Here is a 56,071-nt window from a genome sequence, read left to right as displayed (position 1 = left end):
CCCTGCTATTTCTTCGATGTGCGGCCGCTGGACTGGCCCGAGGCGCGCTATCACACCATTTCCGACGACACCCCGCTTTGCGAGGGCGTCACGCTGCTGCCCACCCCCGGCCACACGCCAGGGCACCTCTCGGCCCATCTGGCGCTGCCCGACGGCCGGCAGGTGATCCTTGCCGCCGACGCCATCAACCGCATCTCGGAACCGGACGAAGGCTTTGCAGATGCCAAGGATCCCGTCCGCGCGATGCAAAGCTTTCATCGGCTGGAGGCACTGGCCCGCGCCACCGGGGCCGAGATCATCTACGGCCACGAGCCGAGCCAATGGGCCGGCCTGCCCAAAGCGCCGCGGCCCTACTGATGGACCGCAAGGCGCTTCTTCTGTTGTTCGGCGCGACGCTGGCCTGGTCCACCTCGGGTCTGTTCGCCCGGGCGATCCCGCTCGACACCCCCACCGTCATCCTCTGGCGCGGGCTGTTTGGCGCAGCGGGGCTGCTGGTGACACTTCTCCTGATGAAGGGCCGGGACGGGCTGGGCGACTTTGCCCGCCTTGGCCGGGCGGGCTGGTTCTATGCGCTTTGCTCCGGTCTCGGGATGCTGCTGTTCGTCGGTTCGCTCAAGGCCACCACCATTGCCCATGTCGCGATCATCTACGCCACCGTCCCCTTTGCCGCAGCCGCCCTTGGCTGGCTGGTGCTGCACGAGCGCCCAAGCCGGGTGGCGATGGCGGCCTCGGCGCTGGCGCTGGCAGGTTCGGCGGTGATGGTGGGCATCGGCGGCGACGGGCGGCTGATCGGCGATCTGATGGCGCTTGGCATGGCCGCCGCCATGGCCACGATCATCGTCATCGCCCGCGCCCGCCCCGAAATGCCGGCGCTTGCCGCCGGGATCGTTTCGGCCGTCTGGGCGCCGCTGGCCTGCCTGCCCTTTGCCTCGCTGGCCGGCGTCACCCCCGGAAATGTCGCCCTGATGGCAGGTTTCGGACTGGCGAACTCCACCCTCGGCTTTGCGCTGTTCATCTACGGCTCGCGCCGGGCCGCCCCGGTGGTGACGGGGCTGATGGGCGCGCTGGAGACGCCCCTGACGCCGCTCTGGGTCTGGCTGGTCTATGCCGAAACCCCCTCGGCGGCCACGCTGGCGGGCGGAGCGCTGGTCATGGCCGCCGTCGGCTGGTTCATCCTGACCGAAAGCAGGACGCCGCAGCCCTGACTGCCTGTTGCTGCAACGCAGCAATTCGTCGCCGGCATTCCTCGCCCCCGTGACAAACCGCGCCCCCGCCCCTATAAGCCCCGCGAAACCGCCATCCCTGAGGTATTGCCATGACCACGCTCGTTTTCGGCCACAAATCCCCCGACACCGATTCCACCGGCTCGCCCATCGCCTGGGCCTGGTATCTGTCCGAGGTGAAGAACACCCCCGCCAAGGCCGTGCTGTTGGGCGAGCCGAACACCGAAGCCGCCTTCATGCTGAAGCACTGGGGTCTGGAAAAGCCCGCGATCATTGCGGACGTGACCGCCGACGACAAGGTTGTCATCGTCGACACCAACAACCCCGCCGAACTGCCGCCCTCGATCAACGAGGCCAAGCTTCAGGCCATCATCGACCACCACATGCTGGTCGGCGGCATCAAGACCAAGACCCCGATCGACATCACCATCCGCCCGCTCGCCTGCACCGCCACCATCATGCACGACCTGATGGGCGCCGACGTGGCCAAGGCGCCGAAGGCGATCAAGGGCGCGATGCTGACCTGCATCCTGTCGGACACGCTGGAGTTCCGCTCGCCCACCACGACTCCGCATGACCGCGCCGTGGCCGAAAAACTGGCCGCCGATCTGGGCGTGAACATCCCGGAATTCGCCGCCGCCATGTTCGCCGCCAAGTCGGACGTGTCGTCCTTCTCGGATGCGGAACTGCTGCGCATGGACAGCAAGGAATACAGCGTCGCCGGCAAGGAACTGCGCGTCTCGGTGCTGGAAACCACCGCGCCGAAGGTGGTGCTGGACCGCAAGGCCAGCCTGATGGCCTCGATGGTCGATGTGGCGAAAGAGGACGGCGCCGATCAGGTGCTGTTGTTCGTCGTCGACATCCTGAAGGAAGAAGCCACCCTTCTGGTGCCGAACGATCTGGTCAAGCAGATGGCCGAAGCCTCGTTCGGGGCCAAGGTTTCGGGGGATACCGTCGTGCTGCCGGGCATCATGAGCCGCAAGAAGCAGATCATCCCGGCGCTGAAGCTGTAATCACGGCTGGCGGAAAGACTGCCGAAGGCCGGGCTCCTGCCCGGCCTTCTTCATTGCGGCTGAACGGTCCGATAGCCCGCGTCGATCAGGCGGGCCATGCCGCCCTCGACCGAGATGATGCGGTTCGGGATCATCGTCTGCAGCGCCTCGGCCGCAGCGGCGGACCGCCGGCCCGAGCGGCACACAAGGATCAGGTCGCGCCCATCGGCCAGATCTGGCCCGACCGCCGCGATGAACCCCTGCGCGCCCTCAAAGGTGACGAGCCTTGCCCCGGCGATCACCCCGGTCTCGGCCCATTCTTCGGGCGTGCGGATGTCGACGATCAGCCCGCCGCCCGCCTGCATCTCGGCCACCGACAGGGGCTGGGCCTCATAGGCACCGGCCTGCGCTGTGGCGGCAAGCGGCAGCAGGGCAAGGCTGGAGATCAGGAAACGACGGGTCAGCATGCGGCACCTCATTCATATTCCATAAATGATATCTGACACCGAGGCCCGCCGCAACGCGCCATTTGCAGCGGCCCGCCAGCCATGCCAAAAGCGGCGAAACACCGGAGGCCCCATGACCCAGCTCATCTCCTCGCTTGCCGAGATTGCCGACCGCTATGACGCGCTGTTCTGCGACCTCTGGGGCTGCCTGCACAATGGCAAGACCCCCTTCCCCGAGGCTGTTTCCGCCCTGAAGGGTTTTCGCGCCGGCGGCAGCATGGTGGCCCTGGTGACCAATGCCCCACGCCCGAACGCCACCGTGATCGCCCAGCTTGACCGCATGGGCGTGCCACGCGACGCCTGGGATCTGGTAGTGTCGTCAGGCGATGCGGCGCAATCGGCAATGCTTGAAGGCGCGGTGGGGCGCCGGGTGTTCCACATCGGCGCGGCGAAGGACGAGGACTTCTTCACCGTCCTGCCGCCCGGCACGGTGGCGCCCGAACGGGTGACAATGCAGGAGGCCGAGGGCATCGTCTGCACCGGGCTGGTCGATGACCTGACCGAGACGCCCGACGACTATCGCGCGCAGTTGCTTTTGGGCAAGACCCGCGGTCTGCCGTTACTTTGCGCCAACCCCGACATCATCGTCGATCTGGGCGACAAGCGGCTTTACTGCGCCGGCGCGCTGGCGCAGGCCTATGAGACGATGGGCGGCACGGCGCTGTATTTCGGCAAGCCGCATCCGCCGATCTATGACCTCGCCCGCCGCCAGCTTGGCCTTGAATACCCGCGCATCCTCTGCGTCGGCGATGGCATCGCCACCGACATTCAAGGCGGCATGGCCGAGGGGCTGGACACGCTGTTCATCACCGGGGGCATTGCGGCGGCGGCCTTCGGGCCGGATGCCGCGCGGCCCGACAAGGCCTTGCTGGAGGCATGGATCGCCGGGCAGCAGATCTATCCGACCTGGGCGATGCCGCATCTGGGCTGAAATCCGCATTGTAACAAAATTGCGCCTTTCGTCGCATTTCAGCACGAATGCTTCGCGTCTATATTGTTCTGCGTTGCAGCATCGGCTATGCTGCAACACATCATGAACGGGAATCACCCCATGCTGGACAATATGCCCCGCGGCACGATCTGCATCGAAGATCTTGAAATCGGCATGACGCGCAATCTGCGCAAGGTCGTGACCGATCGCGACATCGAGCTGTTTGCCGAAGTGTCGACCGACCGCAACCCGGTGCATCTGGATGACGCCTATGCCCAGGACACCATCTTTCAGGGCCGCATCGCCCACGGCATGCTGACCGCGGGGCTGATTTCGGCGGTGATCGGCGAGCAGCTTCCGGGCCATGGCACGGTCTATCTCGGCCAGTCACTGAAATTCATGGCCCCCGTCCGCCCCGGCGATATGGTCGAAGCCGTGGTCAAAGTGACCGCGATTGACCATTCCCGCCGCCGCGTGACCCTTGAAACCCATTGCGCAGTGGGCAATACGGTTGTTCTGAAGGGCGAGGCGCTGGTTCTGGCGCCCAGCCGCAAGTTCGACTGACGGGGCGGCCCGTCGCACCAGTCAAGGCGCACGGGGCAAGATGCAGATCATCAAGACTTGGGCTGACATTCCGGCGAGCGCGCGCGGCGCTTCGGTCGCCATGGGCAATTTCGACGGCGTGCATCTGGGCCATCAGGCGGTGATTGACCTGGCGCGCGGCACCGCGCCCCTTGGCGTCGTCACCTTCGAACCCCACCCGCGCGAGTTCTTCTCGCCCTCGGCGCCGCCCTTCCGGCTGATGAACGCCGAGGCGCGGGCCAATCGGCTGGCCAAGCTTGGCGTGCAGTCGCTGTTTGAATTGCCCTTCGATCAGGCGATGGCCAACCTCGACCCCGAAGCCTTTGCCCGCGACGTGCTGGCCGGCGGGCTTGGTGTCTCGCATGTCGTCGTCGGCGCCGATTTCTGCTTTGGCGCCGGCCGCAAGGGCAAGGCCGCCGACCTGCAAGCCATGGGGCGCGCGTTCGGCTTTGCCGTCACCATCTCGGATCTGGTCCAGCACGGCAGCCGGGAAATCTCGTCAACCGCGATCCGGCAGGCACTGGCCGTCGGCACCCCGCGCGAGGCCGCCGCCATGCTCGGCCACTGGCACCGCATTGATGGCGAGGTGATCCACGGCGAAAAGCGTGGCCGCGAGCTGAATTTCCCCACCGCGAACATGAGCGTTCAGGGCCTGCACCTGCCGCGTTTCGGCGTCTATGCCGTCAAGGTCGACGTGCTGACCGGCCCGCAGGCGGGCAGCTATCTCGGGGCCTCCTCGCTCGGGGTCCGGCCGCATTTCGGCGGCGCGATCCCCAACCTTGAAACCTTCCTTTTCGATTTCAAGGGCGATCTCTACGGCCATCACCTTTCGGTGGCGCTGGTCGAATACCTGCGCCCCGAAATGAAGTTCGACGGGCTGCAAGGCCTGATCGACCAGATCGCCGCCGACTGCGCCCGGGCGCGGGACATCCTTTCTGCCGTCTGATGGCGGAATTCATACGAATTCCGGCTGCGATTTCCGGCCGGAAATCGCCCTTTCCTTTTCGCCCGCCAAAGGCCAGTCTGCCGCCATGACCGATCTCCGCCCCCGCTTCTGGGAAACCGTCCCGCTCTCCAAGATGACCGCCCCCGAATGGGAGGCGCTGTGCGACGGCTGCGGCAAGTGCTGCCTGAACAAGATCGAATACGAAGACACCGGCGAGGTGGAATATACCCGCGTCGCCTGTCGGCTGCTCGACAACGAAACCTGCCGGTGCAGCGATTATCCCAACCGCTTCTCCCATGTGCCGGAATGCATCCGGCTGAACCCCAAGACCCTGAAGCGCATCAGCTATTGGCTGCCAGCCTCCTGCGCCTACAAACTGTTGCAGCAGGGCCAGGCGCTGCCAGACTGGCACCCGCTGGTGACGGGCGATCCCGACAGCACCCACAAGGCGGGCCAGTCGATGCGCGGCCGCACAGTGTCCGAGGCGATCGTGCCCGAGGATGACTGGGACGATTACGTCTTTCACGAAGACCTTTGAAGGGGATCTTTGCCGATGTGGTTCACCTCCGACAACGCGAGCGGGGCCGCCCCCGAAATCATGGCCGCCCTGACCCGCGCCAATGAGGGCAACGCCCGCAGCTACGGCGCCGAGGCGCAGATGGACCAGGTACGAGATCTTGTGCGCCGGATTTTCGAAGCACCAGAGGCGGCGGTCCATCTTGTCACGACCGGAACGGCGGCCAATGCGCTGTCGCTATCCCTGCTGACTCCGCCCTGGGGCGCGGTCTACTGCCACAGCCACGCCCATATCGCCGAGGACGAATGCGGCGCGCCGGAATTCTACAGCGGCGGCGCCAAGCTGGTGCCGGTCGGCGGGGCTCATGGCCGGATGGCGGCGGAGGGGCTGGAAGCGGCGATCCTGCGCGCCAAGGGCGCGGGCGTGCATGGCGTGCAGCCCGGCGCGGTGTCGATCACCAATGTGACCGAAGCAGGCACGGTGCATTCGGCCTCCGAAATCGCCGCGCTGGCCGGGGTCGCCCGCGCCCATGGCGTGCCGGTGCAGCTGGACGGCGCGCGGTTTGCCAATGCGCTGGTCGCCACCGGCGCGACGGCGGCTGAAATGACCTGGCGGGCCGGGGTGGACGTGGTGTCGTTCGGCGGCACCAAGAACGGCTGTCTCGGGGTCGAGGCAGTGGTGATCTTTGACCCGGCCAAGGCCTGGGAGTTCGAGTTGCGGCGCAAGCGTGCCGGCCATCTGATGTCGAAACACCGCTACCTCTCGGCGCAGATGGCGGCCTATCTGCAAGAGGGCCTCTGGCTGCGTCTGGCTGGTCATGCCAATGCCATGGCCGCCCGACTGGCGCGGGGGCTGGCGGAGATGCCGGAGGTGGACCTGCTGCATCCGGTCGAGGCCAATATGCTCTTTCCCGAATGGCCCGAAGGCCGGCACGCCAGCCTTGAGGCGGCGGGCGCCAGCTATTATCCCATGCCCTCCCCGATGGGGCGCGAGCGGGCGCGGCTGGTGACAAGCTGGTCGACGACCGAGGCAGAGGTGGACCAGTTCCTCGCGGCGCTGCGCGGCTGACTGCCCGACGTCTGTCGCCGAAGTCTTGCGGGGGCGCTCAGCTCGCAGCCAGATGCGCCGTGACCAGCGCCCCGAGCTGCACCGGATGGCTGATCGGCAGCATGTGGCCCGCCTCGGGCACGGTCATGCAATGGGCATGCGGCAGGCGCCGCGCCAGCGCCCGGTTCACCGCCGCGACGATGGGTGGCGACAGGTTGCCTTCGACCAAAAGCACCGGCACCCGGATTGCCTCCAGCCGGCCCGGTGCCAGCAACCCCGGCCCGTCCTCCAGCACCATGGGCCAAGGCGCGGGGATCAGATGGATGCGTGCCGCCAGATAGGTTTGCATCCGGTCCGGCAGGCTGTCGAACGGCGTTCCATCGCTCCAGATCGCGTGGAACTGCCGCGCCGCCTCGACGCGCCTTCCACTGGCCACCAGGGCGCCAAAGGCGCGGTGATCGGCGACGAAGGCCGGCCATTCCGGATCGTTGGCCACCTTGGCGGCGGCAAAGAACACCGGCTCGACCAGCACCAGCGACCGCACCAGATCGGGCCGCGTCGCCGCGATGCGCAGGGCCACCGTGCCGCCGAAGGAATGGCCGAAAAGGTCGATCGGCTGGCCCTGCGACAGGGTTTCCGCCAGCGCGATGGCCTCCGCGGTCGCGGCCAGATGGTAGTCTTCGACCCCATCCCAATCGCGCGCCTTGCCATGGCCGATGAAATCCAGCGCCGTCAGCGTCACCCCATGCAGCGCGGCAGCAAGGCCGGACCACGCCCCGGCATGGGCAAGGCTGCAATGCAGCGCCAGCACGGGTCGGGCGCCGCCACGGTCCCAGTGGCGGTTCGGAGGCAGGGGGCCGGTCATTCAGAGCTTTCCGGCCAGATGCAGATCAAGATCGTCCAGCCGGTCCTGGCCCCAGAACTTCCGGTCGCCCACGACGAAGAACGGCACGCCAAAGACGCCGCGCGACACCGCCTCTTCCAGATTGGCCGCATAGGTCTCGGCCGCCATCAGCATGCCGCGGTCGGCGACATTGGCGTCAAAGCCATGCGCCACCAGAAGCGGGCGCAGCGTCTCGTCATCGGAAATGTCGCGACCCTCGGCCCACATCGCGCGACCGATCGCGGCGACAAGGCCAGGCAGATCGCCGCCGCCCGCCGCCTGCGCCGCAATCACGGCATAGGCAGCGGGGGCAGGATTGACCGCGCCGAACAGTGGCGGATCGTCGAACTTCAGCCCCAGCTTGCGGGCCTGCCGGGCGCGGTCCTGCGCGGCATAGTCATTGCGCGAGGGGTGACGTTCCGCCCGCACCTTGCCGCCCGTGCGCGGGAAAAGCTGCACGACGTCGAGCGGTTTGTAAACCAGCGTCGCGCCATGGCGGGCGGCGATTTCAGCCGGACGGGTGCCCGCGAGGTAGACATAGGGCGATTGCACCGCAAGATAGTAGTCAATCTGCGCCATTTGCGCTTTCCCTTTCGCCCCTGAACTTTCCCAAAGCCTAGCCGGGTGATAAGCGGTGTCAACGTCCCGAATCCCCCATCCGAAGGTGCCCCCCATGCCGCCGATCAACGAACCGAAGCTCATCTCGGGCAACGCCAACCTGTCCTTGGCCAAGGGCATCGCGCGGCGGATGTCGATGCACCGCGGGATGAGCGTCAATCTGGTGGATGCGCGGGTTGAACGGTTCAACGATGGCGAAGTGTTCGTCGAAGTGTTCGAGAACGTCCGCGGCGAGGACATGTATATCATCCAGCCGACCTCGCGGCCGGCCAATGACAACCTGATGGAACTCTTGATCATGTGCGATGCGCTGCGCCGGTCGTCGGCCGATCGCATCACCGCCGTGATCCCCTATTTCGGCTATGCCCGGCAGGACCGCCGCGCCAAGGCCCGCACGCCGATTTCGGCCAAGCTGGTGGCAAACCTTCTGACCGAGGCCGGGGTGGACCGGGTGCTGACGCTTGATCTGCACGCCGCCCAGATTCAGGGTTTCTTCGATATTCCGGTGGACAACCTCTACGCCTCGCCGGTCTTTGCGCTGGACATCGAGCATCACTTCAAGGGCCAGATGCAGGACCTGATGGTGGTCTCGCCCGACGTCGGCGGCGTGGCCCGCGCGCGGGAACTGGCCAAGCGGATCAACGCGCCCCTGGCCATCGTCGACAAGCGCCGCGAGAAGGCGGGCGAAGTCGCCGGCATGACGGTGATCGGCGACGTGAGCGGCAAGAAATGCATCATCGTCGATGACATCTGCGACACCGCCGGCACGCTCTGCAAGGCTGCCGAGGTTCTTCTGGAGAACGGCGCGACCGAGGTGCATTCCTATATCACCCATGGCGTCCTTTCCGGCCCGGCAGTGGAGCGGGTGACGAACTCGGTGATGAAATCGCTGGTCATCACCGACAGCATCGAACCGACCGACGCAGTCAAGGCCTGCCCCAACATCCGCATCGTGCCAACCGCACCGATGTTCGGCCAGGCGATCTTGAACATCTGGGGCGGCATGTCGGTGTCGTCGCTGTTCGAGACCGATACCCTGGTGCCGATCTATGAAGGGTTCTACCCGCGGGGGTGAGGCTGTGGTGGGTGACCCCGCGCCGGGGGCGCGGAACCACCCACCCTACCTGCCGCCTGCGGTTTGTCCGTAGGGTGGGTGGTTCGCTACCTGCCGCCTTCGGTTTTCCGTAGGGTGGGTGGTTCGCGCGCTTTGCCCTGTTGCAAAGCGCGGGGTTCACCCACCGCGACAGTCACGCCACATCCCAGTCATCCTCGCCCCGCACGCCGCCAATCGCCATCCAGTCGGCGCGGATGCGGGCGACGCGGGTGTCGGACCAGGTGCGGAACACCAGATGAAAGCCCTTGGCGGTGATCTTTTCCGCCGTCAGGTCGGCGCGGGCGTTGTGGGCGTGGTCGGTGTCCCACATCGAGATCGACACCATCACCGAGGGCGGGGCGCTGAAGTGTTCCTTGAAGGAAATCACATGACGGCTTTCGCGGTCGCCCTGCCCGGTCCACATCACCCCGCCATCGGCGTAATCGGAAAACAGCACGCGGCTGCCCTGTTCGATGCCGATGGAACCCGCGGAGAGGCGCTTCATGGAAAATCCTGTGCTCAACGCCAGACAATAGACAACCCAAACGGGAATGGGTCAACATAGGAAAAGGCCCCGGAAATCCGGGGCCTTTCCAGGTCTGTCAGGCAGATCAGCCGTGGACGGCGGCGCGCAGCGCCACCAGATCGGCCATCGCCTTGTCGGCGGCGTCCTTGTCCGAGGCCACCGCGGTCGCCTCGGAGGCATCGGCGATCAGCTGGTCCATCAGCGCAGGCGTCATCTCGTCCAGCGGAACGGCGCGTTCGGCCAGAACCGACACGCCGGTCGCCGAAATCTCGGCAAAGCCCCCGGTCACGACATAGGACCTGGTGCCCTCGGCCGAGACCGATTTCAGGATGCCGGGGCGCAGCGTGGTGATGGTGGGGGCATGCCCCTCCATCGCCGTCATGTCGCCATCGGCCCCGGGGATCTGCACCTCGGTCGCCTGAACGGAAGCAAGCTTCCGCTCGGGCGAGACGAGGTCGAATTGCAGGGTGGCTGCCATGATGCCCCCTTACGCCGCTGCCGCAGCGAGCTTCTGGGCCTTGGCGATCACTTCGTCGATGCCGCCGACCATGTAGAAGGCCGCTTCCGGCAGGTGGTCGTATTCGCCAGCCACAACCGCCTTGAACGAGGCAATGGTGACATCCAGCGGAACCTGCACGCCGTCCGACCCGGTGAAGACCTTGGCCACGTCGAAGGGCTGGCTGAGGAAGCGCTGGATTTTCCGGGCGCGGGCCACAGTCAGTTTGTCTTCTTCGCTCAGTTCGTCCATCCCGAGGATGGCGATGATGTCCTGCAGCGACTTGTAGCGCTGCAGCACGCCCTGCACCGAACGGGCAACGTCATAGTGGTCCTGACCGATAACCGCCGGGTCCAGAAGACGCGAGGTCGAGTCGAGCGGGTCCACAGCCGGGTAGATGCCGAGTTCCGAGATGGCGCGCGACAGAACGGTGGTGGCGTCAAGGTGGGCGAACGAGGTGGCCGGCGCGGGGTCGGTCAGGTCGTCGGCCGGAACGTAGATCGCCTGAACCGAGGTGATCGAGCCCGCTTTGGTCGAGGTGATGCGTTCCTGCAGCGCGCCCATGTCGGTCGCCAGCGTCGGCTGGTAGCCCACGGCCGACGGGATACGGCCCAGAAGCGCCGACACTTCGGAACCCGCCTGGGTGAAGCGGAAGATGTTGTCGACGAAGAACAGAACGTCGGTGCCGGACTGGTCGCGGAACTGTTCGGCCAAGGTCAGGCCGGTCAGTGCCACACGCGCACGGGCGCCCGGCGGTTCGTTCATCTGGCCGTAGACAAGGGCCACTTTCGAGGCGGTCAGGTCATCAATCTTGATAACGCCGGATTCGATCATCTCGTGGTAAAGGTCGTTGCCTTCACGGGTCCGTTCACCAACGCCTGCGAACACCGAGTAACCCGAGTGCACCTTGGCGATGTTGTTGATGAGTTCCATGATGAGAACGGTCTTGCCCACGCCGGCGCCGCCGAACAGGCCGATCTTGCCGCCCTTGGCGTAAGGCGCCAGAAGGTCGATCACCTTGATGCCGGTCACGAGGACCTGCGACTCAGTGGCCTGTTCCGAGAAGGACGGAGCGGGCTGGTGGATGGCGCGGGTTTCCTTGGCTTCAACCGGGCCCTTTTCGTCCACCGGCTCGCCGATGACGTTCAGGATGCGGCCGAGGGTCGCGTCGCCCACCGGAACCGAGATCGGCGCGCCGGTGTCGGTGACGCCCGCGCCGCGCACGAGACCTTCGGTCGCGTCCATGGCGATGGTGCGGACGGTGTTCTCGCCCAGGTGCTGGGCCACTTCGAGGACCAGCTTCTTGCCGTTGTTTTCGGTGTTCAGCGCGTTCAGAATCGCGGGAAGCGCGCCTTCGAACTGCACGTCGACCACGGCGCCGATGACCTGGGTCACGCGGCCAGCCGTGGCAGCTGCTTTCGGTGCTTTTGCCATAGTGTTTCTCCGGTTCGTCAGAGCGCTTCAGCGCCCGAAATGATTTCGATAAGCTCTTTGGTGATCGCAGCCTGACGCGAGCGGTTGTAGATCGTCGTGTACTTGGTGATCATCTCGCCTGCGTTGCGGGTGGCGTTGTCCATGGCGGACATGCGCGCGCCCTGCTCGGAGGCACCGTTTTCCAGAAGAGCCGTGAAGACCTGCGTGGCCACGCCCCGCGGCAGAAGGTCGGCCAGAATGGCCTCTTCGCTGGGTTCATAGTCATACTGGGCCGAAGCGCCCGCTTCTTCGAACACCGCAGGAATGACCTGCTGTGCGGTCGGGATCTGGCTGATCACCGACTGGAAGCGGTTGAAGAACAGCGTCACCACGTCACATTCGCCAGCTTCAAAGCGGGCGAGGATGTCGCGGGCGATCGACTGGGCATTGCCATAGCCGATCCGCTTGACTTCGCTCAGGTCGACATGGCCGACGAAATGCGCGCCAAGGTCGCGGCGCAGCTGCTCGCGGCCTTTCTTGCCGACCGTCAGGATCTTGACGGTCTTGCCGGCGGCCATGAGCTCGCTTGCCTTGGCCCGGGCCAGCCGCACGATGGTCGAGTTGAAACCACCGCAAAGGCCACGCTCGGCGGTCATGACCACCAGAAGATGCACCTGATCCTTGCCGTTGCCGACGAGGAGTTTCGGGGCGCTGGCAGACTGGCCAACCCCCGAGGCAAGGCTGCCCATGACGGCGGCCATGCGTTCGGCATAGGGGCGGGCAGCCTCGGCGGCATCCTGCGCCCGGCGCAGTTTTGCCGCAGAAACCATCTGCATCGCTTTGGTGATCTTGCGAGTGTTCTTCACACTCGCGATCTTGTTTTTAAGGTCCTTAAGGCTGGGCATGTGCCTTCTCCTTCAGGGCCGGTTACGCGAAGTCTTTGGCGAAGGCAGCGATCTCGGCTTTGATGGCTTTCTCCAGATCGCCCGCAACCTTGCGGTCGTTCTTGGTGATGTCTTCCAGAAGTGCCTTGCCGGTGGTGCGCAGGTGCTTCAGAAGGCCAGCCTCGAAGCGGCCGATGTCCTTGACCGCGACCTTGTCCAGCGCTCCGCTCGTGCCGGCGTAGATCACGCAGACGATTTCGGCGTTGGTCATCGGCGAGTACTGGTTCTGCTTCATCAGCTCGGTCAGACGCGCGCCGCGGTTCAGCAAAGCCTGGGTCGAAGCGTCAAGGTCGGAACCGAACTGCGCAAAGGCCGCCATTTCGCGGTACTGGGCGAGTTCCAGCTTCACCTTGCCAGCCACCGACTTCATGGCGTTGGTCTGAGCGGACGAACCCACGCGGGACACCGACAGACCGGTGTTCACAGCCGGGCGGATGCCTTGGTAGAACAGTTCGGTTTCCAGGAAGATCTGGCCGTCGGTGATCGAGATCACGTTGGTCGGGATGAAGGCCGACACGTCGCCGCCCTGGGTTTCGATGATCGGCAGCGCGGTCAGCGAGCCGGCGCCGAAATCTTCGTTCAGCTTCGACGAACGCTCCAGCAGGCGCGAGTGCAGGTAGAACACGTCGCCCGGATAGGCTTCACGTCCCGGCGGACGGCGCAGCAAGAGCGACATCTGACGGTAGGCAACGGCTTGCTTCGACAGGTCATCATAGATGATCAGGGCATGGCGGCCATTGTCTCGGAAGAATTCTGCCATGGCGGTCGCGGCGTAGGGCGCGAGGAACTGCATCGGAGCCGGGTCCGAGGCGGTAGCGGCCACGACGATGGTGTAGTCGATGGCGCCGGTTTCCTCGAGCTTCTTCACCAGCTGCGCCACGGTCGAGCGCTTTTGCCCGATGGCGACGTAGATGCAGTAGAGCTTCTTCGACTCATCCGCGCCAGCGGCGTCGTTATAGGACTTTTGGTTCAGGATGGTGTCGAGCGCCACAGCGGTCTTGCCGGTCTGGCGGTCGCCGATGATCAGTTCGCGCTGGCCACGGCCAACCGGGATCATGGCGTCAACGGCCTTGAGGCCGGTGGCCATCGGTTCGTGAACCGATTTGCGGGGAATGATGCCCGGGGCTTTCTGGTCGGCAATCCGACGCTCGGTCGCCGCGATCGGGCCTTTGCCGTCGATCGGGTTGCCAAGGCCGTCCACGACGCGGCCCAGAAGGCCATTGCCGGCAGGCACGTCCACGATGGACTTGGTGCGCTTGACGGTGTCGCCTTCCTTGATGTCCTGGTCGGAACCGAAGATCACGACGCCGACGTTGTCGACTTCGAGGTTCAGCGCCATGCCGCGGATCCCGCCGGGGAATTCCACCATTTCGCCGGCCTGGACATTGTCCAGCCCGTGAACGCGGGCGATACCGTCGCCGACCGACAGCACGCGGCCGACTTCGGCCACTTGTGCGTCTTTGCCAAAGTTCTTGATCTGGTCCTTAAGGATCGCAGAGATCTCAGCAGCCTGAATTCCCATCACCCAACCTCTTTCATTGCATTCTGGAGAGCCGCGAGCTTCGATTTGACCGAGGTGTCGATCATGGTCGAGCCGAGCTTGACGATAAGACCGCCGATGAGGCTTTCATCGACAGTGGTGTTCAGTTTCACGGTCTTGCCGACCTTGGCCTTCAGCGTTTCGGCCAGCTTCTTGGCCTGCGCGGCAGAGAGCTTGCTGGCCGAGGTGACGTCAGCGGTCACTTCGCCCTTTTCGGTCGCGATGCGCGCCTTGAGATCGGCCACCAGTTGCGGCAGCACGAACAGGCGGCGATTGCCACCCATCAGCGCCAGCGTGTTGGCGGTCAGGGCCGAAAGGCCCATCTTCGCCGCCACCGCCGCCATGGCTGCGCCCTGCTCGGCACGCGGGACCACCGGCGAGGCGATCATCGCGGCCAGCTCGGGGCTGGCAGCCAGAGCCGCACCCAGCGCATCGGCATCCGCCTCAAGCGCCTTCAGGTCTTTTGCTTCCTTGGCAAGTTCGAACAAGGCCTGCGCATAACGCCCGGCGATGCCCTGAGAGATCGAAGCTGGTTCGGACACGTCATCCCTTCCGCTGTCTTTGACCCGTCCCTTGCCTTGGGCGGCACATGCCGACCAGGGCGCAAGCGGGTGCATGCGTCTTTCGATTTGGCGCGTCTCTAGCAGAGCCTTCCCCACCCCGCAACCGGGCAGAGGCGCTTTTCGAGGGGAAAAGCATGCGGCAAACGGGCCTTTTCGGGTGGGGTCAAGGCCGGGCCTGCGGGCATGGCGCGAAACCGCCGGATGGCTAGCGCTATCACCCCGGAATGGTCCGCCGAACCGGCGCGCAGGCCCGGATGGCGTCGCCGCGGCAAATCCGGGCTTGATTCGATCTGCCCCGCGCAGCGTTGCGATTTTCAGGCCCTGTCGTGGGCATGCTGCGCCGGGCGAAAGCCCTTTCACGACGCGCCCTGCAAGGCCCTGGAACCGGCGCCGACAATGACACCGGATCCCTTGCAGGCCGAGGCCCTTTGGCGTCCGCTGCGGCGGGCGGGCGATGCGCCGCCGCGCTACCGCGACGCTTGTCCCTGTTTCGGGCTGCCGACCGGCTGGGCCGCGCCTTCCCAGATCCGCACCGGCTTTCTGACCCGCTCGGCCAGCCCGCCGCGCGTCGGGGCATAGACCTGCTTTGACGCCTCCACCATCAGCACCCCGCCCGACAGCCACGGCAGGCCGCGGCCCACCCGCTCCCAGACCTGTGCGGTGCGCAGCCAGAACGGCGCCTGACTGGGCGGCGCGTGCAGCACGGTCAGGTTGCGCTCGGGGGTGAAGCCGTGCCGCTTCAGCTGGGCCTCAAGCTGGCTGGCCGAATAGGGCCGGCCAAAGCCGAAGGGCGTGGCATCGCGGCGCGACCACAGGCCCGCCCGGTTCGGCACGATGAACAAGGCCCGGCCGCCGGGACCAAGGACGCGGTGCGCCTCGTCCAGCACCGCCGCCGGATCGTCGGAAACTTCCAGTCCGTGCATGATCGCCAGCCGGTCCACCAGCCCGGTCGACAGCGGCCAGAGATGCTCCTCGCACAGCACCGAGACATTCTGCATGCCCGCAGGCCAGGGCATCACCCCTTGCGGCCCCGGCATCAGCCCGATCACCCGCCGCGCCTCGGCCAGGTAGGGGCGCAAGAGCGGCACGGCAAAGCCGAAGCCGGCCACCGTCTGCCCCGCCAAGGGCGGCCACATCGCCACCACCTGATCGCGGATCGCCTTTTGCGCGACGCGTCCCAGCTGGGTTCGGTAGTAGAAATTGCGCAGGTCCAGCACATCAAGGTGCATTGCAGCGGGCCGTCCTTCGGATCATCCTGCGGCCAAGATACCCGGAACCGTGGGAAATGCCATGCCGCTTGAACTTGCCGTCGTGCCCTGCCTCAAGGACAATTACGCCTATCTGATCCACGACCCGGTTTCCGGCGCAACCGGCGTGGTGGACGCCCCCGAAGCCGGGCCGATCCTTGCCGAACTGGCGCGGCGCGAATGGCGGTTGACGGATGTTTTCCTGACCCACCACCATGACGACCACATTGCCGGGGTTGCCGCACTGCGGGCGGCAAGCGGCGGCACGCTCGGGGCAAGGGTCTGGGGCGCCGAGGCCGACCGCCACCGCCTGCCCCGCCTCGACTGGTCGCTCTGGGATGGCGATCAGGTGTCGCTTGGCCGCGAAGAGGGTGTGGTGATCGACGTGCCCGGCCATACCGTCGGCCATATCGCCTTTCACTTCGCCCGGTCGGGCCTGTGCTTCACCGGCGACAGCCTGATGGCCGGCGGCTGCGGGCGGCTTTTCGAAGGGCAGCCGGCGCAGATGTGGGCCTCGCTGCAAAAGCTTGCCGCCCTGCCCCCGGATACCCTGATCTGTTCGGGCCACGAATATTCCGCCTCGAACCTCAGCTTCGCCGCCACGATCGAGCCCGCCAACCCCCGCCTTGCCATGCGCCAGCACGAGGTGGCGCGGGCAAGGGGTGAAGGCCTGCCCTCGGTTCCCGTGGCGCTGGAAGAGGAGCTTGCCACCAACCCGTTTCTGCGCGCGGGCCTGGCCGAAGTGAAGATGGCGGTGGGCATGCCGGACGCGCCCGATGCCGAGGTTTTCGCCGAGATCCGGGCGCGCAAGGACCGGTTCTGAGCCAGGGCGCAGCCCGCCGCCGCGCGGCCCTCTGGCGCCGTGCCGCCCCCCGGCGCGGGGCGAAAACTGCCCGCAAAGGACCGGGTCAGCTTCACAATCTGAGTCGCATCTGCAACCCACGATCAATTTTGCAGCCCCACGCAAAAAGAAGCGCAATTAGGGCTTGAAACCCGGCCTAGAAAACCGATCCTTTACCTTATGAGGCCACGGTCGGTTCGGGCTGCCGCCCTCCCCGGCCCTGAAAACAGGAGCACATCAAGGTGCCGTCATTTTCGACCACGCTGGAACAGGCTATCCATTCCGCGCTGGCTTTGGCCAATGCGCGCCGACATGAACTCGCCACGCTGGAACACCTCCTGCTGGCGCTGATCGACGAACCCGACGCGGCCCGCGTGATGAAGGCCTGCTCCGTCGATCTTGAAGAACTGAAAAAGACACTGGTGGATTTCATCGACGACGATCTGTCGACACTTGTCACCAATGTCGAAGGCTCCGAAGCCGTGCCGACCGCCGCCTTTCAGCGCGTGATCCAGCGCGCGGCGATCCATGTGCAATCCTCGGGCCGCAACGAGGTGACGGGCGCCAATGTGCTGGTCGCCATCTTTGCCGAACGCGAGTCGAACGCCGCCTATTTCCTGCAGGAACAGGACATGACCCGCTATGACGCGGTGAATTTCATCGCGCATGGCGTGGCGAAAGATCCCTCCTATGGCGAGGCCCGCCCGGTGACTGGCGCGGAAGAACATGAGACGCCCAAGGGCGAAGCCGGCGAGGCCAAGGAAAGCGCCCTGTCGAAATATTGCGTCGACCTGAACGTCAAGGCGTTGAAGGGCGACGTTGACCCGCTGATCGGCCGCGAGGCCGAGGTGGAGCGCGCCATTCAGGTGCTGTGCCGCCGCCGCAAGAACAACCCGCTGCTGGTCGGCGATCCCGGCGTCGGCAAGACCGCGATTGCCGAAGGTCTGGCCAAGAAGATCGTCGACAAGCAGACCCCGGACATCCTGTCGGGTGCCACGATCTTTTCGCTCGACATGGGCGCGCTTCTCGCCGGCACCCGTTATCGCGGCGATTTCGAAGAGCGGCTGAAGCAGGTGGTCAAGGAGTTGGAGGATCACCCCGACGCCATCCTGTTCATCGACGAGATCCACACTGTGATCGGCGCCGGCGCCACTTCGGGCGGGGCGATGGATGCCTCGAACCTGCTGAAGCCGGCGTTGCAGGGCGGCAAGCTGCGCTGCATGGGCTCCACCACCTACAAGGAGTTCCGCCAGCACTTCGAAAAAGACCGCGCCCTGTCGCGCCGGTTCCAGAAGATCGACGTGAACGAGCCTTCGGTGCCCGACACCATCAAGATCCTGATGGGGTTGAAGCCGCATTTCGAAGACCACCACGACCTGCGCTATACCAATGACGCGATCAAGTCGGCGGTGGAACTGGCGGCGCGCTACATCCACGACCGCAAATTGCCCGACTCTGCCATCGACGTGATCGACGAGGCCGGGGCGGCCCAGCACCTGTTCCCCGAAGGCAAGCGCCGCAAGACCCTTGGCATCAAGGAGATCGAGGCGGTGGTGGCCAAGATTGCCCGCATCCCGCCGAAATCGGTGTCGAAGGACGACGCCGAAACCCTGCGCGATCTGGAGCGCACGCTGAAGCGCGTGGTCTTTGGCCAGGACAAGGCGGTGGAGGCGCTGTGCTCGGCGATCAAGCTTGCCCGCGCCGGCCTGCGCGAGCCGGAAAAGCCGATCGGCAACTATCTGTTCGCCGGCCCGACCGGGGTCGGCAAGACCGAGGTCGCCAAGCAACTGGCCTCCAGCCTTGGCGTGGAACTGCTGCGCTTCGACATGTCGGAATACATGGAGAAACACGCGGTCTCGCGGCTGATCGGGGCGCCTCCGGGCTATGTCGGCTTCGATCAGGGCGGCATGCTGACCGACGGTGTCGACCAGCATCCGCATTGCGTGCTGCTCTTGGACGAGATGGAAAAGGCGCACCCGGATGTCTACAACATCCTTCTGCAGGTGATGGACCACGGCAAGCTGACCGACCACAACGGCCGGACGGTGGATTTCCGCAACGTGATCCTGATCATGACCTCGAACGCGGGTGCCTCGGAAATGGCCAAGGCCGCCATCGGCTTTGGGCGCGAGCGCCGCGAGGGCGAAGACACCGCCGCCATCGAACGGATCTTCACGCCCGAGTTCCGCAACCGTCTGGATGCCGTCATCGCCTTCTCGCCCCTGGGCCGCGACATCATCCAGCAGGTCGTGACGAAGTTCGTCCTGCAACTTGAAGCGCAACTGATCGACCGCAACGTCCACATCGACCTGACGCCCGAAGCCGCCGACTGGCTGGGTGAAAAGGGCTATGACGACAAGATGGGCGCGCGTCCCTTGGGCCGGGTCATTCAGGAATACATCAAGAAGCCGCTGGCCGAGGAACTTCTGTTCGGCAAGCTGACCAAGGGCGGCACCGTTCATGTCGGCGTCAGGGATGGCGCGCTGCTGCTGAGCTATGAGGAACCGCAAAAGCCGCGGCTGACGGGCCAGAAGCCGCCGCTGTTGACGGCGGAATAAGGGGTCCGACCCAAAGCAAACCCCCGCCAGACCGGCGGGGGTTTTTCGTTGGCGGGCGGGCCTGCGCCTGATGGGCCGGCCTTGCCGTCGGCCCAGCCGATGAAGCCCGGCCCCAGCGGCGGCCGGTGGGGCGCGTCACACCACCGCGGCCCGGTAGAGGTGCCAGGTGGCATGGCCGAGCACCGGCAGCACGAGGATCAGCCCGACCAGCATCGGCAGCATCCCCAGCGCCAGCCCCAGCGCCACGATCAGGCCCCAGGCCCCGATCACCACGGGATTGTCCCGCGCCACCTTGACCGAGGTCGTCACCGCGACTGGCAAGCTGACATCACGGTCCAGAAGCAGCGGAAAGGACACCACCGACACCGCCAGCACGGCGATGGCCAGCACCAGACCGACCGCGCCGCCGATCCCCAGCAGCGCCCAGCCCGCGGGCGTTGAAACCACCGCGCGCACCAGCGCCGCCAGACTGGCCGGAGGCTCCGGTCCCAGCGTCACGTCATAGATCGTGTTCGCCAACAGCATCCAGGCGATGAAGATCACCCCGTTGAAGCAACTCAGCATCAGGATGCGCGGAAAGCGCGGCGAATACAGCACGTCGAACAGCGCCAGCCAGGTGACAGGCACCCCGGCCTCGCGCCGCCGGCTGATCTCGTACAGCCCCAGCGCCGCGACCGGCCCGATCAGGGCAAAGCCCGACAGCGCCGGAAAGATCAGATGCGCCTGATCGTCCTGCGCGGCCAGACCGAGAAGCGCGGCCCCCATCACCGGGTAGATCAGGCAAACGAACATGATGTCCGAGCGCATCGCGCCCAGATCGGCCCAGCCCTTGCGCAGGACAAGGCCAAGGTCCGAAAGCGTCAGCCTGCGGGTCTGCGGCCGGGCATCCGGATCGGCGGCCGGGGCAACGATCACCCCGACATAATCTGCCGCCGATCCCAGGATATGCATGGTCCAGGATAGCGGATTTCCAATGGTTCTCTGCATTTGCGTCCTCCGGTTTCGCGGAAGGCCGGGGCCAGCAGTCACCCCGGTCGTCCTAGGTGGCAGCAACTACCTGCCAGCCTAGCACAGAACCGGCCCGGACCCAATCACGGCGTTGCGAGTTCAGCGTTCTGTCAGCTTCAGCTCGATCCGCCGGTTCTGGGCGCGGGCCTCGGCGCTGTCGCCGGTTGCGACCGGCTGGAATTCGCCAAAGCCGGTGGCCGCCAGCCGGGCGGGCGGAAAGCCCAGATCGGCCACCATGTAGCGCACCACCGACAGCGCGCGGGCTTGACTGAGTTCCCAGTTGTCGGCAAAGGCGCCCGCGCCCGACAACGGCACGTTGTCGGTGTGGCCGTCGACCCGGATGATCCAGTCGATGCCGGGCGGGATCTGGCCAGCCACTTCGGTCAGCGTCGCCACCACCCCGGCAATCTGCGCCCGCCCTTCGGCGGCAAGATCGGCGGCGCCGGGGGTGAACAGCACTTCGGAGGAAAAGACAAAGCGATCGCCCACCACGCGCACCCCTTCACGCCCGGCCAGAACCTGCGACAATTGCCCGAAGAACTCGCTGCGGAAGCGGGCGAGATCGGCGTTCTCGGCTTCCAGCCGCTTGCGCTCGGCTTCCTCCAGCTCCGCCCGTCGCTTCTGTTCGGCGGCGACCTGTGCCAGCGCCGCGTTAAGCTGGCTGCCAAGGTTTTCCAGCTGCACCTGCGCGGCGGCATCGCGGGCCGAGGAGGCTTCCAGGAGGCCCTGCAACTGGCCAAGCTGGGTCCGCAGGGCGGCGATCTGTTCGTTCAAGAGCGCCAGCTTGCGTTCGGCGGCGATGGCCTTTTCCTGCTCTTCGCTCAGCGTGGCCTTCGCGACATCCAGAAGCGTGCCCTTTTCCGCCCCCTCCGGCGGTTTGGCGCGGGCGGCGGCCAGCAGGGTCAGCACCTCCTCGGCCTCCTTGCGTCTGGCTTCAAGCGCAAGGGTCAGGGCGGCAAGCTCATCGTCCGAGGCCTTCAGCTTGTCCCGCAGCGCGGCGAGGGCCGCGGCGTCGACCAGACGCGCCGCCTCGGCCTCGGAAATCTTTGCCTCAGCCGCGACCAGCGCGGCGGCATCGGCCTTGCCCTTGGCCTGCAGGTCGGCCACCAGCGCCTCCAGCGCCTCGCGGCGGGCGGCGGCCAGACGGGCGGCCTCGGCGGCAGCGTCAATCTCGCTGCGGGCACCGGCCAGCGCCGCTTCCAGCGCCGATTTCTCATCGCCAAGCCGGGCGACATCGCCCAATGCAGCATCCCGTTCGTCCAGAAGGCCCCGGACCTGTATCTCGAAATCGCCGATCCGGTCCTCGGCATTGGTCAGGCTGGCCTGCAGGCTGTCGGCGCGGGCGCGTTCCAGCCCCAGCGCATCGGCCAGTTGCGCGACCTGCGCGTTCAGTTCGGCCAGTTCGTTGCCTTGGGTGGTGATGGTGTCGCGCAGCACCGCCTGCATGACAGTGAAGATGGTCAGGACGAACATCATCACCATCAGCAGCGTGGTCACGGCATCGACGAAGCCGGGCCAGATCATCGAACTGTCACGGCGGCGCGACAGACCCATCTAGTGCCCCCGGCCCAACTGCCGCACGGCGGCGGTCAGCGCGGTGAGATCGGCGCGCAAGTCGGCGGTGGATTCCGCCCGCCCCGCCGTCATTTCCTCAAGGATGCGCAGAAGCTGCACGTCGATCGAGCGCAGCCGCATCCGGCTTTCGGCATCGGAATGCGCCCCGCCTTCGGCGCCGGCCAGCGCGGCGATCAGGCGATCCTGCCCCGCGGCGATGCGGGTCAATGCGGCAGTCTGGGCCGCCATTGTCTCGCCCTGCGCCGCGATGCGTTCAAGCGCCTCGCCGAACGAGGCCAGCCGGTCATCCAGCGCGCGGCGGTCCTGTTCGCCTTGGGCGGCGATGGTCTGCAAGACCTCGACCTGCGCGCCAAGATGGTCGATCAGCCCGGCCAGCGGCGGCGCGTCACCCTCGCCTTCGCCCGAGGTGAAGCCGACGCGGGTGATGGAGGACAGCCAATCCTCAAGCTCGCGGTAAAAGCGGTTCTGCCCGTGGCCGGCGAACAGCTCCAGCAGCCCGACAACCAAAGACCCGGCCAGGCCGAGCAGCGAGGAGGAAAACGCCGTGCCCATGCCGCCCAGCTGGCTTTCCAGCCCCGCCATCAGCTTGGAAAACACATCCAGCCCGCTTTCGCCCTCTTGCGGCGCAAGGCTGCGGATGGTGTCGACAACGGCGGGAACCGTGGTGGCCAGCCCGTAGAAGGTACCAAGAAGGCCAAGGAAAATCAGAAGGTTGATCAGGTAGCGCGTGATGTCGCGGGCTTCGTCGATCCGCGTCGCCACCGATTCAAGGATGGAGCGCGTGGAGGAAGCCGACAGGTTCGACCGCGCCCCCCGACTGCGCAGCAGTTGCGCCAGGGGCGCTAGCAGCAAGGGCGCCGGCGCATCGGCAGAGCCGGGGTCATGGCGGGCAAAGGCCTCGATCCAGCTGACCGATTGCACCAGGATGAACACCTGCCAGAAGCAGGTGGCGACGGCCAGCAGGAACACCCCGGCGATGAACCCGTTCAGCCAGGGGTTGGTGCCGATGATGCCAAAAACCGTCTCATGGATCAGCCAGGCCCCCGCCATCACCAGCCCCGACACCACAAGCATGGTGACGATCTGCCGAATGGGTTGGCTGAACCTCAAACTCGCTTCGGGGGCGGCTTTGCGCATTTTTCCTGCCCGATTGTTCTGCTCTGAGGCGACAATAGCAGGCAGGCGGGGGTTGCCAAGAAAAACTAAAGCGACAGCACCCGGGCGGCGAGCCATTCCAGATCATTATCGCCGATGCCCAGCTCGGCCAGATGGCGGGCGGTGGAGAACAGGTAATCGCGGTTCGGCCCGCGCCCGCCCACCGCCTCGGCGATGATCCGGGCCTGTTCTTCCAGCGGCAAGCCGCCGCAATACTGCACATGGTGCGGGTCGATGACGAACACCAGCGCCTCCACCTGCCGCCCGTCCGCCAGATCGACCGGCAGCCAGCGCTCGAGATAGGCGGACGAAATCAGCTCCCGCTCGCGCAACCCGTGCAGCGTGGCGTCCTCGGCCCCCGGCGCCACGCGAAAGGCGACGCCGTCGCAATGCGCCCCCGGATCGGCGTCGAGCGCCAGCACGAGGCCGGGGTTTTCCTCGGTGCCGCGGTGGTGGATCGAGCGCATGCAGAAACTGCGGTGCCAGCCCGTCGCGCGCGCGATCACCTGCTCGGCCACCGGAAACTCCGGGTTCCAGATCAGGCTGCCATAGCCAAACACCCACATGTCATGCGCCATCGCTGGCCCCCCTGTCAGGCGATGGTGTAGAAAGGCGGCGCGAAAATGGGAAGGGCTGTCGATGCGGGGGTTGATCTGGGTGACGGTGGTGCTGGCCGGGCTTTGGGGCGGCTGGTGGCTGGTCGGCTCGCGCGGGGTCAAGGCGGCGGCAGAGGAGTGGTTTGCCGCTCAGGCCGCCCGCGGCATCGAGGCGGGCTATGCGGATATGACTGTCGCGGGCTTTCCCAATCGCTTTGACCTGACGGTCAGCGAACCAGAGCTTGGCGATCCGGCCACGGGTCTCGGCTGGCGCGCGCCGTTCGCGCAGGTCTTTGCGATGACCTGGAAACCCTGGCATCTGATCGCGGCCCTGCCCGGCGGGCAGGTGTTCCGCCTGCCGGGGGGCGAGGTGACTTTGGACGGCACCCGGATGATGGGGTCGCTGCTGCTGGTGCCGGGGAGCGATCTGGCGCTTGCCGAGGCGGTGGCCGAAGGCGAGGCGCTGGCGCTGGCGCCGGGGCTTGGCGGGATGCGGGGGGCGGAGCGGGTGGTGGTGTCGATCCGTGCCGACCAGACCCGCGAACATGGCTACCGGATCGGGGCAAAGCTAAGTGGTCTCGGGCTGGATGCGGTCTGGGCGGCAGGGGCCGGCCTGCCGGCAGAGATCGCCGAAGGCTACCTCGACGCCACAGCCGACCTTTCAGCCGCCATCGACCGCCACGCCGCCGAAACCCGGCCTGCGCTGCAGCAGCTTGACCTGACCGCCTCCCGCCTTGTCTGGGGAGAGCTGAACCTCTCGGCCACCGGACAGCTTGCCGCCGATGCTGCGGGGTTCGCCGCCGGCCAGATCGACATTCGCGTCGAGAACTGGCGGCTTCTGCCACCGCTTCTGGTTGCCACTGGCACGATCACCGCTGATTTCGCCCCGACCCTGACCCGCGGGCTGGAGGTGATGGCCGAACAGGGCGGCGAGCCCGAGGTGCTGACCCTGCCGCTGGTCGCCCGCGACGGCACCATGAGCCTTGGCCCCTTGCCGCTTGGCGCGGCGCCTTATTGGGGGGTGCGGTCGGACGGGTGATTGACCCCGTCAACCCAAGGCACCTCGCCCAGATCGCGCGGATTGACACCCGCCAGGATCGCCACATTGACGCCGAATTCCTGCGGGTTCGAGCGGCGCTGGTGATGGGTGTAGATACCGCAGGTCTTGCAGAACCAGTGCTTCGCGGTGCGGGTGCCGAACTGGTAAAGCGTCAGGTTTTCAACGCCTTGCAGCACGGTGACACCGGCAAGCGGGGCGGAAACCGCAATCGCGCCACGCCGGCGGCAATAGCTGCAATCGCAGCGTCGGGCGGTGGCGAGGCCGTCAGACAGCGCCACCTCCAGCACGACCGCGCCGCAATGGCAGCTTCCCCTCATCGCCGCGGGACGCGCGGGATGTTGGAGCGCGACAGCGGATAGGCGGCCTGCGGGTGCGGCGGATGCCCCGCGGTCCGGGCCCAATAGCTCCGCCCCCCGCGGCGCAGGAAAGCCGGAAGGCCAAGGATCAGCCCGCCGGCAAAGCCGCCGGCATGCGCCCAATAGGCCACCCCGCCCATATCGCCCGGCACCGAAAGGCCGGAGAACAGTTGCAGCGCGAACCAGACGCCCAGCACGATCCAGGCCGGAATGGCGAAAATGCGAAAGAAGATGATGAAGATGAACAGCACGTCGACGCGCGCCTTGGGAAACAAAAGCAGATAGCCCCCCATCACCCCGGCAATCGCGCCCGAAGCCCCGACCATGGGAATGGTGGAGAGCGGGTCCATCGCCACCTGGGCCAGGGCGGCGGCAAGACCCGCCAGCAGGTAGAACAGCAAAAAGCCGCCATGGCCCATCTCGTCTTCCAGATTGTCGCCGAAGATCCACAGGAACAGCATGTTGCCAAGGATATGCATCCAGCCCGCATGCAGGAACATCGAGGTGACGATGCTGGCCAGCCCCTCGCCCCGCATCAGGCTTTGCGGCACCAGCCCCCAGGTCATGAACAGGCGGTCGATCTGGAAATCGCTGAGCGAGGTCCAGTAGCCGAGGAAGACCACGGCGTTGAGCGCGATCAGGGCGAAGGTCACATAGGGCGTGCGGCCCGAGGGGTTGTGGTCGCGGATCGGGAACATGGCGGCAGAGTTTCTGATCCCGCCCCGGGCGTCAAGCGAAGAAGGGGGGCTTTCAGCCCCCCTCGCGCGTGCCGCGCTCACCCCCCGAGGATATTTTCGAACAGATGAAGGATCAGCTGCCCGAGACCTCGGCCAGGAGCTGGGCATTGCCGCCCGAGGCCGTGGTGTCGATGCAGACATGGCGTTCCAGCATGGCGTGGCCGGCATCGGGCAGCGCGCCGATCAGGGGCAGGATCGGGCCCTTGCGGGCGGCAAGCGCGCGGGCGCGGGCGCGGGCGCCCTCGCTGTCGCCCCACCAGAGCGCGCCGGAGAACCCGTCCAGCCGGGTCAGGGCCAGCGGCGAAAGGCCGGGGGCCTCGACCGCATGGCCACCGAGGGCGCGGACGGCTTCGGCCTGGGCCAGCGCCGTTGCCGCCGAGGGACCAAGGCACAGCACGGGCGCGCGGGGCACCAGGCTGAGCTTGTTCGACTCGCCCGTCGGGCCGGGCAGCACCAGCGCGCGCTCGGGATGCGCCGTGGCGCGATCCAGCCGCAGGGCGGCGGCAGTGTCGGCTTCGGGAGTCTCGCGGTCGTCCTGACCGGCGGCGGGCGTCGCGGGTCTGGTGAAGCGGGCAAGGTATTCCGGGCCGCCCGCCTTGGGGCCGGTGCCGGACAGACCTTCGCCGCCGAAGGGCTGGCTGCCGACGACGGCGCCGATCTGGTTGCGGTTGACATAGGTGTTGCCGACCTGCAGCGCATCCACGACGGCCTGCACCCGGTCGTCGATGCGGGTATGCAGGCCGAAGGTCAGCCCGTAGCCGGTGGCATTGACCGCCTGCACCACGCGGTCGATCTCGCCCGCCCGGAAGGTGGCGACATGCAGCACCGGGCCGAAGATTTCGCGGCCCATATCCGCGATGCCTTTGACGCGGATCACGGTGGGGGCGATGAAGGTGCCCGCGGTGGGGGCGGTCATTTCCTTCAGCACCCGGCCTTCGGCACGCGCCGCGGCGACGTAATCGGCGATGCCCTTGCGGGCCTCCTCGTCGATCACCGGGCCAACGTCGGTGAACAGGTTGGCCGGATCACCCAAAGCCAGCTCATCCATCGCGCCGTAGAGCATTTCAAGGGTGTGGTCCGCCACATCCTCTTGCAGATAGAGGCAGCGCAGCGCCGAGCAGCGCTGGCCCGCCGACTGGAAGGACGAGGCCAGCACGTCGCGCACCGCCTGTTCGGGCAGCGCGGTCGAATCGACCATCATCGCGTTCAGGCCGCCGGTTTCGGCGATCAGGGGTGCAGTCGGGTCGGCGTTTTCCGCCATCGCCTTGCGGATCAGCAGCGCCACTTCGGTCGAGCCGGTGAAGGCCACGCCCGCAACACGCGGGTCGCGGGTGATTGCCGCGCCGATGCGCCCGTCGCCGGGCAGAAGTTGCAGCGCGCTGGCCGGCACGCCCGCCTGATGCAGGAGCCCGACTGCCACATGCGCGATGAGCGGGGTCTGTTCGGCCGGTTTAGCGACAACGGCATTGCCGGCGGCCAGTGCCGCGCCGATCTGGCCCGAGAAGATCGCCAGCGGGAAGTTCCAGGGCGAGATACAAGCGAAGGTGCCGCGTGCGGGGTTCACAAGGCCCGCAGCACCATCGGCATAATAGCGCAGGAAATCAACGGCTTCGCGCAGTTCGGCCACGGCGTCTGCGGCAGTCTTGCCGGCCTCGCGCGCCAGAACCGCGAAGATCGGGCCGAAGTTTTCCTCATAAAGGTCGGCAGCGCGGCGCAGGACGGCGGCGCGTTCGGGGGCCGCTGCAGCCCAGGGCTCGGCCAGTCGCAGGGCGGTGTCGACATCCGGCTCGCCCGCCGTCAGCACATGGCCAACCAAGGCGCCGGTGGCGGGGTTCCTCACCTCCAGCCGCTCCGCCCCGGCCATGGCACCGGCGATTCGCGGTGCCGCTTCGAAAAGCCGCTCCATGTGGGGGGCGCGGGCGGCCTCGATGGCGTCCAGATCGCCGGAGTCGGTCAGGTCGAAGCCCTTGGAGTTGGCGCGGGCGCCGAACAGCGACGGCCCGGTGGCAATGGCCGGATTGGCCAGCGCCGCCACCGTCTCCATAGCGGTCAGCGGGCAGGCGGCGACGGTTTCGGGGCTGACGTCCTCGTTGACGATCTGGTTGACGAAGGATGAGTTCGCGCCGTTTTCCAGCAGGCGGCGGACGAGATAGGCCAAGAGGTCACGATGCGCGCCGACGGGCGCGTAGATCCGGCAGCGGGTCTGGTTGTCGGTCAGCACGATGTCATGCAGACGTTCGCCCATGCCATGCAGGCGCTGGAATTCGAAGGCGCGCTTGTCCGTGGCCATGTCCAGAATGGCGGCAACGGTATGGGCGTTGTGGGTGGCGAATTGCGGATAGATCCGGTCGGTCAGGCCCAGAAGTTTCTTCGCGTTGGCAATGTAGCTGACATCGGTGGCCTGCTTGCGGGTGAAGACCGGGAAGCTGTCCAGCCCCATCACCTGCGCCCGCTTCACCTCGGCGTCCCAATAGGCGCCCTTCACCAGACGGACCATGATCTTGCGATCCAGCTTTTCGGCCAGCGCGTAAAGCCAGTCGATCGTCGCGCCGGCGCGGCGGCCATAGGCCTGCACCACAACGCCGAACCCGTCCCAGCCCTTCAGCGCCGGATCCGACAGCACGGCCTCGATCACCTCCAGCGACAGCGCCAGACGGTCGGCCTCTTCGGCGTCGATGTTGAAGCCAAGACCGGCCGCCTTGGCCAGCCCGGCCAGCGCGCGGACGCGGGGGACGAGTTCCTCCATCACCCGGGCGCGCTTGGCGACCTCGTAACGCGGATGCAGTGCCGAGAGCTTCACCGAAATGCCGGGATTGCTGCGGATGTCGCCGGTGGTCGCGGCGGCGGCGATGGCGGTGATCGCCTTGGAATAGCTCAGGTGATAGCGCCGCGCGTCGGCCTCGGTGCGCGCCGCCTCGCCCAGCATGTCGTAGCTGTAGGTATAGCCCTTTGACTCCAGCTCGCGGGCGCGCTTCATGGCCAGCTCAATGGTTTCGCCCAGAACGAAGTTGCGGCCCATCTCCTTCATGGCGCGCGAAACGGCGGTGCGGATCACCGGCTCGCCCAGCCGCTTCACGGCGGCGCGCAGATGGCCGACGACGCCCGGTTCGCGATCGTCCAGCACCTTGCCGGTCAGCATCAGCGCCCAGGTCGAGGCGTTCACCAGCGACGAAGCCGACTGCCCCAGATGCTTGCCCCAGTTCGACGGCGCGATCTTGTCTTCGATCAGCGCATCCATGGTTTCGGCGTCCGGCACCCGCAGAAGCGCCTCCGCCAGGCACATCAGCGCGATGCCTTCGTCGGTCGACAGGCCGTATTCGGCAAGGAAAACCTCCATCAGACCGGGCTTCACGCTGGCGCGGATGCGGCGTACAAGGTCGGCCCCGGCGGCAGTGATGCGGGCGCGTTGCGCCGCATCCAGCCCCGCTTCCACAATGAGCGATTTGACCAGCGCCGCCTCGTCGCGCAGGGAGTGCCGGTCGATGATCTGCCAAGGGGTCTGCGCGGGGGTTGCGGTCATGATGAGCTCCATTTGATTGCGCCCATGATAGCGCAGGTTTGACAGGCGGTTCGCCTTAAGTTAGGGCAAACGGCAGGCCATTTCTGCGAAACGAAGGGAAAGCGCCATGTCAATCGCCCTGTCATCTGCCCGCATTGATCTCGACCGATTTGACGAGGCCATCCTGAGGGTTCTGGCGGTCGAGGGGCGGATCAGCGCCACCGAGCTTGCCCGCCGCATCGGGTTGTCGAAATCGCCGACGCAGGCGCGGATGAAACGGCTGGAGGATGCCGGCGTCATCACCGGGTATCGCGCCAATCTTGACCCGATCCGCATGGGTCAGGCGCATGTCGCCTTTGTCGAGGTGCGGCTTTCGGACACCCGCGAGGCGGCACTTCAGGCCTTCAACAAGGCGGTGCTGGCGATCCCCGAGGTGGAACAATGCCACATGATCGCCTCGCGCTTTGACTATTTGCTGAAGGTCAGGACCAGCGACATTCAGGATTACCGCCGCGTTCTGGCCGAACGGATCTCGGCCCTGCCCCATGTCGCCGGCACCTCGACCTATGTGGCGATGGAGGCGGTGAAAGAGGTGTTCTGACCGGGTCTTCGGCGCGCATCAGGTCAAAGCGGGATCGGCCGCTGCTCCTCAATCGCTTCCATGGCGAAGAACGAGGTGACGGTTTCCAGTTCGACCTTTTCGATCAGGCGCTGATAGACCGCGTCATAGCCGGCCATGTCCTGCGTCACCACCTTCAAGAGATAGTCGTATTCGCCGCCGATCCGGTAGAAGTCGATAACCTCCGGAATGGTGCGGACATGGCTGCGAAAGGCGCGCAGCCAGTCGGCGGAATGGTGGCGGGTTTTCACCATGGCAAAGACCACCAGCCCCGCCCCCAGCAACTGCCGGTCGAGGACCACCGTGCTGCCCTTGATCGCCCCCGACGCCTCCAGCCGCTGCAAGCGCCGCCAGAGCGCGTTCTGCGACAGGCCCACCGTCTCGGCCAGCGCCCGCTGCGAGGCGGTGGCGTCGCGCTGCAGTGCTTCAAGGATGCGGCGATCAATCTGATCGAGTTTCAGCGTCATTTGCAGATCATATGACACATAAAACAGAAAAGATACGCATAATCTGAGCGGTTATTCTCACCAAAGCTGCGCGATACTCCCCGTACAGGAGGAGACCCGCTCATGACCATCGCCGCCCCGCATCCCGCACTTGCCGCCTTCAAGGCCGAACTTGGCCAGCCCGACCTGCCCGCCCGCCTGCGCGCCGGGCTGATCGGCGAGACTGCGCGGATCACCGGACCGCGCGGGCGCCTGCCGCTGCTTTATGCCGATTACGTCGCCTCGGGCCGCGCCTTGCGGCAGGTGGAGGAGTTCGTGATGGAGCATGTCCTGCCCTATTACGCCAACACCCACACCGAAACCTCGTTCTGCGGTGCCTACTCGACCGGCCTGCGTGAGGCGGCGCGGGCCGAGATCGCCCGCATTCTGGGCGCGGGGCCGGATTGCCATGTGGTGTTTTCCGGCGCGGGGGCGACCGCGGGGCTGAACCGGGTGGTGGGGCTTTTGAACATTCCCGCCGTGCTGGCCAAGGGCGGCCGCGCCGTGGTGCTGCACGGGCCCTATGAGCATCATTCCAACATCCTGCCCTGGCGCGAAAGCGGGGCGGAAGTGGTGGAGATCGCCGAAAGCCCGGCGGGCGGACCGGACATGGCAGCGCTTGCGGCGGCCCTGCAGGCCCATGCCGGGGCGGACCTGCTGGTCGGCACCTTCTCGGCGATGTCGAATGTCACCGGCATCGTGACCGACAGCGACGCGGTGACGCGGCTTTTGAAGGCGCATGGCGCGCTGGCGATCTGGGACTATGCCGGCGGCGCGCCCTATCTGCCGATGCAGATGCAGACCGCGCCCGATGCGGCCAAGGATGCGATCATCTTCTCGGCGCACAAGTTTCCCGGCGGGCCGCAGGCCTCGGGTGTGCTGGTGTTCCGGAACGGCGTGGTGCGGCGCGACACGCCGACCCTGCCGGGGGGCGGCACGGTGGCCTTCGTCTCGCCCGAGACCCAGCTTTACAGCCCCGACGTAGTGGCCCGCGAAGAGGCCGGCACGCCGAATGTGGTGGGCGACATCCGCGCCGGGCTGGTGCTGCTGGTGAAAGAGGCGCTGGGGCAGGACTGGATCACGGCGCGCAATGCCCGGCTTGGCGCATTGGCGCGCAGGGCGTGGACGGGCCTGCCGGGGCTGGAGATCCTCGGCAATCCCTCTGCCGCGGCCCTGCCAATCTTTTCCTTCCGCATCCACGATGCACAAGGTGCCCCGGTCGACCATATCGCATTCACCCGCAGCCTGTCGGAGAATTACGGCATTCAGGCGCGCGGCGGCTGTTCCTGCGCCGGGCCCTATGGCCACCGGCTCTTGCACATCGACCCCAACACCTCGGCCCATATGGCGCAGGAGATCCGTGCAGGGCATGCGGTGGACAAGCCCGGCTGGGTGCGGGTGAACCTGTCTTACCTGCTGACCGATGCCAAGGCGGTACAGATCATCGACGGCATCGCGCAGGCGGTGGCCGAAGTTCAGACAATCAGGGCCGCGTGACCGCCGCTACTGGTGGCGCAGCGCCTCGATCGGGTCCATCCGGGCGGCGCGGCGGGCGGGGAAGAAGCCGAACACCACCCCGACCACCGCCGAAAAGCCGAAGGCCAGCGCGATGACAAGGGCCGAGGGCGTGAACGGGATCGCAAGGTAGACCGATCCGCCCCAGGCCAGTGCCAGACCCACGGCGATGCCCAGCACGCCGCCCAGCACCGACAGCACGACGGCCTCGATCAGGAACTGCATCAGCACCTGCCCGCCGCTGGCCCCCACCGCCAGCCGGATGCCGATCTCGCGGGTGCGTTCTGTCACCGAGACCAGCATGATGTTCATGATGCCGATGCCGCCGACCAAAAGGCTGACCGCCGCCACCGCCGACAGAAGCCCGGTCATCACCGAATTGACCCCGGTGAGCAGGGTGTTGAAATCCTTCATGTCGGTCACCGAGAAATCATCGGCCTCGCCGATGTCGATTTCGCGCCGCTCGCGCATCAGGACCTGCACTGTGCGGATACCGTCCGCCGAAGCGACCGATTTCAACAGCGCCACCGTGATCGAGCCGACATCGGTATCGCCCTGCAAACGCCGGTGCATGGTCTTGACCGGGATCAGCACCACCTCGTCCTGATCCTGCCCGAAACTGCCCGCGCCGCGCGCCGACAGAACGCCGATCACCTCGCAAGCCAGCCCGCGCACCCGCAGGGTCTCGCCCAGCGGATCGGCGCTGCCGAACAGCTTGTCGCGCACCGTCTGGCCCAGCAGGCAGACCGCCGCCCCCGAGGCCTCCTCGCCCGGCTCGAAGGCGCGACCCAAGGCCAGCGGCCAGTTCTGCACCATGAGATAATCCGCGGTGGTGCCCGAGACCTGCGCGCTGGTGTTGGCATTGCCGGCCACCAGCGGATAGGTGGCGGCCGCCTGCGGTGCGACATGGGCGACGATGGACAGTTCCGACAGCGCCGCCGCGTCCTTCAGCGTAAATCGTGGCGCGGGTTCACCGCTGGGCGGCCCCATCCGCACCCGCCCCGGCCGCAAGACCAGCACATTGGTTCCCAGCCGTTCGACCGAGGCCTTGACCTGCGCCGAAGAGCCCTCGCCCACAGTCAGCATGGCGATGACGGCGGCAACGCCGATGACCACGCCCAGCACAGTCAGGAACGACCGCAGCTTGTTGCGGATGATCGCCGTGAAGGCCAGCCGGACCGCTTCCCACAGCATCTCAGGCCCTTTCCTTCACCGGCTCATCGCGCGTCAGGTGGCCATCGGTGAACACCATCAGCCGCCCGGCGTAATGGGCGATGTCGTCCTCATGAGTGACCATGACAATGGTGATGCCCTCCTCGCGGTTCAGCGCCTGCAACAGCCGCATGATTTCGTGCCCCCGCGCGGAATCAAGGTTGCCGGTCGGCTCGTCGGCCAGGATCACCTCCGGCCCGCCCGCCAGCGCCCGGGCAATCGCCACGCGCTGCTGCTGCCCGCCTGACAGTTGCGAGGGATCATGGCTCTCGCGGCCCTCCAACCCGACCTTGCGCAGCGCCTCGCGCGCCAGCGCCCGGCGTTCGGCCGCGGGCAGGCCCTTGTAGATCAAGGGCAGTTCCACATTCTCCAGCGCCGATTGCCGCGCCAGAAGGTTGAAGCCCTGAAACACGAAGCCAAGGGCGTGGCGGCGCAGGAGCGCCCGGCGGTCCTGATCCAGACCCTGCGCCGGAATGCCCTTGAACAGGTATTCCCCCGAGGTCGGCCGGTCGAGACAGCCGATGATGTTCATCGCGGTGGATTTGCCCGACCCCGAAGGCCCCATGATCGACACGAACTCGCCCGGCCGGATGTCGAAACTGACGCCGTCCAGCGCCCGCACTTCGGCCTCGCCCGCACCGTAGCTGCGCGCGACATTGCGAAAGGAGATCAGCGGGGCGGACATCTCAATTGGCCTGCGTGACCTGATCGGTGATGACGGCATCCCCTTCGGCCAGCTCCGCGCCCGAGACGATGGTATTGCGCCCGTCGGTCGCGCCGATCGCCACCGCGACCTCCACCGGCACGCCGCCCCGCAGCACCCAGAGCGAGCGGCCCGAGGCCACCGCCTGCGGCGGGTTGCGGCTGGCCGGCGAGGGCAGGATCAGCCCGGCCAGCCCCGCGGCGCCCTGCCCGCTGGCGCTGCGCGGCGGCGCCCAGCGCAGGGCGGCGTTCGGCACCAGAAGCGCGCCGGTTTCCTCGGCCACGGTGATCGTCGCGGTCGCGGTCATGCCGGGACGCAGGCGCAGATCGGGATTGTCCACCGCCAGCACCGCCTTGTAGGTCACCACGTCATCGGTCACTTCCGAGGCATAGCGCACCTGGGTAATGGTGGCGACAAATTCGCGGTTGTCAAAGGCATCGACGGTAAAGACCGCGCTCTGCCCCACCGCGACCTGCCCGATGTCGGCCTCATCGACATTGGCCAGAAGCTCCATCCGCGTCAGGTTCTCGGCCAGCACGAACAGCACCGGATCGTTCAGGCCCGGCCCGACGATCTGGCCGCCCTCCGCCTTGCGGTTCAAGACCACCCCGTCGATCGGCGAGCGGATCACCGCCTTGTCCAGATCGGCCCGGGCAAGGGCCAGATTGGCCTCGGCCAGCGTCAGATCGGCGCGGGCCATGTCGACGGCGGCGCGGGCGCGGGCATCGTTGGCCTCGACCGTCACCATGTTCGACCGGCTGGCAAGGCCCTTGTCCGCCAGTTCCTGCTGGGTGGCCAGCGTCGCGGCCACCTCGCGCGCCGTCGCCTCGGCCTGTACCAGACGGGCGCGGGCCGAGGCCTCTTGCGCCTCGGCATTGGCAACCTGCGCGGCAATCTTCGAGACATCGAGCCGCGCCAGAACCTGACCGACGGCAATGCTGTCGTTGTAATCCACCTCGACCGCGGCCAAGGTGCCGGCCAGTTCAGAGGACACATCGACCCGTGTGGTCGGCTGCAAGGTGCCCGTGGCGGTGACAGTCACGGTCAGATCACCCCGGGCAACCGGCGCGGTTGCATAGGTGGCTTCCTCGGTCCCCGAGGTGCCCGCCTGCGCGAGCCAATAGCCGGCAAAGGCCAGAGCCGCGACCAGGGCCACCGCCCCGGACCAAAGCCACCCGCGGCTGCGGCGCGGCGGCTTTTGCAACAGCGTCGCCAGATCGTCCTTGCGCTCAGCCATCCCGTATTCCTTGCATCCACTCCGGCCTTGAACGGCGGCCTGCGAAAGTTCCGCCGCTGCGCCGTCAAAATGGCCGCAAAGCGCAGCATCGGACAAGGGGCAGGCTTTCACATCTTCGCGGTTCATTGCCACAATTGGCCGCCGAAAACCGCAAAACCTGTCCTTTTAGACAGGTCCGGATCGGCAGGTCGCGCCGAAAATCATCGCATTTTTGCCACGACTTTGCCGCAAGATCGCAGCGCAATTGCGGCACGCCGCCACAACACATTGATTTAAAGGCAGGTTTTTTATCGGCGATTGCCGGCCGAAACAGTTACGAACTTCTTAATTTCCTCTTTCGTGCCCTTTTTGGGCCGCTTTTCCCGCATGTTCTTGGCACCAAGAAAGTACAACCCGGAGGTCTGCCATGCCGAAGGAACAAGTAAGCCGTGTTGCCGAAATGCTTTTCCACGACGAGCCGCTGTGCGATTTCGCCCGCACGGTCGCCGAAATGGAAACCGGGCTGGCCCGCATCTGCGGTCAGCGGCCCAAGCTCACCTGGGACTGCGATGACGTTGCAAGCTTTGATATGCCGGGCGTCCGCATCCTGCTGAGCCAGTCGGAAAGCCCCTATCCCGGCTTTGCCTCCCGGCTGGTGGTTTCGGTCGGCCCCTCCCCCATCGCGGCGCTGCTCGATCAAGGGTCGATGGTGCATGCCTCGATCTGTGTCCGGCTGGTGAACCGGCTCAAGGAACGCTGCCCGCCGGCCGAATTGCGCTGGAATGACATCAAGGGCGTCGTCACGGCGGAAGATGTCGATCTTCTGGCCGAAGGCATGGCGACCCGCGAGCGCAAGTTCGAGCAGAAGAAGAAGCGTCCGGGCATCTTTACCCCGCATATCGGCAGGGCGCCGGACAACCAGTCCGCCCTGCGCGATCTCCGCGCCGCGCTGCGTCGCGACATCCCCGAGACCGACATGCATGCCGGCTGGAACCGGGTTGCCGACAGCGCCTATGAGCTGGCCGCGACCATGGCCATCCTGCCCGCCTCCGCGATGCATTTCGCGGCAAGCTGGTATCGCATGGCGGTTCGCTGAGCCGCCAGCCGCGGCTCAACTGCCGCGATAGGTCGAATAGGCAAAAGGGCTGATGAGCAGCGGCACATGGTAATGCTGGCTGACGTCCGGAATGCCGAAGCGGATCGGGATCTGGTCGAGGAAAAGCGTGCCCTCCCCCGCCTGCCCACTGGCGCGCAGGTAGTCCCCCGCAAAGAACACCAGCTCATAGCTGCCTGCGGTCAACTCCTCTCCCAGAAGCATCGGCTGGTCGGTGCGCCCGTCGTGGTTCGTCACCACCTCCTTCAGCTTGTCGCGCCGGTCCCCCGACAGCCGGTAAAGCGCGATCCGCACTCCCGCCGCAGGCTTGCCGCGTGCCGTATCCAGAACATGGGTCGAAAGCCGTCCGGCCATGGGAGCCTCCCTTTTCCTGCATTCCGTTCTACTCCGGACCGGCAAAAATGCTTTGCCCAAGGCCGGCATAGGTGCTTCATGGATTATTTGATAAATCCTGACCGCATGCGCGCCTAGTCTGCATCAACTGCAGGAGAGACAGATGAACCGATACCCTCGCGATTTCCGGGGTCATGGGCCCGATGCCCCCGACGCACAATGGCCGGGAGGCGCGAAGATCGCCGTTTCCATCGTGCTGAACTATGAGGAAGGCGGCGAGAACAACCTGCTGCACGGCGACGCGCAGTCCGAGGCCTTCCTGTCCGACATCGCCGGCGCCGCGCCCTGGCCGGGGATGCGGCACTGGAACATGGAATCGATCTACGACTACGGCGCGCGGGCCGGGTTCTGGCGGCTGCACCGGCTGTTTGCCGAACGGAACATTCCGGTGACGATCTACGGCGTCACCTCGGCCCTCGCGCGCAACCCCGAACAGGTGGCGGCGATGAAGGCCGCGGGCTGGGAAATTGCCAGCCACGGGCTGAAATGGGTCGATCACCGCGACATGGCGCCCGAAGAAGAAGCCCGCCAGATCGCCGAAAGCTTCCGCCTGCACGAAGAGGTGGTGGGCGAGGCCCCGCAGGGCTGGTACACCGGGCGCTGTTCGATGAACACGGTGCGGCTGACCGCCGAAACCCGCCGCCTGGCCTGGATTTCCGACACATATGACGACGACCTGCCCTATTGGCTGGAGGCCGGCGACCATGACCAGCTGGTCATCCCCTACACGCTTGAAGCCAACGACATGCGCTTTGCCACAGCGCCGGGCTACATCACCGGCGAGCAGTTCTACCAGTATCTCAAGGACAGCTTCGACACGCTTTATGCCGAAGGGCTGGACGGCCGGGCCAAGATGTTCTCGATCGGGCTGCACAACCGGTTGATCGGCCGGCCCGGCAAGTTCGCCGGCCTGAAGAAATTCCTCGACTATGCCCGCACCCATGACGGCGTCTGGTTCCCGCGCCGCATCGACATCGCCCGGCACTGGGCCAGCACTCATCCGCACCGGCGCATCGAGCGCCCCTCGCAGATGACGCGCGAGCGCTTTGTCGCCCGTTTCGGCTCGATCTTCGAACATTCGCCCTGGATCGCCGAACGCGCCTTTGATCTGGAGCTTGGCCCGGCGCATGACTGCGCCACCGGCCTGCTGAACGCCCTTGCCCGCATGTTCCGCTCGGCCAGCGCCGACGAACGGCGGGGCGTACTGACTGCCCACCCCGACCTTGCGGGCAAGCTGGCGGCCGCCAGGCGCCTGACACCGGAAAGCACCCATGAACAGGCCAGTGCCGCGCTCGATGCGCTGACCGACACCGAGCGCGCCACCTTCCAGCGCCTGAATGCCGACTATGTCGCCAAACATGGCTTTCCCTTCATCATCGCCGTGCGCGACAACACCAAGGACAGCATCCTTGCCGCCTTCCACGCCCGCATCGGCAATGACACCGCCACCGAGTTTTCCACCGCCTGCACCCAGGTCGAGCGCATCGCCGAGCTGCGCCTGAAGGATATCCTGCCATGACCCAATATTACGCCCCGCCCGGCGGCCTGCCGCCGCAAACCGCGCTGATGACCCAGCGCGCGGTGTTCACCAATGCCTATGCCTTCATCCCGCGCGGCTGCTTTTCCGACATCGTCACCAGCTTCCTGCCGGGCTGGACGCACACCCGGCTCTGGCTGATCGCGCGCCCGATGTCGGGCTTTTCCGAGACCTTCTCGCAATATGTGATGGAGGTGCAGCCCGGCGGCGGCTCGGACGCGCCCGATGCCGAGGACGGCGCCGAACACTGGCTGTTTTTCACCGACGGTCTGGCGACACTGACCATCGACGGCACCGGCTATGAGCTGGACGCCGGCGGCTATGCCTATATCCCCGCCGGCAGCCGCTGGACCCTGCTGGCCGAGGGCAAGACGCCCGCCCGCTTCCATTGGCTGCGCAAGCTTTACGAACCCGCCCCCGGCACCCCGCGCCCGGAACCCATCGTCACCAATGAACGCGACGTGCCGATCCGTTTCATGCCCGACACGCAGGACCGCTGGGGCACCACGCGCTTCGTCGAGCCCGACGATCTGCGCCATGACGCCCATGTCAACATCGTCACCTTCCAGCCCGGCGGGGTGATCCCCTTCGAGGAAACCCATGTCATGGAGCACGGGCTTTACGTGCTGGAGGGCAAGGCGGTCTACAAGCTCAACCAGGACTGGGTCGAGGTCGAGGCCGGCGATTTCATGTGGCTGCGCGCCTACTGCCCGCAGGCCTGCTATGCCGCCGGGCCGGGCCGCTTCCGCTATCTGCTTTACAAGGACGTCAACCGCCACGCCACGCTGCGCGGACCGGGAGCCTACCGCCCCGCCCGCTGAAGCCTTCAATGTGGCCAAAATATCCTCGGGGGGTCCGGGGGGCGACGCGCCCCCGGGGGCTGACCGGGGCGAGAGGTCTGCCATGCCAGAGATCCTACCCCTTCCCCTGACCGCCGCCGCCTTCGCCGCCTTCGGCGATGTGCTGGAGGCCGCTGGCGATTTCCGGCTCATCAACGACGGCATGTGCCAGCGCCACCATGACCGGGCGAGGCTTGACTTCGGGCCAGATGGCCGCGCGGGAATTTCGGTGTTCAACGCCACCCCCCGCGCCCTGCCTTATGTCTTCGATCTGGTCGAACGCCATCCCGAGGGCAGCCAGGCCTTCCTGCCGCTGTCGCAGCACCCTTTCCTCGTCATCGTCGCGCCCGACGCGGACGGCCGCCCCGGCACGCCGCAGACCTTCCTGACCAATGGCGCGCAGGGCATCAACCTGCACCGCGGCACCTGGCATGGCGTGCTGACCCCGCTGCAGGCCCCGGGCCTTTTCGCCGTCGTTGACCGCATCGGCACCACCGCCAACCTTGAAGAATACCGCTACGCCCAAAGCTGGCGGGTTGTCGCGGGCTGATGCCCGCCTTTGATTCCCGCCCGTGACACCTTGCCCCTTCGCTTTCCCGGCGCGGCAACCTACAGTGCGCCGGGCGAAAAGGGGGCCGCGGATGGACCGTATCAAGACCGATATCCTTGTCTCGGGCGGCGGTGTCGCCGGGCTGACGGCGGCGGCGGCCTTTGGTGCAGCCGGGTTCTCGGTGATCTGCACCGACCCCAGCCCCCCCGTCACCGAACGCGACGCCGAAGGGGCCGACCACCGCTCGACAGCCTTCCTGCACCCGTCAATCCCGGTCCTGCAGGCGGCGGGCCTCTGGTCCCGGCTTGCCCCCCATGCCGCGCCCCTGCAGATCATGCGGATCATCGACGCCGGCGGCCCGGTGTCCGAGCCGCGCGTCATCAAGGATTTCGACGCCGCCGAGCTTTCCGACCAGCCCTTCGGCTGGAACCTGCCGAACTGGCTCCTGCGCCGCGAGATGGTGGCGCGGCTGGCGGAGTTGCCGAATGTCACCTTCCTGCCCGGTACGGCCACAGCCAAGGTCCTCTTGCGCGAAGCCGAGGCGCTGGCCACCCTGTCGGATGGCCGCCGGGTTTCGGCCCGGCTGATCGTGGCCGCCGACGGCCGCAACTCCACTGTGCGCGAGCAAGCCGGGATTGCCGTGAAAACCACGCGCTACGGGCAAAAGGCGCTGGCCTTTACCGTCAGTCACCCTGTCCCGCACGGCAATGTCTCGACCGAGATCCACCGCTCCGGCGGGCCGTTCACGCTGGTGCCGCTGCCCGACCGCAATGGCAAACCGGCCTCGGCGATCGTCTGGATGGAGACCGGACCCGAGGTCGCCCGGCTTGCCGCCCTGCCAGTGGCCGAGTTCGAGGCCGCGCTCAACGACCGCTCCTGCGGCATCCTTGGCCCGCTGACGCTCGATTCGGCGCGTACCGTCTGGCCGATCATCACCCAGATCGCCGAGCGCATGGTGGCGCCCCGTGTGGCGCTGATCGCCGAGGCCGCCCATGTCATGCCGCCCATCGGCGCGCAGGGGTTGAACATGTCGCTGGCCGATCTGTCGGCGCTGCTGGACCTGGCCATCGCCGCGCCGGGCGATCTGGGCAGTGCGCAAATGCTGGCAGCGTTTGAAAGGAAGCGCCATCCGGAGGTCAAGGCCCGGCTTGCCGGCATCGACCTTCTGAACCGCACCTCGATGCTGGGCGAGCCCTTCCTGCGCGATCTGCGCGCCGGCGCCCTGAACGCGCTTTACTCGCTTGGCCCGGTGCGCAAGACGCTGATGAAAGCCGGGCTTGGCGTGCGGTGATCTCTTCGGGCGCCTTCGGCTTCTCATCGTCACGACGAGCGCCGAAGGCGACGAGGAGTTGGCTCACAGCACCTGATCGACCGCCGCCTTCAACCGCGCGACGGTGGCGTCGACGTCCGTGAGCTTGTCCAGCCCGAACAGCCCCAACCGGAAGGTGCGGAACTCGGCCCCTTCGCCCACCTGCAACGGCACGCCTGCAGCAATCTGATAGCCCAGCGCCCTGAACTTCGCGCCGCTCTGCACCTCGGGATCGGCGGTGAAGCTGACCACCACCCCCGGCGCCTGAAAGCCGGTTGCCGCGACCGATGGCACACCCTTGGCCGCAAGCATCGCCCGCACCGCCCGCCCCAGCGCCCATTGCGCCGCTTTGGCCTCGGCAAAGCCCATGGCCTGCGTCTCCTTCATCGCGGCGTGGAAACCGACGATGGCATCGGTCGGCATGGTGGCGTGATAGGCATGGCCGCCTTTCTCATAGGCCTCCATGATCGACCGCCACTTCTTCAGGTCGATGGCAAAACTGTTCGATGTGGTCTCGGCCAGCCGCGCCTCAGCGCGTGGGCCCATCACCACCACCCCCACTGCCGGCGAGGCCGACCAGCCCTTTTGCGGCGCCGAGATCAGCACATCGACGCCAAGTGCCGCCATGTCCACCCAGATGCAGCCCGAGGCGATGCAATCCAGCACCATCAGCGCGCCCACCTCATGCGCGGCCGCGGCCATGGCGGCGATATAGTCGTCGGGCAGGATGATGCCGGACGACGTCTCGACATGCGGGGCAAAGACCGCATCGGGCTTGCCCTCGCGGATCTTTGCCACCACATCCTCGATCGGCGGCGGGGCAAAGGGCGACTGCGCAGCATTGCCGCTGGCCCGCGCCATTACCACCGTGGTTTCCCTGGCAAAGCCCCCGGCTTCGAAGATCTGGGTCCAGCGATACGAGAACCAGCCGTTGCGCACAATCAGCGCCCGGCCCTGCCCGAACTGCCGCGCCACCGCCTCCATGGCATAGGTGCCGCCCCCCGGCACCAGCGCCACGGCGCTGCCATTGTAGACCTCGCGCAAAAGGCTTGAGACTTCGCGCATTACCCCCTGAAACCGCGCCGACATGTGGTTCAGGCTGCGGTCGGTGAACACCACCGAAAACTCTTGCAGGCCGCCCGCGTCGATATGGTCATGCGGCAGTTTCATCTTTGGTCTCCCTTGCAAATCCAGCCCCGACACTAGCGGCTTTCACGGCCAAGACTGCACAAAAAGCGACGCCGATTTTCGCGCTATGGCGAAACCTGTTTCCTGAAGCGGCGGAAAACCCGGCATTTCATGGGAAATCCGCCGGTTTCATCGCCATCGTAACGCTTGCGTGACGGGCGTTCGGGTGTATCCTGCGCCCGCAAAGGAAAGGTCGCCGCAGTGCAGAAAAATCCGCCTCTCGACTATTGCGAAGTCACGCCGTCGGCGGCGATCACGCCCTCGGCGCATGGCTGGCGGGCGAAATGCCTGCAGCGGCTGGTGCGGCTGGATCTGCCGGTGCCGCAGACCGTGGCCCTGCCGGCGCAGACCGTGCGTGCAATCGCGGCGGGGCACACGCTGGATACCCGCGCCATTCTGGCGCATTTCGGCGCGACGCCGCTGGTTTCCGTGCGTCCCTCGCCTGAGAATCCCGATTGGGGCGGGCCGGGGACAGTGCTGAATGTCGGCATGAATGCCGGTCGGCACATGGCGCTGGTGCAGCGCCATGGCGCCGAAGCGGCGGATGCGCTCTACCTTCGATTTGTGCAATCCTATGCTACGCATGTCGCCCGACTTGACCCCGATATGTTCGATGACATCAAGCCCGGCCCGAAGGCCCTGGATGAGGCGCTGCGCCAGTACGAGCGCGAGATGGACGAGCCCTTCCCCGAAGATCCTGCCCAGCAGCTTTCCGAAGTGCTGCGCTCGATGGCGCGGGCGTGGGAAGGCACCTCGGCCCGGCTCTTGCGGCAGGCCAAGGGCGCCCCGGTCGAGGCGGCGCTTGGGCTGGTGGTGCAGGCCATGGCGCAGGGCATCGGTCAGGGGCTTTCGGGCTCCGGCGTGATCCAGTTCGTCGATCCGGTCACCGGGCTGCCGCAGGTCACGGGGCGGTATCTGGGCAATTCCCAGGGCCGCGACGCGCTGAAGAAAACCGAGGCAATGTATCTGACGCGCGATCCGCGCGGGCCATCGCTGGAAGACCTCTCGCCCGAGATCTTCGGGCAGCTGGCCCATCACGGCGCAGCCTGCCGCACCCGCCTGCGCGAGGAGATGCAGATCGAGTTCACCATCGAGGACGGCCAGCTGTCGGTCCTGGATGCAGTCAAGGTGCAGCGTTCGGCCCGGGCCGGGCTGAAGATCGCCGTGGCGCTGGCGCAGGACGGGATCATTTCCCCCGAGGAGGCGGTGCTGCGGGTCGAACCCCGGGCGCTGTCGGAACTGCTCCATCCGCAGGTTGATCCGCGCGGCGCGCGCGATGTGTTCGCCAAAGGCATCGCCGCCAGCCCCGGCGGCGCGGTCGGGCGGCTGGTGTTCTCCTCGCCCGCCGCACAGGCCAGCGCGGCGCGGGGCGAGCCTTGCATCCTTGTCCGCCGCGAAACCGCGCCCGAGGACATTCGCGGCATGCATTCGGCAGTCGGCGTGCTGACCGAACGCGGCGGCGTGACCTCCCATGCCGCCGTCATCGCGCGCGGGCTGGGCCTGCCCTGCGTCGTGGGGGCCTCGGGCCTGCGGCTGGAGACCAAGGACAAGAAGCTGACTGCCGCCGATGGCCGGGTGTTCCGCGAGGGCGATCTGGTGACGCTCGACGGCACCACGGGTGAGGTGCTGGCCGGGGCGGCGGACATGCTGGCACCGGCGCTGGATGACAGCTTCCGCACGCTTCTGGGTTGGGCCGACGCGGTGCGCGACATCGGCATCCGGGCCAATGCCGACACCCCCGCCGACGCCGCTCAGGCCCGCCAGTTCGAGGCGCAGGGCATCGGCCTGTGCCGCACCGAACACATGTTCTTCGACGAAGACCGTCTGGTGGTGATGCGCGAGATGATCTTCGCCGACACCTCGCAGGACCGCGCCGCCGCGCTGGCCCGGCTGTTGCCGATGCAGCGCGAAGATTTCGTGCAGCTGTTCGAGATCATGGCCGGGCTGCCGGTCTGCATCCGCCTGTTCGACCCGCCGCTGCACGAATTCCTGCCGCATTCCCGCGAGGGCCTGCGCGAACTGGCCGAGGCGCTGGACAAGCCCTTGTCCGATGTCACCCGCCGGGCCGAAGCGCTGGCCGAGTTCAACCCGATGCTGGGCATGCGCGGCGTGCGGCTGGGGGTGGTGCTGCCGGAAATCTACGCCATGCAGGCGCAGGCGATTTTCGAGGCGACAGTCGAGATCGCCAAGAAGGGCGCGCCGGTGGTGCCGGAAATCATGATCCCGCTGGTTTCGGCCCGGCGCGAGGTGGAACTGGTCAAGACCCATATCGACGCGGTGGCCGCCGCGGTGCGGGTCAAGACCGGGGTGCAGTTCGATTACAAGCTGGGCGTCATGGTGGAAACGCCGCGCGCGGCGCTGCGCGCCGGCGAGATTGCCCAGCACGCCGCCTTCCTGTCGTTCGGCACCAACGACCTGACGCAGATGACCTATGGCCTGTCGCGCGACGATGCCGGGCGCTTCATGAACACCTATGTGCAGCAGGGCGTTTTCCCCGAAGACCCGTTCCATATCCTTGACGTTGACGGCGTCGGAGAGCTTTTGCACATCGGTGCAGAGCGCGGGCGCCATACCCGCAAGGACCTGACTCTGAGCATTTGCGGCGAGCATGGCGGCAATCCCGAATCAATCGCCTTCTGCCGCCGTCAGGGATTCGATTACGTCTCTTGCAGCCCGTTCCGGGTGCCTTTGGCGCGTCTGGCGGCCGCTCATCTGGCCTTGGCCGATCGTGTGGATAACCGGAAATTTGGCACAAAATCATGATTTTGCACCACGAAGCTAAAATGGCACGTGAGGAATTTCGGCGGGTTTCCGCCGAAACCCTGCAAATTTTCGTTGTAATTTTGCCACAGCGGTAGACGGCAGGGATTTCGGTCTTTAGGCACAGCGCCCGTCAAGCGGGAAACTCCGGTTGGCAGCCTTTTCGCCTTTGACTGAAACAACCGGGATCCCACAAGACAATGCGCTTGCACCAAATCTGGACTGCCGCGATTCTCGCGCTTGGCGTCCACAGCGGAGCGGCCTTCGCCGAAGTGACGGTGAGCCAGTCCAACGATCCGACACTCAAGATCGGCCAGCAATTCGCCAGCCTGCTTGATGCCGAACATAAGGCCCTGGGCGCGCTGCCCGAGGCACGCCGCACCGCCATCGCCATGGGGGCGATGCCGAAGCCTGCCGCCGACAAGGCCGCCCGCAAGACCAAGGCCAAAGGCAAGGCCGACGCGCCGGTCGAGATTTCCTACAGCCACGCCTTCCTGGCCGGGCTTGGCGCACCGGCGGGCGACGAGCAATGGCAGTGCCTGACCAAGGCGCTGTACTTCGAAGCCCGCGGCGAAAGCCTGAAGGGCCAGTTCGCGGTGGCCGAGGTCATCCTGAACCGGGTGGACAGCCCGAAATACCCAGCGACCGTTTGCGGTGTCGTCGAACAGGGCGGCCAGGGCGGGTGCCAGTTCTCCTACACCTGCGACGGCGCGCGGGATGTCATGGCCGACCGTCAGGCCGCCGACATCGCTGGCCGGATTGCGCGGGTGATGCTGGATGGCGCGCCGCGGACGCTGACCTATGGCGCGACGCATTTCCACACCCGCGCCGTCACCCCTGCGTGGTCGCGGCGCTTCGAGCGCACGGCCTCGATCGGCGCGCATATGTTCTACAAGCCGTAAGATCCCGAAGTCGTTTGGGTTGATCTTCATGCCGCCTTCGGGCTAGGCGAGAGGCGGGGCAGGCGTTAGCCTGCCCTTGTGATATCCGCGCCCGCCAGCGCCTGCCCATCGGAGCGCCAGATGACCAGCGACATCAGCCTCGCTTTCGCCCATCCCGAGGAACGCTCGGTCGCCTCTGCCGGGGCCGATCCGCGCGACCGGATTTCGCTGCGCGACCATGTGGTCGAGGTCGAGATCGGCGCCTTCCAGAAAGAGCGCGGCCATACCCAGCGCGTGATGTTCAACGTGGTGGTCGAGGTGCGCCCGGCCTCTGGCCCGCTGGATGACGACGTCGACAAGATCCTGTCCTATGACCGGATCACCGAGGCGATTGCCGACGAACTGGCGGCGGAGCGGCTGAACCTTTTGGAAACGCTGGCCGAACGGGTGGCGGAACGCATTCTGGCGGCGCCGCAGGCGATGCGGATCTTCGTGCGGATCGAGAAGCTCGACATCGGCCCCTACAAGCTGGGGGTCGAGATCGTACGCTCGCGCGCCGAGGCCGCGCTGCAGGTGATGGGACAGGACGGCACCGAGGCCGCGCTGCACCCGCTGGTGGTCTATCTCGACAATGCCGCGATTGCCGCCCCCGATTTGCCGGCGCGGCTTGATGCCTTGCAGGCGCAAGGCCTGCCAGTGATCCTGACTGTCGGCCTGCCCGACATGGTGCGCCCCCAGACCGGCCACAAGCCGACCCAGCGCCGGGTCGACATGCTGGCGATCGAACAGAACGCCTGGGTGCTGGCGGCGCGCGATCCGCGCTGCGTGGTGATGGCGACGCGGACCGAGATCGACTGGGCGGTCAAGCGCGGGCAGATGATGGTCTGGGCGCCGTCAAAGCTGGTGCTGGATGCCGTCGACGGCCCGCACTCGCGCGAGCCGGTGGCGCTGGCGCTGTGGCTGGCCGAGACCATGGCCGCCGAGCGGCTGGTCGTTCACGGCGATGTTGCACTGCCGGCGGGAAGCCGCGTGCAGGTGGAGCGGGCCTGAGGCTTCCCCCTTGCCGGGTTGAGACCTTGGGCTTAATCCCATGAGCTGAGCGCGGGCGGCAGCCCCCGGTGGGCCTTGCGCCCCCCGGACCCCCCGCAGGATATTTGCGCCAGTATGAAAGACCGGGGTTTGAGCCAGTATCTGCGTCCGATTGCCATGACCGATCCCGCCCGCCCCTCCGGCGCGCTGTCCCTTGCCGGCGGCTGGTGCTGGTTCGACCGGGTGGAGATCCTGTCGCGGCAGGCGCCGCCGCGGATCGTCGGGCTGGGCGATCTGACCGAGGCAGAGCGCGCCGGTCTGTCGACGTCGCGGCCGGCCTTCGGCGGCATGGCGATGGATGCGCCGCGGATCATGGGCATTCTGAACATCACGCCGGACAGCTTTTCCGATGGCGGGCTGTTCCTGCGCCCCGAGGCGGCCTTGATGCAGGCCCGGCGCATGGCCGCCGAGGCCGATATTCTGGATATTGGCGGCGAAAGCACCCGGCCCGGCGCGGCGGAGGTTTCGCCGACCGAGGAAACCGCCCGCACCGCGCCGGTGATTGCTGCGCTGCGGACGGGTGGGCTGGCCCTGCCGATCTCGATCGACACCCGCAAGGCCGCTGTGGCTGAGGCGGCCTTTGCCGCCGGGGCGTCGATCCTGAACGACGTGACCGCGCTGCGCTTTGATGCGGGCATGGCGGGGGCAGCGGCGCGGGCCGAGGTGCCGGTGATCCTGATGCATTCCATCGAGACGCCGGCGACGATGCAGGACGATCCGCGCTATGACGATGTGCTCCTGGACGTCTATGACGCGCTGGCCGAACGGCTGACAGTGGCGCGGGCAGCCGGAATCCCGGACGACCGGCTGGCGATCGACCCCGGCATCGGCTTTGGCAAGACGCTGGAGCACAATCTGGCGCTGCTCGCCCGGCTGAGCCTGTTTCACGGCCTTGGCGTGCCGGTCCTGCTGGGCGCCAGCCGCAAGCGGTTCATCGGCACCATCGGCGCCGAGGCCGAGGCGGCGCGGCGGATGCCCGGCTCGCTCGCCGTGGCGCTGGCCGGGGTGGCGCAGGGCATGCAGATGATCCGGGTGCATGATGTCGCCGAAACGCGGCAGGCCTTGCGGCTCTGGCAGGCGGCAACGAGAGGATATTCGACATGACGCGCAAGCTTTTCGGCACCGACGGGGTGCGGGGCCGGGCCAACAGCTATCCGATGACCGCCGATATGGCCCTGAAGCTGGGACAGGCCGCCGGGCGGTTCTTCCGCCGCGATGGCAGCACCGCGCATCGGGTGGTCATCGGCAAGGACACCCGGCTGTCGGGCTACATGCTGGAAAACGCGCTGACGGCGGGGTTGACCTCGACGGGCATGAACGTGCTGCTTCTGGGTCCGGTGCCGACGCCGGCGGTGGGGTTCCTGACCCGCAGCATGCGGGCCGATCTGGGGGTGATGATTTCGGCCAGCCACAACCCGCACCATGACAACGGCATCAAGTTCTTTGGCCCTGACGGCTTCAAGCTGTCGGACGAGGCCGAGCTGGAGATCGAGGCGCTGGTCGAGGGCGACATCCCGCCGGCCCAGCCGCAGAACATCGGCCGGGCCAAGCGGATCGATGACGCGCTGGGGCGCTATGTCGAATATGCCAAGACCACCTTCCCGGCGGGCCTGCGGCTGGATGGGCTGAAAGTGGTGATCGACTGTGCCAATGGCGCGGCCTACAAGGCGGCCCCTCTGGTGCTGTGGGAATTGGGGGCCGAGGTCATTCCGGTGGGCGTGGCGCCGAACGGCACCAACATCAATGAAAAATGCGGCTCGACCTATACCCAGACCGCCGCCGAGGCGGTGGTGGCGCATGGCGCCCATGTCGGGATCAGCCTCGATGGCGATGCCGACCGGGTGATGATCCTTGACGAGAATGGCCGGGTGGCCGATGGCGATCAGATCATGGCGCTGTTTGCCGCCCGCTGGGCCGAGGAGGGGCGGCTGCGCGGCGATACGCTGGTGGCGACCGTGATGTCGAACCTTGGGCTGGAGAAGTTTCTGGATGCGCGCGGCCTGCGGCTGGAGCGCACCAATGTCGGCGACCGCTATGTCGTCGAGGCGATGCGGCGCGGCGGCTGGAATCTGGGTGGCGAGCAGTCGGGCCATATCGTGATGACCGACTATGCCACCACCGGCGACGGGCTTCTGGCGGGATTGCAGTTTCTGGCCGAGATCGCCCGCACCGGCCTGCCGGCCAGCGCGCTGATCCAGCAATTCGCTTCGGTGCCGCAGATGCTGAAGAACGTGCGCTTCGAGGCTGGCAAGACGCCGCTGGAGGCCGAGAGGGTGCAGGCGGTCATCAAGGCCAATGAGGCGCGGATTGCCGGCAAGGGCCGCATCCTGATCCGCAAGTCGGGCACCGAACCGCTGATCCGGGTCATGGCGGAATGCGAGGATGAGGCGATGCTTGCCGAGGTGGTCGGCGAGATTGTCGGCGCGGTGGAACGGGCCGTCTGAGGGCCAAGCCTGCCGCGCGCGATCAGCCCATGAGGAAATCGGCCGCAGACAGGGCCGTTCCCGCGACAAGTCGGGCGAAAAGCACCTGATCAAGCGCCCCGGCCCCGTCGGCGTCAAAGAACAGCCGGCCCGTCGCGCGATCATAGATCAGCCGGTCATTGGCCTCTGCCGCCGCCGTGCCAAGGTGCAGATCGGTGGCCTGCACCGCGGCGCCAAGCACGGAAAACGCGGGCGCCACCAGCAGGATACGGTCACTCAGATGCTGAAAGTCGCCAAGCCGGTCGACATTGGTCGCAGCGTCAAGGCTGGTCGAGAAGGCAAAGCTGTCGGCACCAAGGCCACCGAACAGCGTGTCGTTGCCTTGCCGCCCGTCCAGCACATTGGCAAGATCGTCGCCCGTGATCGCATCGCTCCCCTGCCCGCCTTCGGCATGTTCGATGCCCCGCACCACATCGTGTCGGGCCTGCGGCCCGGTGACAGTGCCGGCGGCCAGATCAAGCGTCAGGCCGCCAGTGATGCCGCGATAGGACAGCGTGTCGCTGCCCGCCCCCCCGCGATAGGTGTTGGCGCTGCCAGCACCGCTGGCGAAGATGACATCGTCGCCGCCATCGGCAAAAAGGATGTCGACGCCGGCGCCGTCTGAAATCCGGTCGCCACCGGCGCCGCCAAAGATCGTGTCGCTGCCCAGACCGCCAAAAATCTGGTCGCGGCCCTGCCCGCCCCGCACGGCATCATCGCCCCCCGCCGCCAGAATGGTGTCGGCAAAGGCGCCGCCGTAGAAATCCTCATGGAAGAACTGGCCCTGCACCGTGCCGCTGGCCGAACGGTCCGAGACCAGAACATTGCGGGCAAACGCGTCTGCCGAATGAAATGACGCCAGACTGGCCCCCAGCGCGGCGTAGATCACCGACATCGGGGCGATGAGCCCGTCCTCGGGGCCGAAACTGGCCGAGGCGAGTCCCAGCAGGTAGGTGCCGGAACCGCCCTCGAAGGCCAAGGAGGCAAAGACCGGGCCGCCGCTGAAGCCGCCTTCCAGCGAAAGCGCCGCGCTGTAGAACACCAATGTCTCGCCCGAACCGATGATGTCGACATCGCCATTGCCGGTAATCTCGCCATCCGCCCGGCACAACGTTGCCCCGTCGCGGCTCGCGGCGGGATAGCCAAGCAGCGTGATGTCCGTGCCATCCGCATCGTCGAGATTGGCGAACAGCACCATCGGCGTTGCCTGCACCGAATTGAGATAGCCGGCATCGCCCGCGTCGATCGGGCCACCCGGCGCCAGGTCGATCATGGCGATATCGGCGCCGATGACCGGAGCGGAAAAGCTCTGGAACCGGTCCCGCCCCTCGACAAGCCGCTGCGCGGGGTCGTTGGTGGCAATGGACATCGTGACATCAGCGATGCTGGGCAAACCGCTGCCGAAGGTAAGGTCGAAGCGGCTGTCAGGCCGCACCCCGCCGCCGACAGTGCTGTCAAGCTCATAGAAGACATGGGCGGCGGTCAGGATGATGCCGCCGCCGATATGAATGCCGCTGCTTTCTTCGGCGGGGGACGCTTCGGGATCGCTGGCATCCAGCCGGTCAATGTTGACAAGACAGCGCGGGTCGATGCCGGGCGGGAGCTGCGAAAGGGAGGTCACGTCGGAAAAAGGGCTGACAGGCATGGCGAAATTCCTTGTGCGGCAAATGCCCGATCCTTGTCCGCCCTTGGCCAGCCGTCAAGCGCCGCAACGGCAAAAGGCCGGAGGTTTCCCCCCGGCCCCGTGATGCAGGTCGGGGTTCCCCCCGGCTCTGGTTCAGTTCCGCGACTTGTCGACCATCTTGCCCTTGGAGATCCACGGCATCATGTCGCGCAGCTTCTTGCCCACCAGCTCGATCTGATGCTCGTCATTCGAGCGGCGCGAGGCCTTGATCGTCGGCTGGCCCACGGCGTTTTCCAGCATGAAATCGCGCACGAACTTGCCGGTCTGGATGTCCGAGAGAACTGCCTTCATGCGGGCCTTGGTCTCGTCATAGGGCAGGATGCGCGGACCGGAGACGTACTGGCCATATTCGGCGGTGTTCGAGATCGAGTAGTCCATGTTGGCGATGCCGCCTTCATAGATCAGGTCGACGATCAGCTTCACCTCGTGCAGGCATTCGAAATAGGCCATTTCCGGCTCGTAGCCAGCCTCGACCAGGGTTTCAAAGCCCATGCGGATCAGTTCGACCAGACCGCCGCAGAGAACGGCCTGTTCGCCGAAGAGGTCGGTTTCGCATTCCTGACGGAAGTTGGTCTCGATGATGCCCGAACGGCCGCCGCCGATGGCCGAGCAATAGGACAGACCGATTTCCATTGCCTTGCCGGTCGCGTCCTGATGCACGGCCACGAGGCAGGGCACGCCGCCGCCCTTGGTGTATTCGCCGCGCACGGTGTGGCCGGGACCCTTCGGCGCCATCATGATGACGTCAACGCCGGGCTTCGGCTCGATCAGGCCGAAATGGACGTTCAGGCCGTGGGCGAAGGCAATGGCGGAGCCTTCCTTCAGGTTGTCATGGACGTATTTCTTGTAGGTCGCAGCCTGCAGTTCGTCGGGCATGGTGAACATGATGACGTCGCACCAGGCGGCTGCCTCGGCGATGCCCATGACCTTCAGGCCTTCCTTTTCGCATTTCGCGGCCGAGGGCGAGCCTTCGCGCAGCGCGATCACGACGTTCTTGGCGCCCGAATCGCGCAGGTTCAGCGCGTGGGCGTGGCCTTGGGAGCCATAGCCGAGGATGGCGACTTTCTTGTCCTTGATGAGGTTGATGTCGCAGTCGCGGTCATAATAAACGCGCATGGGCGTGTCTCCTTGAGTTGATGGGGGCACAATAGGGGGATTTGCGCGCCATCGCGTGCATAGTTTGACGCAGGCGCGAATTTCTGCGAATTGTCATTCGCCAAAATTCAGGTTGATGCAGATTTCATGCAAGTTGACGATACCGACCGCCGCATCCTGCGCCAAGTGCTGGCCGAACCTTCGGCCGCCCGCGCCGATCTGGCCGACCGCGCCGGGGTGACGGCGGCCACCTTTGGCCGCCGGATGGAGCGCTTGCGCGAGGCGGGCGTAGTGCGCGCCGTGCAGGCGGTGGTGGACTGGCGGGCGCTTGGCTTTGCGGTCGAGGTCTCCTTGCGCTTCACGCTCGACAAGACCAACCCGCGCGCCTTTGACGAGTTCATCGCCGCCGCCCGGGAGGTGCCTGAGGTGGTGGCGATTGAAACCTTCCTTGGCCGGGTCGACGTGCGGCTGAACGTCATCGCCCGCGACATGGCGCATTATCAGGAGGTCTACCGGGCGCGGATCCTGAGCTTGCCGCATATCGCCGAGGTGGACGCGCTGATGCTGATTGCCACCATCAAGGACAGCGAGGGATTGCCGCTGTGATTGATCTTGACGATCTGGACCGGGGGATGTTGCGGGCCTTGGCGCTGGAGGGCGATCTGTCGGCGGGGGAGCTCGGACGCCGCTTTGGCCTGAGCCAGCCCGCGGCCTGGCGCCGGGTGAAGCGGATGGAGGAGGCCGGGATTCTGGCCGGCCTGCGGGTGGAGGTGGACCGCGCCGCACTGGGGTTTGGAGTGACGGTGTTTCTGGGGGTGAAGCTGGCGACGAAGGGCCGGGTTTCTCTGGAGGATTTCGAACGCGCGGTGCAGGCGATCCCCGAGGTGCAGGTGGTGCAGCATGTGCTGGGGCTGTTCGACTACCGCCTGAGGGTGGTGGCCCGCGACATCGCCGATTTCGAGCGGGTCTTGCGGCGGCGGATCATGACGCTGCCGGGCCTTGGTCAGGTGGAGGCCAATGTGCTTCTGACCGAGGAGCGGCGACCGGGACCTTTGGGGTGAGGCGCGGCCCCGGCGCTTGCCGGGGAGAAAACAGTCCAGTGGACTGTTTTCAGCGCCGAACGGGCGCGCACACCTGCGCGCCCCGGGCTATCCAGGGCGGGAATATTTTCACCCAGGGCGCCCCTCCCCGCAGAGGGGGGAGGCGCAGGATAGGGGAAGGTTGGCGCCTTGGCCCGGCCGGTGAAGCGGGGCCAGCCCCGCACCCCGGGATATTTGCGCCAGTATGAAAGGCCTCAGCCTTCGATCCGGGTCAGGTCGGCCACGCCCGAGCAGATCGCCCGGATGCGGTGCAGAAGGTTCAGGCGGTTGCGCCGCACGATCTGGTTGTCGGAATTGACTTGAACCGCGGTGAAGAAGGCGTCGATCGGCGCGCGCAGGGCGGCCATGGCGGCCATCGCGGCGGGGAAATCTTCGGCGGCCATGGCGGGGGTGATGGCGGCTTCGGCCTTGTCCAGGGCGGCGAACAGGGCGCGTTCCTCATCGGTTTCGGCGAATTTCGGATCGGCGCCGAAGGAGTATTCAACGCCGTCCTTCTGTTCGGCCTGCGTCAGGAGGGTGTTGGCGCGTTTGTAGCCTTGCAGCAGGTTCGGGCCGTCTTCGGTTTTCAGGAAGGCCGCGAGGGCCTCGGCGCGTTTCACCAGCAGCGTCAGGTCGTCATTGCCCGGCATGGCAAGGCAGGCGTCGATGACGTCATGGCGGATGCCCTGGTCTTTCAGGAAGACTTTCAGGCGGTCGTGGAAGAAGGCGAGGAGGTCCGAGGTCCGACTGTCGGGGTTCTCCACCGTCGCGCTGATGGTCGCGCGAATGTCATCGCGGAAGTACTGGTAGTGTTCGGCAATCGCCGCGAAGATCGCCCCGGCCCGCGCGGCCACCGATCCGGTCAGGTCCTTGATGGAGCTTTGCCAGAAGCCGGCCGGCGCGCCATGGCCTTCGCCGACAGCGATGATGTTGCGCGACAGGGCAAGAAGCATCGTCGAGGCGAGATCGAAGCGCACCCCATTCCCCAACACCAACCGGATCACCCCCAGCGCGGCGCGGCGCAGGGCGAAGGGGTCTTTGCTGCCCGTCGGCTTCTCGTCGATCGCCCAGAACCCGGTCAGCGTGTCGATCTTGTCGGCCAGCGCCACGGCGACCGAGACCGGATCGGTGGGCACGGCGTCCGAGGGGCCGAGCGGCGAATAGTGGTCGCGGGCGGCGAGAGCCACGGCGTCGGGCAGGCCGGCGGCGCGGGCGTAATACATGCCCATCAGGCCCTGAAGTTCGGGAAACTCGCCGACCATCGACGAGCGCAGGTCGGCTTTGGCGAGGTTGGCGGCCTGTTCGGCGAGGTCCGCGTCGGCGCCGACCAGGGGCGCGATTTCACGGGCCAGCGCGGCGATGCGGGCGATGCGGTCGGCCTGGGAGCCGAGTTTGTTGTGGAAGGTCACGGATTTCAGCCCGTCCAGCCATTCGCCCATAGGTTCGGAAGGATTGGCTTTCGCCACCCGAAGGTCGTTTTCATAAAAGAACCGGGCATCCGACAGCCGGGCGGCCAGCACCTTCTGGTTGCCCTTCAGGATGGTCGCGCCATGGTCGGCGGGCTGGGTGTTGGCCACCGTCACAAAACCCTCGATCCGGCCGGTCTTGGGGTTCTTCACCGAAAAGAACTTCTGGTGTTCCTTCATCGAGGTTTGCAGCACTTCGGGCGGCAGGTGCAGGAAATCCTCGGCGATGCGGCCCATCAGCGGCACCGGCCATTCGACAAGGCCCGCGACTTCGGCCAGAAGACCCTTGTCCTCGACCACGTCCATGCCGGCGGCGAAGGCGAGGTTCTGCGCGCCCTGCCAGATCGCGGCCTCGCGCTCGGCCGAATCCAGCACGACATGGGCGCGTTTCAGCTTCATCGCATAATCGTCAAAGCCCGTGACGGCAAAGCGACCGGGCGACAGGAACCGGTGGCCCTCGGTGGTGTTGCCCGAGGCAATGCCGTCAACCGACATCGGCACCACGGCGCTGCCGGACTCGTCACTCAGCAGGCAGAGGATGGAATGCAGCGGGCGCACCCAGCGCAGGGCGCCCGCGCCCCAGCGCATCGACTTCGGCCAGGGGAAATTGCGGATCGCGGCTTCCAGCACCTCGGCGATGATCGCGGGGGCGGCGCGGCCGGGCTTTTCGATCACCGCATAAAGCGTTTCGCCCTTCTTGTCGGCGCGGCGTTCGAGCTGGTCCAGCGTCAACCCTGTGGAGCGCAGGAAGCCCTCGATGGCCGCGGCGGGCGCAGTGGCGGACGGCCCCTTGCGTTCTTCGCGCACCGGGCGGGACTCGGCGGTCAGGCCCTCGATGGTCAGGGTCAGGCGGCGCGGGGTGGAGAAGGCGCCGGCGGAGGCATAGGTGAGGCCAGCCTCGACCAGCCCGTTCGTCACCAGCGACTTCAGGTCCTCGCGGGCGCGGGCCTGCATGCGGGCGGGGATTTCTTCGGAGAAGAGTTCGATCAGCAGGTCGGGCATGGGCTCAGATCCAGTCGAGATTGACTTTGGTGATCGGGTATTTCGCCCCGACCGAGGCGCGCAGGGCGGCAAAGCGCGGGCGCAGGTGCTTGAATTTCTTTTCGTGGGTTTCGGCGACGGTCAGGGTGATCGGGTCGAACAGGCCCTGCCCGTCCATCGCCTCCAGCAGGTCAAGCTCCGCCCCTTCGATGTCCATCTTCAGGAAGGCGATCTTGCCGTGCCGGGCGATCAGGTCCTTGAGGAAGGCCGGAAAGTCGATGACCTCGACCGCAATTCCGCTGCCCGCGTCGATGTTGCGGCCCCCCGCGATCAGGGTGGAGCGCACTGAGGCGCCGTCCGGGTCTTTCTCCCAGTCGGCGTCGCGCATCAGGTGCAAGGTGCCCGCCGCGGCCCCGACGGCGGCATTGTGCAGCACCACATT

General features: G+C 66.5%; 53 protein-coding genes (2 of these 53 cut by a window edge). 26 read left to right on the top strand and 27 right to left on the bottom strand.

Going from position 1 to position 56,071, the window contains the following annotated elements; translation table 11 throughout:
• The 3 genes from G4Z14_RS10550 to G4Z14_RS10540 all read left to right on the top strand — a co-directional run.
• A protein-coding gene (locus G4Z14_RS10550; RefSeq protein ID WP_164625472.1) for an N-acyl homoserine lactonase family protein crosses the window boundary here: on the top strand, positions 1-357 show its 3' end. 402 nt of this gene lie to the left of the window's left edge; 357 of the gene's 759 nt are visible here — the last part of the coding sequence; its start codon lies off the left edge, out of view; it ends in the stop codon at positions 355-357.
• Entirely contained in the window at positions 357-1,205 is an 849-nt protein-coding gene (locus G4Z14_RS10545) for a DMT family transporter (protein ID WP_164625470.1), read from the top strand. Before G4Z14_RS10550 ends, G4Z14_RS10545 begins: the two co-directional genes overlap by 1 nt.
• Positions 1,206-1,315: 110 nt before the next feature.
• Positions 1,316-2,236 (top strand): manganese-dependent inorganic pyrophosphatase, encoded by a 921-nt coding sequence (locus G4Z14_RS10540; RefSeq protein ID WP_164625468.1) that lies wholly within the window; start codon positions 1,316-1,318, stop codon positions 2,234-2,236.
• A gap of 50 nt (positions 2,237-2,286) precedes the next feature.
• Here G4Z14_RS10540 and G4Z14_RS10535 read toward each other — a convergent pair whose 3' ends face one another.
• Positions 2,287-2,682, bottom strand: coding sequence for a rhodanese-like domain-containing protein (locus G4Z14_RS10535; protein WP_164625467.1), 396 nt, complete (start codon positions 2,680-2,682; stop codon positions 2,287-2,289).
• Positions 2,683-2,794: 112 nt separating this feature from the next.
• On the opposite strand from G4Z14_RS10535, the gene G4Z14_RS10530 reads away from it, so the two are divergent.
• The 5 genes from G4Z14_RS10530 to G4Z14_RS10510 all read left to right on the top strand — a co-directional run bounded on the left by G4Z14_RS10530 (position 2,795) and on the right by G4Z14_RS10510 (position 6,765).
• Positions 2,795-3,652 carry a TIGR01459 family HAD-type hydrolase gene (locus G4Z14_RS10530; protein ID WP_164625465.1) on the top strand — a complete coding sequence of 286 codons (858 nt, stop codon included), beginning with the start codon at positions 2,795-2,797 and terminating at the stop codon, positions 3,650-3,652.
• A gap of 120 nt (positions 3,653-3,772) precedes the next feature.
• Positions 3,773-4,216, top strand: coding sequence for a MaoC family dehydratase (locus G4Z14_RS10525; protein ID WP_164625463.1), 444 nt, complete (start codon positions 3,773-3,775; stop codon positions 4,214-4,216).
• Between the two features lie 40 nt (positions 4,217-4,256).
• Entirely contained in the window at positions 4,257-5,180 is a 924-nt protein-coding gene (locus G4Z14_RS10520; protein WP_164625461.1) for a bifunctional riboflavin kinase/FAD synthetase, read from the top strand.
• Between the two features lie 85 nt (positions 5,181-5,265).
• Complete coding sequence (locus G4Z14_RS10515; RefSeq protein ID WP_164625459.1) at positions 5,266-5,718, top strand: YcgN family cysteine cluster protein; 453 nt, start codon at positions 5,266-5,268, stop codon at positions 5,716-5,718.
• A gap of 15 nt (positions 5,719-5,733) precedes the next feature.
• A complete protein-coding gene (locus G4Z14_RS10510) occupies positions 5,734-6,765 on the top strand; it encodes a threonine aldolase family protein (protein ID WP_164625457.1) in 1,032 nt (343 codons plus the stop codon).
• 37 nt (positions 6,766-6,802) lie between these two features.
• On the opposite strand, the gene G4Z14_RS10505 is transcribed toward G4Z14_RS10510, so the two are convergent.
• Complete coding sequence (locus G4Z14_RS10505; RefSeq protein WP_164625455.1) at positions 6,803-7,609, bottom strand: alpha/beta fold hydrolase; 807 nt, start codon at positions 7,607-7,609, stop codon at positions 6,803-6,805.
• Positions 7,610-8,206, bottom strand: coding sequence for a 2-hydroxychromene-2-carboxylate isomerase (locus G4Z14_RS10500; protein ID WP_164625453.1), 597 nt, complete (start codon positions 8,204-8,206; stop codon positions 7,610-7,612).
• A 94-nt stretch (positions 8,207-8,300) separates the two neighbouring features.
• Between G4Z14_RS10500 and G4Z14_RS10495 the strand changes: the two genes are divergently transcribed.
• Complete coding sequence (locus tag G4Z14_RS10495; RefSeq protein WP_164625450.1) at positions 8,301-9,320, top strand: ribose-phosphate pyrophosphokinase; 1,020 nt, start codon at positions 8,301-8,303, stop codon at positions 9,318-9,320.
• 172 nt (positions 9,321-9,492) lie between these two features.
• Here G4Z14_RS10495 and G4Z14_RS10490 read toward each other — a convergent pair whose 3' ends face one another.
• The 7 genes from G4Z14_RS10490 to G4Z14_RS18890 form a co-directional block, all read right to left on the bottom strand.
• Positions 9,493-9,843, bottom strand: coding sequence for an H-type lectin domain-containing protein (locus tag G4Z14_RS10490; RefSeq protein WP_164625448.1), 351 nt, complete (start codon positions 9,841-9,843; stop codon positions 9,493-9,495).
• Positions 9,844-9,949: 106 nt separating this feature from the next.
• A complete protein-coding gene (locus G4Z14_RS10485; protein WP_164625446.1) occupies positions 9,950-10,342 on the bottom strand; it encodes a F0F1 ATP synthase subunit epsilon in 393 nt (130 codons plus the stop codon).
• A gap of 9 nt (positions 10,343-10,351) precedes the next feature.
• A complete protein-coding gene (gene atpD, locus G4Z14_RS10480) occupies positions 10,352-11,794 on the bottom strand; it encodes a F0F1 ATP synthase subunit beta (protein ID WP_164625444.1) in 1,443 nt (480 codons plus the stop codon).
• A 17-nt stretch (positions 11,795-11,811) separates the two neighbouring features.
• A complete protein-coding gene (locus tag G4Z14_RS10475) occupies positions 11,812-12,678 on the bottom strand; it encodes a F0F1 ATP synthase subunit gamma (protein WP_164625442.1) in 867 nt (288 codons plus the stop codon).
• A 22-nt stretch (positions 12,679-12,700) separates the two neighbouring features.
• Complete coding sequence (atpA, locus tag G4Z14_RS10470) at positions 12,701-14,239, bottom strand: F0F1 ATP synthase subunit alpha (protein WP_164625440.1); 1,539 nt, start codon at positions 14,237-14,239, stop codon at positions 12,701-12,703.
• Positions 14,239-14,799: a F0F1 ATP synthase subunit delta gene (locus tag G4Z14_RS10465; protein WP_164625438.1), complete on the bottom strand. Its 561-nt coding sequence runs from the start codon at positions 14,797-14,799 to the stop codon at positions 14,239-14,241. The genes atpA and G4Z14_RS10465 overlap by 1 nt, the downstream gene beginning before the upstream one ends.
• A 488-nt stretch (positions 14,800-15,287) precedes the next feature.
• Positions 15,288-16,049 (bottom strand): class I SAM-dependent methyltransferase, encoded by a 762-nt coding sequence (locus tag G4Z14_RS18890; RefSeq protein ID WP_227751649.1) that lies wholly within the window; start codon positions 16,047-16,049, stop codon positions 15,288-15,290.
• A gap of 61 nt (positions 16,050-16,110) precedes the next feature.
• Between G4Z14_RS18890 and gloB the strand changes: the two genes are divergently transcribed.
• Both gloB and clpA read left to right on the top strand, forming a co-directional pair.
• Positions 16,111-16,890, top strand: a complete 780-nt coding sequence (gene gloB / locus G4Z14_RS10455; protein ID WP_164625437.1) for a hydroxyacylglutathione hydrolase — start codon at positions 16,111-16,113, stop codon at positions 16,888-16,890.
• Between the two features lie 260 nt (positions 16,891-17,150).
• Positions 17,151-19,466 (top strand): ATP-dependent Clp protease ATP-binding subunit ClpA, encoded by a 2,316-nt coding sequence (gene clpA / locus G4Z14_RS10450; RefSeq protein ID WP_164625435.1) that lies wholly within the window; start codon positions 17,151-17,153, stop codon positions 19,464-19,466.
• A 135-nt stretch (positions 19,467-19,601) separates the two neighbouring features.
• On the opposite strand, the gene G4Z14_RS10445 is transcribed toward clpA, so the two are convergent.
• The 4 genes from G4Z14_RS10445 to G4Z14_RS10430 all read right to left on the bottom strand — a co-directional run bounded on the left by G4Z14_RS10445 (position 19,602) and on the right by G4Z14_RS10430 (position 23,782).
• Positions 19,602-20,417, bottom strand: coding sequence for a DUF2189 domain-containing protein (locus G4Z14_RS10445; RefSeq protein ID WP_227751648.1), 816 nt, complete (start codon positions 20,415-20,417; stop codon positions 19,602-19,604).
• Positions 20,418-20,573: 156 nt separating this feature from the next.
• Entirely contained in the window at positions 20,574-22,028 is a 1,455-nt protein-coding gene (locus G4Z14_RS10440; protein WP_164625431.1) for a peptidoglycan -binding protein, read from the bottom strand.
• Positions 22,029-23,186 carry a biopolymer transporter ExbB gene (locus G4Z14_RS10435; protein ID WP_164625429.1) on the bottom strand — a complete coding sequence of 386 codons (1,158 nt, stop codon included), beginning with the start codon at positions 23,184-23,186 and terminating at the stop codon, positions 22,029-22,031. It abuts the gene before it with no gap.
• 65 nt (positions 23,187-23,251) lie between these two features.
• Positions 23,252-23,782, bottom strand: coding sequence for a gamma-glutamylcyclotransferase (locus tag G4Z14_RS10430; RefSeq protein ID WP_227751647.1), 531 nt, complete (start codon positions 23,780-23,782; stop codon positions 23,252-23,254).
• A 61-nt stretch (positions 23,783-23,843) separates the two neighbouring features.
• On the opposite strand from G4Z14_RS10430, the gene G4Z14_RS10425 reads away from it, so the two are divergent.
• Positions 23,844-24,839, top strand: a complete 996-nt coding sequence (locus tag G4Z14_RS10425) for a DUF2125 domain-containing protein (RefSeq protein WP_164625427.1) — start codon at positions 23,844-23,846, stop codon at positions 24,837-24,839.
• Here G4Z14_RS10425 and G4Z14_RS10420 read toward each other — a convergent pair.
• From G4Z14_RS10420 to putA, 3 genes are all read right to left on the bottom strand, one after another.
• Complete coding sequence (locus G4Z14_RS10420) at positions 24,812-25,177, bottom strand: GFA family protein (RefSeq protein WP_164625426.1); 366 nt, start codon at positions 25,175-25,177, stop codon at positions 24,812-24,814. The two genes, G4Z14_RS10425 and G4Z14_RS10420, sit on opposite strands and share 28 nt — an antisense overlap.
• Complete coding sequence (locus G4Z14_RS10415) at positions 25,174-25,914, bottom strand: rhomboid family intramembrane serine protease (RefSeq protein ID WP_164625424.1); 741 nt, start codon at positions 25,912-25,914, stop codon at positions 25,174-25,176. The genes G4Z14_RS10420 and G4Z14_RS10415 overlap by 4 nt, the downstream gene beginning before the upstream one ends.
• Before the next feature lie 112 nt (positions 25,915-26,026).
• Entirely contained in the window at positions 26,027-29,473 is a 3,447-nt protein-coding gene (gene putA, locus G4Z14_RS10410; RefSeq protein ID WP_164625422.1) for a bifunctional proline dehydrogenase/L-glutamate gamma-semialdehyde dehydrogenase PutA, read from the bottom strand.
• Positions 29,474-29,579: 106 nt separating this feature from the next.
• Between putA and G4Z14_RS10405 the strand changes: the two genes are divergently transcribed.
• Complete coding sequence (locus tag G4Z14_RS10405; protein WP_164625420.1) at positions 29,580-30,053, top strand: Lrp/AsnC family transcriptional regulator; 474 nt, start codon at positions 29,580-29,582, stop codon at positions 30,051-30,053.
• A 23-nt stretch (positions 30,054-30,076) separates the two neighbouring features.
• On the opposite strand, the gene G4Z14_RS10400 is transcribed toward G4Z14_RS10405, so the two are convergent.
• On the bottom strand, positions 30,077-30,538 hold the full coding sequence (locus G4Z14_RS10400) for an Lrp/AsnC family transcriptional regulator (RefSeq protein WP_164625419.1): 462 nt from the start codon (positions 30,536-30,538) through the stop codon (positions 30,077-30,079).
• Between the two features lie 102 nt (positions 30,539-30,640).
• Between G4Z14_RS10400 and G4Z14_RS10395 the strand changes: the two genes are divergently transcribed.
• Entirely contained in the window at positions 30,641-32,053 is a 1,413-nt protein-coding gene (locus tag G4Z14_RS10395; RefSeq protein ID WP_164625417.1) for an aminotransferase class V-fold PLP-dependent enzyme, read from the top strand.
• A 6-nt stretch (positions 32,054-32,059) separates the two neighbouring features.
• Here the strand turns inward: G4Z14_RS10395 and G4Z14_RS10390 are convergent, their stop codons facing one another.
• From G4Z14_RS10390 to G4Z14_RS10380, 3 genes are read right to left on the bottom strand one after another with little or no spacing between them, the layout of a single operon-like run.
• Positions 32,060-33,265: an ABC transporter permease gene (locus G4Z14_RS10390; RefSeq protein WP_164625415.1), complete on the bottom strand. Its 1,206-nt coding sequence runs from the start codon at positions 33,263-33,265 to the stop codon at positions 32,060-32,062.
• A gap of 1 nt (position 33,266) precedes the next feature.
• On the bottom strand, positions 33,267-33,968 hold the full coding sequence (locus G4Z14_RS10385; protein WP_164625413.1) for an ABC transporter ATP-binding protein: 702 nt from the start codon (positions 33,966-33,968) through the stop codon (positions 33,267-33,269).
• A gap of 1 nt (position 33,969) precedes the next feature.
• Positions 33,970-35,223, bottom strand: coding sequence for an efflux RND transporter periplasmic adaptor subunit (locus tag G4Z14_RS10380; protein ID WP_164625412.1), 1,254 nt, complete (start codon positions 35,221-35,223; stop codon positions 33,970-33,972).
• A gap of 406 nt (positions 35,224-35,629) precedes the next feature.
• On the opposite strand from G4Z14_RS10380, the gene G4Z14_RS10375 reads away from it, so the two are divergent.
• Positions 35,630-36,298: a hypothetical protein gene (locus G4Z14_RS10375; RefSeq protein WP_164625410.1), complete on the top strand. Its 669-nt coding sequence runs from the start codon at positions 35,630-35,632 to the stop codon at positions 36,296-36,298.
• Positions 36,299-36,313: 15 nt separating this feature from the next.
• On the opposite strand, the gene uraH is transcribed toward G4Z14_RS10375, so the two are convergent.
• The gene (gene uraH / locus G4Z14_RS10370; RefSeq protein ID WP_164625408.1) at positions 36,314-36,670 is read right to left on the bottom strand and encodes a hydroxyisourate hydrolase; all 357 of its coding nucleotides are present in this window, start codon (positions 36,668-36,670) and stop codon (positions 36,314-36,316) included.
• A 142-nt stretch (positions 36,671-36,812) separates the two neighbouring features.
• On the opposite strand from uraH, the gene puuE reads away from it, so the two are divergent.
• From puuE to G4Z14_RS10350, 4 genes are all read left to right on the top strand, one after another.
• Positions 36,813-38,228 (top strand): allantoinase PuuE, encoded by a 1,416-nt coding sequence (gene puuE / locus G4Z14_RS10365; RefSeq protein WP_164625406.1) that lies wholly within the window; start codon positions 36,813-36,815, stop codon positions 38,226-38,228.
• Positions 38,225-39,067 carry a bifunctional allantoicase/(S)-ureidoglycine aminohydrolase gene (locus G4Z14_RS10360; RefSeq protein WP_164625405.1) on the top strand — a complete coding sequence of 281 codons (843 nt, stop codon included), beginning with the start codon at positions 38,225-38,227 and terminating at the stop codon, positions 39,065-39,067. Before puuE ends, G4Z14_RS10360 begins: the two co-directional genes overlap by 4 nt.
• An 82-nt stretch (positions 39,068-39,149) precedes the next feature.
• Complete coding sequence (locus tag G4Z14_RS10355) at positions 39,150-39,635, top strand: ureidoglycolate lyase (protein WP_164625403.1); 486 nt, start codon at positions 39,150-39,152, stop codon at positions 39,633-39,635.
• A 91-nt stretch (positions 39,636-39,726) separates the two neighbouring features.
• The gene (locus G4Z14_RS10350; RefSeq protein ID WP_164625401.1) at positions 39,727-40,926 is read left to right on the top strand and encodes a UbiH/UbiF family hydroxylase; all 1,200 of its coding nucleotides are present in this window, start codon (positions 39,727-39,729) and stop codon (positions 40,924-40,926) included.
• 63 nt (positions 40,927-40,989) lie between these two features.
• On the opposite strand, the gene G4Z14_RS10345 is transcribed toward G4Z14_RS10350, so the two are convergent.
• Entirely contained in the window at positions 40,990-42,114 is a 1,125-nt protein-coding gene (locus G4Z14_RS10345) for an aminotransferase class V-fold PLP-dependent enzyme (protein WP_164625399.1), read from the bottom strand.
• A gap of 219 nt (positions 42,115-42,333) precedes the next feature.
• Here G4Z14_RS10345 and G4Z14_RS10340 point away from each other — a divergent pair, with 219 nt between their 5' ends.
• The 5 genes from G4Z14_RS10340 to glmM all read left to right on the top strand — a co-directional run bounded on the left by G4Z14_RS10340 (position 42,334) and on the right by glmM (position 49,306).
• Positions 42,334-44,895: a putative PEP-binding protein gene (locus G4Z14_RS10340; RefSeq protein WP_164625397.1), complete on the top strand. Its 2,562-nt coding sequence runs from the start codon at positions 42,334-42,336 to the stop codon at positions 44,893-44,895.
• A gap of 197 nt (positions 44,896-45,092) precedes the next feature.
• Positions 45,093-45,794 (top strand): cell wall hydrolase, encoded by a 702-nt coding sequence (locus G4Z14_RS10335; RefSeq protein ID WP_164625395.1) that lies wholly within the window; start codon positions 45,093-45,095, stop codon positions 45,792-45,794.
• Between the two features lie 120 nt (positions 45,795-45,914).
• Positions 45,915-46,823, top strand: coding sequence for a dihydroneopterin aldolase (locus G4Z14_RS10330; protein WP_164625393.1), 909 nt, complete (start codon positions 45,915-45,917; stop codon positions 46,821-46,823).
• 114 nt (positions 46,824-46,937) lie between these two features.
• Positions 46,938-47,966 (top strand): dihydropteroate synthase, encoded by a 1,029-nt coding sequence (gene folP, locus G4Z14_RS10325; protein ID WP_164625391.1) that lies wholly within the window; start codon positions 46,938-46,940, stop codon positions 47,964-47,966.
• Positions 47,963-49,306 carry a phosphoglucosamine mutase gene (glmM, locus tag G4Z14_RS10320; RefSeq protein WP_164625389.1) on the top strand — a complete coding sequence of 448 codons (1,344 nt, stop codon included), beginning with the start codon at positions 47,963-47,965 and terminating at the stop codon, positions 49,304-49,306. The genes folP and glmM overlap by 4 nt, the downstream gene beginning before the upstream one ends.
• 22 nt (positions 49,307-49,328) lie before the next feature.
• Here glmM and G4Z14_RS10315 read toward each other — a convergent pair whose 3' ends face one another.
• Positions 49,329-50,969, bottom strand: coding sequence for a calcium-binding protein (locus G4Z14_RS10315; protein ID WP_164625388.1), 1,641 nt, complete (start codon positions 50,967-50,969; stop codon positions 49,329-49,331).
• A 132-nt stretch (positions 50,970-51,101) separates the two neighbouring features.
• Positions 51,102-52,124, bottom strand: a complete 1,023-nt coding sequence (ilvC, locus tag G4Z14_RS10310; protein WP_164625385.1) for a ketol-acid reductoisomerase — start codon at positions 52,122-52,124, stop codon at positions 51,102-51,104.
• Between the two features lie 126 nt (positions 52,125-52,250).
• Here ilvC and G4Z14_RS10305 point away from each other — a divergent pair, with 126 nt between their 5' ends.
• Complete coding sequence (locus G4Z14_RS10305; protein ID WP_164625384.1) at positions 52,251-52,709, top strand: Lrp/AsnC family transcriptional regulator; 459 nt, start codon at positions 52,251-52,253, stop codon at positions 52,707-52,709.
• On the top strand, positions 52,706-53,164 hold the full coding sequence (locus G4Z14_RS10300; RefSeq protein WP_164625382.1) for an Lrp/AsnC family transcriptional regulator: 459 nt from the start codon (positions 52,706-52,708) through the stop codon (positions 53,162-53,164). The genes G4Z14_RS10305 and G4Z14_RS10300 overlap by 4 nt, the downstream gene beginning before the upstream one ends.
• A 233-nt stretch (positions 53,165-53,397) precedes the next feature.
• Here the strand turns inward: G4Z14_RS10300 and glyS are convergent, their stop codons facing one another.
• Positions 53,398-55,650, bottom strand: coding sequence for a glycine--tRNA ligase subunit beta (gene glyS / locus G4Z14_RS10295; RefSeq protein ID WP_164625380.1), 2,253 nt, complete (start codon positions 55,648-55,650; stop codon positions 53,398-53,400).
• Positions 55,651-55,654: 4 nt separating this feature from the next.
• Positions 55,655-56,071, bottom strand: the 3' portion of a protein-coding gene (locus G4Z14_RS10290) for an FkbM family methyltransferase (protein WP_164625378.1). The gene runs 261 nt beyond the window's last position; the window shows 417 of its 678 coding nt (coding positions 262-678); its start codon lies beyond the right edge, outside the window; it ends in the stop codon at positions 55,655-55,657.

The organism is Tabrizicola oligotrophica (assembly GCF_011008935.1).
Taxonomy (GTDB): domain Bacteria; phylum Pseudomonadota; class Alphaproteobacteria; order Rhodobacterales; family Rhodobacteraceae; genus Tabrizicola_A; species Tabrizicola_A oligotrophica.
This window is presented reverse-complemented; position numbering and strand designations above follow the sequence as displayed.

Coding starts and splice junctions, on each gene's coding strand:
- G4Z14_RS10510 (WP_164625457.1), top strand. CDS start 5,734: ATGTGGTTCACCTCCGACAACGCGAGCGGGGCCGCCCCCGAAATCATG.
- gloB (WP_164625437.1), top strand. CDS start 16,111: ATGCCGCTTGAACTTGCCGTCGTGCCCTGCCTCAAGGACAATTACGCC.
- G4Z14_RS10430 (WP_227751647.1), bottom strand. CDS start 23,782: ATGGCGCATGACATGTGGGTGTTTGGCTATGGCAGCCTGATCTGGAAC.
- G4Z14_RS10355 (WP_164625403.1), top strand. CDS start 39,150: ATGCCAGAGATCCTACCCCTTCCCCTGACCGCCGCCGCCTTCGCCGCC.
- G4Z14_RS10475 (WP_164625442.1), bottom strand. CDS start 12,678: ATGCCCAGCCTTAAGGACCTTAAAAACAAGATCGCGAGTGTGAAGAAC.
- G4Z14_RS10305 (WP_164625384.1), top strand. CDS start 52,251: ATGCAAGTTGACGATACCGACCGCCGCATCCTGCGCCAAGTGCTGGCC.
- G4Z14_RS10405 (WP_164625420.1), top strand. CDS start 29,580: ATGTCAATCGCCCTGTCATCTGCCCGCATTGATCTCGACCGATTTGAC.
- G4Z14_RS10425 (WP_164625427.1), top strand. CDS start 23,844: ATGCGGGGGTTGATCTGGGTGACGGTGGTGCTGGCCGGGCTTTGGGGC.
- G4Z14_RS10485 (WP_164625446.1), bottom strand. CDS start 10,342: ATGGCAGCCACCCTGCAATTCGACCTCGTCTCGCCCGAGCGGAAGCTT.
- uraH (WP_164625408.1), bottom strand. CDS start 36,670: ATGGCCGGACGGCTTTCGACCCATGTTCTGGATACGGCACGCGGCAAG.
- G4Z14_RS18890 (WP_227751649.1), bottom strand. CDS start 16,049: ATGCACCTTGATGTGCTGGACCTGCGCAATTTCTACTACCGAACCCAG.
- G4Z14_RS10395 (WP_164625417.1), top strand. CDS start 30,641: ATGACCATCGCCGCCCCGCATCCCGCACTTGCCGCCTTCAAGGCCGAA.
- G4Z14_RS10515 (WP_164625459.1), top strand. CDS start 5,266: ATGACCGATCTCCGCCCCCGCTTCTGGGAAACCGTCCCGCTCTCCAAG.
- atpA (WP_164625440.1), bottom strand. CDS start 14,239: ATGGGAATTCAGGCTGCTGAGATCTCTGCGATCCTTAAGGACCAGATC.
- G4Z14_RS10375 (WP_164625410.1), top strand. CDS start 35,630: ATGCCGAAGGAACAAGTAAGCCGTGTTGCCGAAATGCTTTTCCACGAC.
- G4Z14_RS10360 (WP_164625405.1), top strand. CDS start 38,225: ATGACCCAATATTACGCCCCGCCCGGCGGCCTGCCGCCGCAAACCGCG.
- G4Z14_RS10335 (WP_164625395.1), top strand. CDS start 45,093: ATGCGCTTGCACCAAATCTGGACTGCCGCGATTCTCGCGCTTGGCGTC.
- G4Z14_RS10520 (WP_164625461.1), top strand. CDS start 4,257: ATGCAGATCATCAAGACTTGGGCTGACATTCCGGCGAGCGCGCGCGGC.
- G4Z14_RS10540 (WP_164625468.1), top strand. CDS start 1,316: ATGACCACGCTCGTTTTCGGCCACAAATCCCCCGACACCGATTCCACC.
- G4Z14_RS10535 (WP_164625467.1), bottom strand. CDS start 2,682: ATGCTGACCCGTCGTTTCCTGATCTCCAGCCTTGCCCTGCTGCCGCTT.
- atpD (WP_164625444.1), bottom strand. CDS start 11,794: ATGGCAAAAGCACCGAAAGCAGCTGCCACGGCTGGCCGCGTGACCCAG.
- G4Z14_RS10530 (WP_164625465.1), top strand. CDS start 2,795: ATGACCCAGCTCATCTCCTCGCTTGCCGAGATTGCCGACCGCTATGAC.
- G4Z14_RS10415 (WP_164625424.1), bottom strand. CDS start 25,914: ATGTTCCCGATCCGCGACCACAACCCCTCGGGCCGCACGCCCTATGTG.
- G4Z14_RS10400 (WP_164625419.1), bottom strand. CDS start 30,538: ATGACGCTGAAACTCGATCAGATTGATCGCCGCATCCTTGAAGCACTG.
- puuE (WP_164625406.1), top strand. CDS start 36,813: ATGAACCGATACCCTCGCGATTTCCGGGGTCATGGGCCCGATGCCCCC.
- G4Z14_RS10390 (WP_164625415.1), bottom strand. CDS start 33,265: ATGCTGTGGGAAGCGGTCCGGCTGGCCTTCACGGCGATCATCCGCAAC.
- folP (WP_164625391.1), top strand. CDS start 46,938: ATGAAAGACCGGGGTTTGAGCCAGTATCTGCGTCCGATTGCCATGACC.
- G4Z14_RS10495 (WP_164625450.1), top strand. CDS start 8,301: ATGCCGCCGATCAACGAACCGAAGCTCATCTCGGGCAACGCCAACCTG.
- G4Z14_RS10505 (WP_164625455.1), bottom strand. CDS start 7,609: ATGACCGGCCCCCTGCCTCCGAACCGCCACTGGGACCGTGGCGGCGCC.
- G4Z14_RS10440 (WP_164625431.1), bottom strand. CDS start 22,028: ATGGGTCTGTCGCGCCGCCGTGACAGTTCGATGATCTGGCCCGGCTTC.
- G4Z14_RS10420 (WP_164625426.1), bottom strand. CDS start 25,177: ATGAGGGGAAGCTGCCATTGCGGCGCGGTCGTGCTGGAGGTGGCGCTG.
- glmM (WP_164625389.1), top strand. CDS start 47,963: ATGACGCGCAAGCTTTTCGGCACCGACGGGGTGCGGGGCCGGGCCAAC.
- G4Z14_RS10330 (WP_164625393.1), top strand. CDS start 45,915: ATGACCAGCGACATCAGCCTCGCTTTCGCCCATCCCGAGGAACGCTCG.
- G4Z14_RS10350 (WP_164625401.1), top strand. CDS start 39,727: ATGGACCGTATCAAGACCGATATCCTTGTCTCGGGCGGCGGTGTCGCC.
- ilvC (WP_164625385.1), bottom strand. CDS start 52,124: ATGCGCGTTTATTATGACCGCGACTGCGACATCAACCTCATCAAGGAC.
- G4Z14_RS10445 (WP_227751648.1), bottom strand. CDS start 20,417: ATGCATATCCTGGGATCGGCGGCAGATTATGTCGGGGTGATCGTTGCC.
- G4Z14_RS10380 (WP_164625412.1), bottom strand. CDS start 35,223: ATGGCTGAGCGCAAGGACGATCTGGCGACGCTGTTGCAAAAGCCGCCG.
- glyS (WP_164625380.1), bottom strand. CDS start 55,650: ATGCCCGACCTGCTGATCGAACTCTTCTCCGAAGAAATCCCCGCCCGC.
- G4Z14_RS10525 (WP_164625463.1), top strand. CDS start 3,773: ATGCTGGACAATATGCCCCGCGGCACGATCTGCATCGAAGATCTTGAA.
- G4Z14_RS10315 (WP_164625388.1), bottom strand. CDS start 50,969: ATGCCTGTCAGCCCTTTTTCCGACGTGACCTCCCTTTCGCAGCTCCCG.
- G4Z14_RS10545 (WP_164625470.1), top strand. CDS start 357: ATGGACCGCAAGGCGCTTCTTCTGTTGTTCGGCGCGACGCTGGCCTGG.
- G4Z14_RS10435 (WP_164625429.1), bottom strand. CDS start 23,186: ATGCGCAAAGCCGCCCCCGAAGCGAGTTTGAGGTTCAGCCAACCCATT.
- putA (WP_164625422.1), bottom strand. CDS start 29,473: ATGACCGCAACCCCCGCGCAGACCCCTTGGCAGATCATCGACCGGCAC.
- G4Z14_RS10490 (WP_164625448.1), bottom strand. CDS start 9,843: ATGAAGCGCCTCTCCGCGGGTTCCATCGGCATCGAACAGGGCAGCCGC.
- G4Z14_RS10500 (WP_164625453.1), bottom strand. CDS start 8,206: ATGGCGCAGATTGACTACTATCTTGCGGTGCAATCGCCCTATGTCTAC.
- G4Z14_RS10385 (WP_164625413.1), bottom strand. CDS start 33,968: ATGTCCGCCCCGCTGATCTCCTTTCGCAATGTCGCGCGCAGCTACGGT.
- G4Z14_RS10345 (WP_164625399.1), bottom strand. CDS start 42,114: ATGAAACTGCCGCATGACCATATCGACGCGGGCGGCCTGCAAGAGTTT.